We start from the raw sequence: 56,526 nt of genomic DNA, 5'->3' as shown, positions 1-56,526 counted from the left end.
AGGACGATGCCCACGAAGATGGTCGCCAGGTCGTAGTAGATCTGCGCCTCCTGCATCCGTCGCCCGAGGCCGGCCTGGGCGGCCAGCAGCTCGGCGGCCACGAGCGTGGCCCACGCGGAGCCGAGGCCGACGCGCATGCCGACGAGGATGAACGGGGTGGATGCCGGGACCACGACCCGCGCGAAGATCGTGCCGTCCTTCGCACCGAGCACGCGCGCCGCGTTGATGAGGGTCCGGTCGACGCTCACGACGCCCTGGTAGGTCGAGATGACGCACGCGAGGAACGCGGCGAGGAAGATGACGACGATCTTCGGGATCTCGCCGATGCCGAGGAGCACGAGCACGAGCGGCAGCAGGGCGAGCGGCGGGATGGTGCGGAAGAACTGGATCCACGGCTCGAAGAGGCCGCGGGCGACGGTGTACCAGCCCATGAGGAAGCCCACCGGGATCGCGGCCGCCGAGCCGAGCAGGAAGCCCGCGAGGACCCGGCCGAGGCTCGCGAGGATGTCCTCCTGGAGGATGCCGGCGTTCCAGAGTTGGACCGCCTTCTCCACCACCTCGGGCGGGGTCGGGAGCTGGAAGCCGTTCAGGGCGAGCAGCCACCAGATGGCGATGCCGCCGATGATCGAGACCGCGTTGAGGATGAGGAGCTTGGCGCGCGTGCCGAGACGACGACGAGCGGTCCGCGCCGGCTTCTGCGGATGGGGGCCATCCGCCGGAAGGTTCTCGTGGACGGCCGTCGAGGTCATCGTGAACGGCTGGATGTCGGCGCGCGAGGGGGCCTCGGACATGCGGACCTCGGTCATGACCGTCCCCCGGCTCGGGGGCGGTTGGGTTGGGCGTTCACAGTGCGCTCCTTTGCTGCTGTGGTGCGTTCTCGACGGATGACGCGGGGTCGGGGTAGCCGGCGAGGAGTGGGGACTGGTGGAAGATCGCCGCGATCGCGCCGAGGGCGCCGTCGCTGTCGCGGAGTTGGGCGGCCCGCACGATGTGCGGTTGGTCGGAGGGGATCGAGTAGAGCTCGTACCGCAGCGTCGCGGCGGCCTGCTCGACGAGCACGGGCGCGACGCGCACGATCTCGCCGCCGATCACGACCTCGCGTGGGTTGAGCGTCATGGCCGCGGCGCCGAGCACACGACCGACGGCGGAGCCGACCTCGCGGAGGACCGCGTCGACGGCCGGGTCGCCCTTGGCGACGGCGGCGGCGAGGTCGGCGAGCGTCTCGACGTCGGCGCCGGCCTCACCGCACGCGCGGAGGATGGCCGGGACGGAGGCGATGGTCTCGAGGCATCCGCGCTTGCCGCAGCGGCAGGCGGCCCCTGAGGGATTCGCGGTCACGTGGCCGAGTTCGCCGGCGAAGCCGCGCGACCCGGTGACGAGCCGGCCCGACACGACGAGTCCGCCGCCGACGCCGTCGGAGAGGCGGAGGTAGATGAGGTTGTCGACCGCGTCGGGGCGACTGATCGCCTCGGCGAGCGCGGCGAGCCTGGTGTTGTTGTCGACGACCACGGGGGCGCCGAACCGCTCGGCGAAGGCGAGGTCGACCCCATCGGGCGCGAGCTGGTTCTTCCAGCTGACGGCCGGCATGCCGGCGCGGGCACCGGTGTACGGGCCGGGGACGCCGATGCCGATCGACTGCAGTGCGCCGTAGTGCACGCCGGTGTCGCGGCTCAGGCGGTCGATGAGGTCGAAGGCGATGTCGAGTCGCTCGACCCAGGGCGGGTCGTCGTCGTAGCGCTCGACGCCCTGCGCGATGATCTCGTGCGACGCGTCGGCGACGGCGACGTGCACCCGGCGGTGGCCGAAGTCGACGCCGAGGAACTGGCCCGAGCCGGGGTCGAGGGCGAGCCGCTCGGCGGGTCGGCCGCTGCCGGCGCGGGTCGCGGCATCCGTGTCGGCGACGATGATCGCGCCCCGGTGCAGGAGGTTCGCGGTGATCTCGGAGAGGGTCGTGCGGCTGAGGCCGACGCGCTTGGCGAGCTCGCCGCGGCTGAGCGCGCCGTGAGCCCGCAGGGCTGCGAGCACCCGCTCCTCGTGGGTCCGCCTCACGAGGGCGTGGACTCCGGTCGTCGTCGACATGCCAGCAAGATTCCCAGCGCCGAATTTTTCCGTCAACAGCCCGACAGAAAAACTTCTCGGATCTGTCAGAGCGCCGTCAGAAACGGACGATCGGCTCCCGGACGTTCTTTCCGACGGTCCGTTGACGGAAAAATCCCGCCTCCGTAGCGTCCCTCAGCACGGGCCGGCCCTACGACCCGAGGGCCGTCGCCCACGACGCGCCCACGTCTCAACGAGGGAGATTCGATGATGAACAACTCCGGGATCGGAGCCCGCCTAGGACGTCGTGCGTTCTTGGCCGGGGTCACCGGCGCCGTTGCGGCCGCGGCGCTGCCGACCGCCTCCGCACACGCCAACCCTGCCGTGAACGCCTCCGGCAGCGCCTTCCCGCCGAACTGGCCGGACCCCGAGCCCTACGGCATCGCCGACACTCGTGCGGATCTCTGGCCGCGCGGCGACAACTCGTTCATCCTGCCGCTCGAACACCGGCCCCGGGATCCGGAGGACCGCCATGTGTGGATGCGCGACACCTACGTCAACTGCTTCGTGGTCGACGGGCAACCCCTGTACGTCGCCACCGGCACCACGCGCGTCCCCGAACTCGACCGTGCGGCACCGTGGAACGACGGCATCTTCGTCTGGACGGCGCCGTCGCTTCGCGGACCGTGGCGACTGGCCGACACGACCGCCGTTCGGCCGGGCGCCGAGCGCGGCAAGGTGTGGTCGCCCGAGTTCGTCGACGAGAACCGCCCAGGGCGCACGGTCGTCGCCCCGTGGCAGGAGTACTGGTACGACGCACGGTTCGGCAAGCGGGGCCAGGTCTGGGCGCCGGAGCTCCACTACTTCAAGGACACCTGGTACATCGTCGCGTGCATGGGCGATCACTCGCAGAAGGTCGGCTCGTTCATGCTCGTGAGCGAGGGCGGCATCGAAGGCCCGTACCGCGTGGTCGAGGGCAACCTCGAGAAGCCGTTCGGCGACCCCTTCGTCGGCGGGCCGGCGTTCATCGCGCCCGGCGCGTACCACCACATCGACGGCAGCATGTACACCGAGGGCGACGATGCGTGGCTCGTGCTGCACAACGACGAGTATGCGAAGTTCCGCGATGACATGGAGGACATCGTGCCCTCGTCCGGCCTGCCGGAGTTCCAGCAGACGCCCTACTCACCCGAGCCGTACCTCGAGGGCGCCTACGTGTTCAAATACGGCGGGAAGTACTACCTCATGCACGCCGCATGGGACCGCACGTCCGTCGCTGCCGACGGCAGCGTCCGCTACGCGTACGACCCGCCCGCGCCGGGTCGAACCCAGTACCAGTACGACGCCGTCGTCGCCGTGGCGGACTCGTTCGAGGGTCCGTACTCGCCGCGCTGGAACGCTGGCGTCGGTGCCGGGCACAACAACCTCTTCACGGACCACGGCGGCAAGCCCTGGGCCACGTTCTTCCGCAATCCCAATGCCGGCTACTGGTCGGACCCCTCGCGCATCGATGACGCAGCCGTGCCCGGCGTCGTGCGGATGGAGTGGACGGGCCCGGAAGGGAACCGGCTCTACGTGCAGCGGCGCCCCGGTCACTCCTGACGCCACCGACTGCGGTGCCGGGGGCGGGGATGGCCTCGCTCCCCCGCCCCCTGCACCGCACCCACCCTCGTCGACCGGGGACGCCGCTGTGCATCGTCCAGATATCTGACTAGAGTCAGAGATATGGACGACATCGCCAGGGTGCGGCGTTTCAACCGCACCGTCACGGAGCGGATCGGCGCGCTCGACGACGGGTACCTCTCTCGCGGCCGACCGCTCGGCCAGTCCCGGCTCCTGTGGGAGATCGGGGCGTCGAACGGTGCGGGGGCCGAGCTCCGCGCACTGCGCGAACGGCTCGAGCTCGACTCGGGCTACCTCAGCCGGCAGCTGCGCGCGCTCGAGGCCGACGGGCTGGTCGACGTGGCGGCCTCCCCCGACGATTCGCGCGTGCGCGTGGCCCGCCTCACGCACGACGGGGTGACGGAGCGCGCCGAGCTCGACCGGTCGTCGGACGCCCTCGTCGGCGGCATCCTCGGCCCGCTCACCGATCGACAACGCGAGCGCCTGCTCGCCGCGATGGACGAGGTCGAGCGACTCATGACGGCCTCGGCCGTCGAGGTCCGCGTCGTCGACCCGGCCGATGCCGCGGCGCGGGCGAGCGTCGCCGCCTACTTCACCGAGCTCGCGAGCCGGTTCGACCTCGGCTTCGACCCTGCCCGCACTCGGCCGACGCCCGACGATGAGTTCCGCGAGCCGCACGGCACGTTCCTCGTCGCGTTCCTGCACGGCGAACCGGTCGGCTGCGTCGGCCTCAAGCTGCACGGCGACGAGCCCGCCGAGATCAAGCGGCTCTGGGTCGCGGCGAGCACGCGCGGGATGGGCGTCGGCGCGCGGCTGCTCCGCGAGGTCGAGGCGGCCGCGCTGCGGCTCGGCGCGAGGGTCGTCCGGCTCGACACGAACCGCACGCTCACCGAGGCGATCGCGATGTACCGCTCGCACGGCTACGACGAGATCCCCGACTTCAACGGCGAGCCGTACGCCGACTTCTGGTTCGAGAAGCGGCTCGCGTAGCCTCGGCGGCCCGCCTCGCCTTCGTGCATGAGAATCCGGGCGAGACGCGCGGTGGAGCATCCATCTGCCGGATTCTCATGCGGCACGCTCGCGCGGCCTCGCGGTGGCGGCCCGATCACGAGAGGATCGCGGCATGGGCGCGGAGACCGTGCAGCACCTGGCCGAGGCGATCGAGCGGATGCCGCTGGTCGACCACCATGCGCACGGCATGCTGCCCGACCCGACCGAGGCCGACCTGCTGGGCGCACTCACGCAGGCCGAGCGCCCCGCATCATCGGCCGACGTGTTCGACAGCGGGCAGGGGTTCGCATTGCGGCGCCACTGCGCGCCGATCCTCGGGCTGCCGCCGTTCGCGAGCCCCGCCGACTACCTCGCCGCACGTCGCGACCTCGGCGCCGACGAGGTCGCCCGACGCCTCCTCCGGGCAGCCGGCATCACCGCGTACCTCGTCGACGACGGGCACCGCCCCGACCTCCTGATGGCCGACGAGCGGATGGCGGAGCTCGCGGCGGCACCGATCCATCGCGTCGCACGGCTCGAGACGATCGCCGAGGCGGTCCTCGCAGAGAGCGCGTCGGGCGGCGAGTTCGTCGAGCGGCTCGGGCCCGCCCTCGAGCGCGCGGAGGTCGAGGCGGTCGGCTTCAAGACCGTGGCCGCGCACCGCTGCGGGCTCGAACTCGACCCGACACGGCCGACGGACGTCGACGTGCGCTCGGCCGCCGACGCGTGGTTCGCCGAGACGCACGCGCACCCGACCTCCGTCAGCCCCGCGGCATCCGTCGAGGGGACCGCGCACGCCGGCCCCGCAGCATCCGCTCGCCCTCGCCTCACCGACCCGGCGATCATCCGCCACCTCATCTGGTGGGCGCTCGAGCGCGGTGCGGTCCTGCAGGTCCACTCCGGGTTCGGCGACGCCGACCTCGTGCTCGCGCGCGCGAACCCCGCCGGCATGCAGGCGCTCGTCGCGGCGACGGCGCGCACCGGCGGGCGCATCGCGTTCCTGCACTGCTACCCGTACGTGCGCGAGGCGGGCTGGCTCGCCCACGTGTTTCCGCACGTGTTCCTCGACGTGGGGCTCGCGGTCGGCGTCCTCGGGGCGAACGCCCTCGCGCTCGTGCGCGAGGCGCTCGACCTCGCGCCGTTCTCGCGCGTGCTGTTCTCGACCGACGCGTGGGGCGTGCCCGAGCGTGTGCTGCTCGGTGCACGGCTGTGGCGAGATGCCTCGGTGCGCGTGCTCGGCGAGTACGTCGCGGAGCACGACTGGCCGGTCGACGAGGCGATCCGCGTCGCGGAGGGGATCGCGTGGCGCAACGCCGAGGCGCTCTACGGGAGGCGTTTCATCGGCAGCTGACCGGCGCCGCGAACCTCACGACCCGTCGCCGCCGCCTCCGCCGTCGAACCCGCCCCCGTCGAACCCGCCGTCGAATCCGCCGAACCCGTCGGGTCCGGCACCCGCCGCGTCGCCGTAGATCAGGCCGCCCCCGGCCCGGCCGTCGCCGAAGTAGCCGAAGTCGGTCTTCATCCGGTACTGATCGATGAGGGGGACGCCGAACCGCCCGTCGTCCCGGCCGCCGAGCGTGATCGGCTGGGCGAGGGCGGCGCTCAGCGCCGCCAGGCCCGACGACAGCCGGTCGGGCGTCCCGGGGACCGGGGACGCGTACCATCCGACCTCGGTCCCTGGCCGCGCCAGCGAAGCGGCGGCCCGCTCGACGACCTCGTCCTGGCCGAACAGCACGGCCCAGGGCAGCTCCGTCGCGGCCACGGCCGGGTCGCGGAGATCCGCGGCGGCGAGCCGTTCACGACGGAGGTTCGCCCGGTTCCGCAACTCGAGACCGTCGGCGTTGAGCGGGATCCAGCGGGGCAGCACGGCCCGGAGGGCGAGTGCGGCCGCTCCGATCCCGAGCGCGGTCCACGCGAGCGAGTCGTCCGCGCCGTGACCGACGAACTGCCCGACGAATCCGAGCACCACGCCGGTGATCCCGGCCACCGTCGCCACTCGGAACCGGGTGGCCGGTCGCCGCTCCCGATACCGCTCGGCGGCCTCCTCGAAGCGGCGACGCGTCGCCCGCTGGAGATCGCCGTTGCGGACGACGACGCGGTCGACCGGCACGGTCGCGCCGTGCGCGATGACATACGTGGTCCCGGTGGCCCCCGGACCGAAGACCCCGAGCACCAGGTCGCCCGAGTCGCGGTCGACCGGGTGGGCGACCGAGACCGGCAGGTCGCCCGCGTAGACGAGGCGGATGCTCCGGGCCGCGTCCTCCGGATCGCCGCGGTCGTCGGCTCCCCGGCGGTCCTCGATGGTGATCGTGCCGGCGATGGCGAGTTCGACGACCTTGGCCGGAAGCCATCGGTTCGACGCCGAGCCCGAGACGAACCCGACGGGGAGCAGCCCGACCGAGTCCACGTCGACGAGCGACGCGTCGGGTTCGCCACGCGGCTTCTGGAGCCAGGCGACGACGAGCGATCCCACCGCACTCGCCGCGACGACCGAGGCGGCGAGCGCGACGAGCGGCAGGACGGCGGTGCCCAGTCCGCCTGCGGTGGATGCAGCAGCGAGTTCCATGAGATCTCCCGCCTCGGCGCGAGCATTCGTGCCACTCAGCCGCAAGCTACTCCTCCGCCGAAGCGAAGCGTCATCCCCCCGAACGGGTCACGCCGCCGGGTCCGTGCTCGCGCGCGCCGGGATCAGCAGCGCCGCGAGCACGCCGAGCCCCGCCAGCACGACGAGCACCGCGAACGCCCCGCCGTAGTCCACGACCTCGGGGCCGGCGCCGCCGATGGCGAGCGCCGCCGCCACGCCCGCGGCGCCGAGCGCGCCGCCGATCTGGCGCGCGACGACGTTGACCGCCGTCGTCACGCCGACCTCGTCGTCGGGCACCTGGTCGACGAGCACGTTGACCATCCCCGCCGAGGCGACGGCGATGCCCGCACCGAGCAGCACGGTTCCGACGAGCAGCGCCGCGAAGTCGCGCGTCGCGGCGAAGATCACGACCCCGCCGGCAGCCGCGGTCACGGCGCCCAGCAGCACCGGCGCGCGGGTGCCGATCCGGCGGCGAAGCACCCCGGACAGCGGCCCGACCGCGAGCATCGCGAGCGAGGCCGGGAGGAGCAGCAGCGCGGCATCCGTCACCGTGCGCCCGAGCCCGCGCCCCGTCTCGGCGGGCGCCTCCGCGAAAGCCGGCAGGAGCACGAAGCTCCCGAGCAGGGTCGCACCGAGCAGCATCGCGGTCAGGTGCGTCGACCAGACACCCCGACGCCGGAGCGTGCGCGGATCGACGAGCGGATCGGGGCTGCGGTGCTCGCGCACGAGCCAGGCCGCGATGAGGCCGGCGCCGAGCGCGAGGCATCCGGCCACGGCGAGCGCAGGCAGCGGCCACTGCGGCGCCTCGGTGAGGGCGACGAGCAGGGCCGCGAGCCCGAGCGAGAGTCGCAGCGCCGACCGCACGTCGAGGTGCACGTCGGGGTGCGTCGGGATGTGCGGGAGCGACACCGCGATGAGCAGTTCGGCTGCGGCGAGGAACGCGAGCGGCACCCACGAGAGCGCCCGAACGCCGACGTGGTCGACGAGCAGCCCGGCGATGACGACGCCGAAGCCCGTGCCGGTCGCGAAGGTCGCGGTGACGAGGCCGACCGCGGCGGCGCGGCGGCGCTCGGGCACGACGTGGGGCACGCACGCGATCGCGAGCGGGAACGTCCCGCCGGCGAGACCCTGCACGGCGCGGCCGGCGATCAGCCAGCCCAGGTCGGGGGCGAGCGCGGCCATCGAGAGGCCGATCGCGACGACGGGCAGCAGCATCAGCAGCATCCGTCGAGCCCCGAACGCGTCGCCGAGCCGGCCGATCACCGGCGTCGAGGCGACCGCGACGATGAGCGTCGCGGTGAGCGCCCAGCTGGACTCGGCGACGCTCGTGCCGTACGACTCTGCCGTGAGTGCGAGCGTCGGCGCGCTCATCGCCTGCGGCAGCACGGCGCCGAACGTCGCGAACACGAGGCCGGCGACGGCGGCACCGCCGCGCACGCCGACCCGGGTCGGCGCGGGAGGCGTGGGCGGGTTCACGCGTTCCACGGTACTTCGGTGTCGGATGCAGCCTGCCGGATGCAGCCTGCCGGACGCCGTCGATCGGCCCGACGCGGCGAACGGGCCCGGCGGGGCGAACCGCGGATGACGCGAGCCGCCACCCGGAGTGCGGCACCGCCGCACAGGGCCGGAGGTCCCACCGGCGCATCCGACCTGCCCCTAGGCTGTGCGCGACCGTCCATGGATCAGGGGGATGAGCCGATGGCCGAGCAGGTCACTGTCGACAACTTCGTGCGGGCCGAGACGAACCGCATGTTCGCGGCGCTCGCGGCCCAGGCCGGCGGTACCGGGAGGTGGGTCCACAACCGCGTGCCGACGCCGATCGACAACCAGCCCGTGATCCGGCAGAACCGCGACACGCTCTACAGCATGGCAGTCGTCGACGTGTCGGACGGGGTCACGCTGACGCTGCCCGACGCCGGCGACCGCTACCTGTCGGTCATGGTGGTGAACCAGGACCACTACATCCCGCTGATCTTCCGCGACCCCGGCGAGCACCGCATCGCCGCCGACGACGTCGGCACGCAGTGGACCGTGCTCGTGCCCCGCGTGCTCGTCGACCCCGCCGACGACGCCGACATCGCCGCCGTCAACGCTCTGCAGGACGGGTTCGTGCTCGATGCCCCGACCGGCGACGCGTTCCCCATGCCGGAGTACGACGACGCCTCGTTCACCGCGACACGCAACGCGCTGCTCGAACTCGCGCGCGGCGTCAGCGGATTCACCAATGCGTTCGGCCGGAGCGGCGAGGTCGACCCCGTGCATCACCTGCTGGGGACGGCCGCCGGATGGGGCGGGCTGCCGGCGTCCGAGGCGTTCTACCTCAACGTCGAGCCGAAGCTTCCGGTCGGTGCGTACGCGCTCACGGTCCGCGACGTGCCCGTCGACGCGTTCTGGTCGATCACGGTCTACAACCCGGCGGGCTACATGGAGGCCACCGACGGGCTCATCAGCGTGAACAGCGTCATCGCGACCCCCAACGACGACGGCAGCGTCACCGTGAACTTCGGCGGCCCCGACGACGGGCGGCCGAACCGGATCGGCATCATGGACGGCTGGAACTACATCGTGCGCATGTACCGGCCGCACCCGGAGGTCGTCGACGGGAGCTGGGCCTTCCCGTCGGCCGAGCCCGCGTAGGGTACGCCGGTCGTCGCGCGCGTCAACCCCGGCGCAGCCGGGTCGCGATCGGCGTACCCTCATCCCCGATCGCACCCGAACGAACGTCGAAGGGAGGGATCATGACCCTCGCACGAGACCTGATGACCCCCGACCCCGCGTACGTGACGGAGAGCCAGTCGGTCGCGCACGCGGCGCGGATCCTGCGGGACCTGGACATCGGCTCGCTGCCGGTGTGCGGCGACGAGGAGTTGCTGCGCGGGGTCCTCACCGAGCACGAGATCGTCACGACGTGCGTCGCGGACGGCGCCGACCCGAACGTGACCCGAGTCGGGGAGCTCGCCTGCGGCACGCCCGCGACCATCGGCGTGGATCGCGACATCCGTGAGGCGATCGGGATGATGCAGCAGCGCCGCATCCGGACCCTGCACGTCGTCGACGGACGTCGCCTGGTCGGGGTCATCACGCTGGCGGACGTCGCACGTCGCCAGGCGGATGACGGCTCCGCCGAGGACGTCGCGCACGGTCCTGCGTCCTGATCCGGTGTTCGCCCGCAGCGTCCGCTGCGGCTCGGCGCGCACCCGGAGGCGCGTCCAGCGCCGTCGATCCCGGCGCGATGCGCTCAGTCGTCGACGATCACGTACAGCTTGCGGACCGTCTCGTGCACGTCCCAGACCCCTCGCCATCCGCTCGGCATCACGAGGGTGTCGCCCGCCGACAGGGTGACCGGCGCCGCACCGTCGACCTCGATGGTCACGCGGCCGGCGAGGAGCTGGCAGACCTCGGTGTAGCCGTCGCGCACGGCGGTGAAGCGGCCGGGCGTGCATTCCCAGTAGCCGACGTCGAGGCCGGAGGCCGCCCAGATCGACGCGCTCGCCTCGAGCACGACCCGGGTCAGCGCGGTCGGCTTGGGCGCGGGCGCACCGAGGTCGAGATCGAGTGGTCGGGTCGCGGCGATCGTCGGCACAGGCGCGGGCGAGCCGGATGCCGCGGCATCCGCTCGGTCCTTCGATTCAGGAGTCACGGACACGGGTTCCTCTCTCAGGCGTGGCAGTTCGTGCATGAGAATCCGCCCGATGCGGCCGCACAGCGGCCCCATGTCCGAATTCTCATGCGCGAACGATTCGGGGTGGGGACGAACTCTCAGCGCCCGGCGACGAGGTCGGCGACCTTCGCGATCGGCGACGTCGTGGCGCGGCCGCGCAGCTCGGCGCGGTCGGCGGCGTGGTAGGCGGTGTAGATGGCCTGGACGGCCAGCCACCGGAGCGGCTCGACCTCCCAGCGCTTCGCGCGGTGGTTCACCCACGGCAGGCGGGTGAGCTCGGTGTCGCGGCCGAGCACGAGGTCGCGGAGGGTGCGCCCCGCGAGGTTCGTCGCGGTGACGCCCGTGCCGACGTAGCCGCCGGCCCAGCCGAGTCCGGTCGCCTGGTCTTGGCCGACGGTCGCGGCCCAGTCGCGCGGCACGCCGAGCACGCCCGCCCAGGCGTGCTCGATCGCGGCATCCGTCGTCATCGGGAAGTACCGGTGCAGCAGCGCGGTGAGGCTCTCGATGGTGCGCGGCTGGGTGGCGCCGTCGACGTCGACGCGCGAGCCGTAGCGGTAGGGCACGCCGCGACCGCCGAACGCGATGCGGTCGTCGGCGGTGCGCTGGGCGTACATGTAGACGTGCGCGAAGTCGCCGAGGGTCTCGCGGCCGTTCCAGCCGATCTCGTCCCAGGCGGATGCTGCGAGCGGCTCGGTCACGATCATCGACGAGTTCATGGGCAGCCACGTGCGGTGTTCGCCGGCGAGGTTCGGCGTGAATCCCTCGGTGGCGCGCAGGACATGCGCCGCGCGCACGGTGCCGTGCTCGGTGCGCGCCTCGCCGGGCACGATCTCGGTCACGCGCGTGGCCTCGAAGATGGTCACGCCGAGGCGCTCGACGGCCGCGGCGAGCCCGAGCGCGAGCTTCGCGGGGTGCACGCGGGCGCAGTGCGGATGCCACAGCCCGCCGAGCACGCCCGACACGTTGACCCGGGCCGCGGTGTCGCGGGCGTCGAGCTCCTCGACGTCCGTCGACGGCCACTCGCGCTCGGCCGCGGCGGCGGCGCGCAGGCGCGCGAGCTGGGCCGGGGCGGTCGCGACCTCGAGCTCACCGCCCTTGTGGATGCCGGCGTCGATGCCCTCGGCGGCCGCGACGCGGATGACCTCGTCGACGGTCTCGTTGAGCGCGCGCTGCTGCGCGATCGCGGCATCGCGCCCGTGGCTCTCCGCGTACTGCTCGCGGCCGCCCGTGACCGAGTTGGTGAGCCATCCGCCGTTGCGGCCCGACGCGCCGAACCCGGCGAAGCGCTGCTCGAGCACCGCGATGCGGAGGTCGGGCTGGTCGCGCTTGAGGTAGTACGCGGTCCAGAGTCCGGTGTAGCCGCCGCCGACGATCGCGACGTCGACGTCGAGGTCGCCCGCGAGCGGCGGGCGCTCGGCGGGCACGCCGACCTGCTGCATCCAGAACGAGACTCCGCCGTTCGAGACCCCGTTCACGACCTCGCTGCTCGCGGCCACGTGCCCTCCATCTTTTTCAAACACTGTTTGACAACGCCTGCAGCGACGTTAGTGTGGTGCCCGTCGGGATGTCAACGAGCGGATGTCGCGGCATCCGCCCCGCGCTCCTGCCGGCGTCGGACCGAGACCCGGCACGCGCACGTGCGCCGCGCACCCCGCGGCATCCGCCCAGGCCGAAGGGAGCCGCCGTTGCCGGCCGAAGTCGACACCGCTGAACGCCTCGCCGAGATCGCGCGGGCGACCGTCGCCGTCGCGCAGGAACGCGGCACGCACGCCGTCACCCTGCGCGCGGTCGCAGAACGGCTCGGGCGTTCGACCGCGTTCATCACGCACTTCGTGCCGAGCCGCGCCGAGCTCATGGCGAACGCGCTCGAACTCGCCCGTGGCCGCTGGGACGACGAACGTCGCGACGAACTCGGCGGCCTGCTCGGCGTCGAGCGGCTCGCCGCCCTCACGCGCTGGATGTGCACCTCCTCCCCCGAGGAGTCGGTGTTCCGCAGCCTCTGGATCGAGGTCATCGCCGACGTGCGCGCCGGCCACGACCGCGCGTACCACCTGCTGCGGTCGGTGACGGATGCCACGTACGCCTCGTTCCTCGAGAGCGCCCGTGCCGCCGATCGCGCCGAGGCCGCGCGCATCGCCGACATCCTCTACCTCTACTGCCGCGGCTACGAGGTGAAGTCCGTCGAGGACCCGGAGGGCTGGCCCGACGAGCGGGTGCAGCACTCGCTCGAGCTGCTGCTGCGCGTGCTCGTCTTCGATCGGGCGGATGCTGCGGCATCCGCCTGACGCGCGGTTCACGCTGCGCCGGGGCCGCGGCGGCGCGCCGCTCCGCGCGAGTCCCGCGCAACGGCGGCGCTGGTCGCCATTCGACGGGACTCGCGGGCGGCGGGGCTCCGGCGACGGGACTCGCGGGGCCCCGGCCATGGTGGGCGCGAGCGACCCGATCGTCAACCCCCGTGCCGCGGCGGGAATCGCCGCGTAGCCTGCCCGGACGATCGCGACCGACGATCGTGGGACCGACGATCGTGGAAGGGACGAAGACATGACCGTGGCACGCGACATCATGAGCCCGGACCCGACCTGCGTGAACGAGGACCAGAACCTCGTCGAAGCCGCTCGGATCATGCGCGACCTCGACGTGGGGTCGATGCCGATCTGCGGCAACGACTCGAAGCTGATGGGCATGCTCACGGACCGCGACATCGTCGTGAAGTGCCTCGCCGAAGGCGCGGATCCCGGCAGCATGACCGCGGGAACCCTCGCCGAGGGCAAGCCCGTGACGATCGGCGCCGATGACGACATACGCGAAGCGCCGCGGATGATGCAGCACCACCAGATCCGCCGGCTGCCCGTCATCGACGGGCACGACCTGGTCGGCATCATCGCGCAGGCCGACATCGCCCGCACGCTGCCCGACCTCACGACCGGGCGCACGGTCGAGGAGATCTCGGTGCCGTGAACTCGCCCGGACCCGAACCAAGGAGGCGCGACATGAGCGATTCGACCGACCCCGACGGCACGCCGCGCGGGCACGTCGTCCGCGCGGCCCGTGGTCGATGTCGACGGCGCCCGGCGCGGCGGCTCCGGCGCGCAGGGCGCTCCTCCGTGGCGTCCGGCGGCGGGTGGGACCAGCCGTGCTCTGCTTGGCGCAGCCCCGAAGGGAAGGCCGCCTGAAACCCGGTGCTCCCGCTCTTGTCTCACGGCTCGGCCGGACGCGGAGCACACACTACTCGCGCGCGGGCGGGCACCGCACGGGGCGAAGGTCCCGGAGCTCCCTCAGTCCACGCCGAGCGCTCGGCGCGCGTGCCGGTACTTCTCGGCGAGGCGCTGCTGCTTGGCGAACTCGAGCCGGCGCAGCCGCCACGGCGCGGTGTTGTCGTCGATGTCGGCGAGCTTGACGCGAAGCGCGACCGGATGCCGCCGGATGCGCGCGTAGTACTCGTCGGGCGAGACCTCGGGCCGGCGGGTCAGGAGCTCGACGACGCCCACGATCTCGAGCAGCACCCCCGCCTCGAACAGTTCGCGCGAGGTGAGCGGCGTGTCCTCGAGCACGTCGTGCAGCCAGGCGGCCGCCGCCGCGATCGGGTCGGTCACGGGGTCGAATCGCTCGGCGATGCGGCCCGGATGGTCGATGTACGGCGTACCGCTCTTGTCGAGCTGCCCGCGGTGCGCGGCGAACGCGATGCCCTTCGCGAGCGCGACCTGCGCCACCGCGTCGAGCGTGGAGAGCGGTGCGGTCCGTCGGGCCGCGGCCGGCGCGGGTGCCGGTTCGGGTTCCGGAGCCCGGAGCGGCCCGGGATCCGCCTCCGCGGATTCGATGGACTCGACTGGCTCCGCGGATTCGACGGACTCGGACACGTACCGCGGTGCCGGCGCGATCGGAGGGATCGGCGGAGCCTCGATCGGGTCGAACACCCCCACGACGGATGCCTCGGCGGAGTCGCTCGACTCCGGATCCGGTGGAGCGCCCGGAGCAACCGGCTCGAAGGTCGACCGACGCGGCCCCGGCTCCTGCGGTTCGGAGGTCTCGTCCGCGGGAGCGGTCGACTCGTCCGCCCAGGCGAGCGCCGAATCGGCCGCGCCGTCGTCGGTCACGTCATCCGCCCTCGCATCGGGTGCGGCGCTCGACTCGTCGCCCTCGGCCGCCGGCACCGGGTCGTCGACCGGTGCCTCCTCGTCGCTCGGCGCGGGCACGAGGGCCGCGTCGTCGTCGTTCGGCTCGTCGGCCGTCGACGCGTCATCCGCCGTCGCGTCGTCGGTCGCGCCATCCGTCGTCGCCTCATCCGCCGTCGACGCCGCCACCGCCTCGGCCGCGGCCACCGGCACGATCGCCATCGGACGCGTCGCCTCGAGCGATGCCTGCTTCGCCGCGGCGACCTCGGCGATCGGGTCGCGACCGTCGAGCGGCCGGACGAAGATGAGCGCGCCCTCGAGTTCGCGCAACTCGTGCTCGCCGATCTCGAGCATCGAGCGCGAGCCGGACTTGCGGCGCTGCTCGAACGAGAGCTCGTCGACCTCGATGAAGTGCGAGCCGTCGCGCGAGCTGAAATACCGGCGGCTCGAGCCGTCGGTGATCGCGACGATGACGGCCTCGTAGTCGCCGCTCGGCTGCAGCGAGCTCAGGAAGTACCGGCGCCGGTCGGGGTCCTGGTGGTCGGCGGGATCGAACGTGATGGCCGCGGCTCGGCGACGCGGCCGACGCCCCGGATGCGCGCTCGCGCGCATGGCCCAGCGATCGCGCTCGACCGCGGCGCCCTCGTCGGCGGCCCGGTCCGCGCGCGATCGGCGGCCGCCGGCCCGAGCGTCGTCGGCGTCGTCCCGGGGCTCGCCGAAGTCGGGCATGGGCTCGTCATCGGCGGGGGCTCTCAACGGGATGCTCCGAGGGGATCGGGGGCGTCGTCTCGGCGGAACTGCTGGGCGTCGCGGGGTCGGGATTCGGTGGCGGTCGGGTGGCGCGGGCTCGCGCGTACGCCGATCGTACGGCTTCGACCGATTCTCCGCTGCCCCCTTGCGCGCGGTTCGGCGAACTCGTGCGCGCACCGCAGCGGGGCGGACGCCGCAGCATCCGCCCCGCCTGCCCGCCGGCCCGCCCGGCGAAGCTCGCCGGCCGCGCCGCGTCAGCTCCCGCTGGAGGTGACCTCGGGCGTCACGACGTCGTCCGCCGCGGAGCGCACCTCGACCTTGCGCGGCTTGGCGCGCTCGGAGACCGGGATGATGACGCTCAGTACGCCGTTGTCGTAGTGGGCGCTGATGCCGGTGGTGTCGATGCCCTCGCCGAGGGTGAGCTGACGCAGGAACGATCCGCTCGGCCGCTCGTGCACGAGCCACCGGACGTTCTCGTCGTTGCGCAGCGTGCGCTCGGCGCGGATGGTCATCAGCTGGCCGTCGACGTCGATGTCGATCGAGCCGGGGTCGACCCCGGGCAGGTCGGCGGACAGGACGTAGTGGTCGCCGTCGCGGTGCAGGTCGATCGGCATCATGCGCGGCCCTCGGCTCGAGTCGATCATGCTCGCCGCGAGACGGTCGAGGTCGCGGAACGGGTCCCAGCTCATTGCCATGAGCGTCTCCTCTCAAGAGATCCAGAGTTGAGTCACCTTGGCTCAACTTGATCCGAGATTAGCACTCCGGCATGGAGAGTGCTAAGACTTTGGACCCGTCGTTCGCCGAGGGCGATCATCCGGTCGGGTGCGCCGCGTTCGCAGGATGAGCCGGGTCATGGATGCCGCGGCACGAGCATGAGGCGGCTCATCCTGCATTCGCACCGCCTCGGCTCGAGAGAGCGACGGCATCCCCGTCGGTCAGGATGACGAGCCGCTGCGTCGCACGCGTCATCGCGACGTACCGGTCGACCGCGCCCTCGATCCCGTCGCCGAACCGCTCGGGCTCGACGAGCACGACGAGGTCGAACTCGAGCCCCTTCGCGAGCTCGGGCGTCAGCGAGCGCACCCGCGACGGCGCGTCCGCGGACACGGGCCTCGCGGTCGCGGCCACCGCGCCGGCCTCACCGATGACGGCGGCGATCCCGTCGGCGTTCGCGGCGAGCCATCCGTCGACGATCGACCCGAGCTCCGAGACCCGGGCGCGGGTCACCGGCACGCCGGTGCTGCGCACCGAGGTCGGCACGTTCGCGTCGGGGATCGCCGAGCGGATCACGGGCTCCGCCTCCGCCATGACCTCGGTCGGCGTGCGGTAGTTGATCGTCAGCGGCGCGACGTCGACGTCGCGGAAGCCGAGACGCCCGAGCCGCTCCTCCCACGACTCGGTGAACCCGTGCCGCGCCTGCGCGCGATCGCCCACGATCGTGAGGCTGCGCGACGGGCAGCGGCGCAGGAGCATCGTCCACTCGGCATCCGTCAGCTCCTGGGCCTCGTCGACGATGACATGGGCGAACGGGCCGGCGAGCTCGTCACGGTCGAGGGCGGGCAATTCGGCCTCGTCCACGAGCGAGACCGCGGCGTCGTCACCCCGCAGCATCGACATGAGCCCGAGCTCGCTGTCGTCGGCGCCGATCAGGTAGTCGACCACGTCGTCCATGCGCTGACGGCGACGGGCGAGCGCCGCCTCGCGCGCACGCCGGCGGGCGGATGCCTCGGGGTCGCCGATCCGCAGCCGGGCGGCGTCGAGGAACGGCAGGTCGGCCGTCGTCCACGCGCGCGCGTCGGCACGCTGCAGCGCGTCGACCTCGTCGGACGCGAGCCACGGGGCGCACCACCGGAGGTAGGCGGGAACCGACCACAGGTCGGCGACGACGCCCGCCGGGTCGAGCACGGGCCAGGCCCGACGGAACGCGGTCCGCAGCTCGGCGCTGCGGGCGAGCCAGGTGCGGACCTGCGCCGACGGGGCGTCCCGCTCGTCGACCTGCTCGACGAGGCGGTCGAGCAGGTCGCCCCACACCTCGTCGCGCGCCTCGTTGTGCGTGCTGCCCGGAGCGGCGGCATCGAACGCGAGTGCCCAGTCGCCCGCGGCGACGCGGATGTCGCACCACGGCGTCTCGACCAGCAGCTCCTCGCTCGGCGGCTCCTCGTAGTACCGGACCGCGCGCTCGACGGCGTCGACGAGCCGAGTCGAGGACTTCAACCGAAGGGAGACCGGGTCGGTCTCGACGGCGGCGGAGGCGCCATCCGGAACCAGGTCGCGGAGCGTGCAGGTCTGCACACCCTCCTCGCCGAGGCTCGGCAGCACGTCGGCGACATAGGCGAGGTACGGCTCGTGCGGACCCACGACGAGCAGCCCGCCGCGATGACCGCGGAGCCTCGGGTCCTCATAGAGGAGGTAGGCGGCGCGATGCAGCGCGACGACGGTCTTGCCCGTCCCCGGACCGCCGTCGACGACGAGCGCGCCGGCCGAGCCGGCGCGGATGATCGCGTCCTGGTCGGACTGGATGGTGCTCAGCACGTCGCGCATGCGCGGCGACCGGCTGCTGCCGAGGCTCGCGATGAACGCCGACTGGTCGTCGAGGGCGACGGCGGCAGCTCCGGCTCCGGCGTCGGCGTCGGCGTCGGCGTCGGCGTCGAATACGCCGGGCGTGAAGACCTCGTCCCAGTAGTCGGTGACGCGGCCCCGCGTCCAGCGGTAGCGGCGTCGGCTCGCCACCCCCATCGGGTCGGCGTGGGTCGCCGCGAAGTACGGCTCGGCGGCGGGCGCGCGCCAGTCGACCAGGAGGCGCCGACCGTCGCGGTCGGTGAGCCCGAGCCGTCCGATGTACACGGGCTCGGCGGACCGCGCCGCGCGCTCGGCACCGCCGGCACCGGCCGCGCCCGCCGTCGCGGGCACGATCCGGCCGAGGCACAGGTCGAGGCTGAATCGTCGGAGGGTCTTCAGGCGCGCGGCGAGGCGGTGCACCTCGAGGTCGCGCTCCAGCGCGGCGTGGCCGGAGCGGCCCGGGGCGCGGCGCACGCGGTCGAGGCGCGCGCCGAGGTCGGCGATCGCGTCGTCGAGGCTCTCGGCGATGCGGGCGAAGTGCGCATCGTCGTCCGCGATCAGGTCGGGGCCGGCCTTGACGGCGAGGCGGTCGGGCAGGTCGAAGGCAGTGCGGGTTCCGGCAGTGGTCACGGACGTGGGCTCCGATCGGTCGAGGCGGACCATTCTGCGCCCTGACCGGGGCCTTGTGGCAAGACGGGGGGTCGGCGATATCCTGGAAGCGGGAGGTCGGATCGGCCTCCCTTCTTCGTGCCTGCGGCGCTCATCGCGCCACTGCTCCAGTGACCGGATGTCACATCCGAGCGACCTGCCGGGTCGTATGTGTGAAGCCACTCACGACGAGCATCGATGAGCACCGACCGGGTCCGGGCGGGACGTATACGCAGGACGAGCCGAGCCGTGGGTCACCCGGCTCATCCTGCATACCCGCCAGGACGACCGCGACTCGCGGCTGTGCGGCCGCGCCGGCGCCCTCAGAACAGACGCCGCTGCGCGACGACCTCGGCGCCCTCGAGCTCGAGAAGCCGGCGCTTGCGCTCGAGCCCGCCGGCGTAGCCGGTGAGCGATCCGTCGGCGCCGACCACGCGGTGGCACGGCACGAGGATGCTGATCGGATTCCGCCCGACGGCCCCGCCGACGCGCCTGGCGAGGTTCCGGTCGCCGAGGCGGAGCGCGAGCTCGCCGTAGGTGACGGTCGAGCCGTACGGGATCTCGCGCAGCATCCCCCACACCGCCTGCTGGAAGTCGTCCCCCGTCGGCGCCAGCGGCAGGTCGAAGCGGATGCGGCGTCCCGCGAGGTACTCGTCGAGCTCGGCGCCGAGGCGGCTGAAGAGCTCGTCGCCCCGCGCGTCGACCTCGGTGCCGAGCGAGTCGGCGGCGGGCGGATGCCAGTGGCCCGGGAAGTACAGGCCGGCGAGCCCGTCGGCGTCGGCGTCGGCGACCACCAGCAGGTCGCCGAGCGACGTGCGGAGCGTGGCGTGGCGGCGGGGCATGCGTCGATTCTCGCGCGCTGCGCACCCGCCGGCGCGGAGATCGGTGGCGGGAATCGGACGTGACGGCGACGAGGCGCACCCCGTTGACGACCTGCGCGTCGCCGACGAGGCTGACCCCATGGCCGACTCCACCCTCGCCAACTGGCGCCGCGTCGACGACTACCTCGCCGCGACGCTCCTCGACGACGATCCCGCACTGACCGCCGCCCGCCGTGATTCCCTCGCCGCCGGCCTCCCCGCGATCGAGGTCACCCCGCTCGCCGGCAGGCTCCTCGAGCTGCTCGCCCGCATGACGGGGGCCCGACGGGTGCTCGAGATCGGCACGCTCGGCGGCTACTCGACGATCCACCTGGCCCGGGGCATCCGCCCTGACGGTGTCGTGGTGACGCTCGAGCTCGAGCAACGGCACGCCGACGTGGCCCGCGGCAACCTCGAGCGAGCGGATGTCGCGAGCCGCGTCGAGATCATCGTGGGCCGCGCCGCCGACACCCTGCCGCGTCTCGCCGAGCACCTCGCCCAACGCGGCCGCGCCGACGCGGGCGAGCCCTTCGACCTCGTCTTCATCGACGCCGACAAGGAGTCGAACGCGCTCTACCTCGACTGGGCGATCCGGCTGGGACGCCCCGGCACGGTCATCGTCGTCGACAACATCGGCCGCGGGGGCGAGGTCGCCGAGGCGGGCAGCGTCGACCCGATGGTGGTCGGCACGCGGCGCGGCCTCGAGCTGCTCGGCAGCGACCCGAGGGTGGATGCCACGGCGCTGCAGACCGTCGGCGCGAAGGGGTGGGACGGGCTGGCGATCGGGCTCGTGCGATAGCCGGGGTGCCTGGTCGCGCGTCGCGGCGCGGCGCGGCGCGTCTGCGGGATGACGCGCGCCATCCATCCTCGTGGGCGCCCATCACTCGCCTCATCCTGCATACTCGCCTCGCCGCACGGCGGGGTGGACACCTTGCACGGACTCGCCGCCGCCCGCGCCGACCCGGCCTACGCTGGCCGTGGAACCGACCGGGAGGGTGGTGAGTTCCATGACTGCGACGAAGCAGTGGAGCGTCACCGTCGACATCGACGAGCAAGAAGACAGCACCTGGGCGCACGTCAGCCTGCACACTCCAGCAGGGATGGACGTGACCGGCGACGGCCACGCGCAGCGCAATCCGCTCGATCCGAGCGTGCCCGAGATCGGCGACGAGCTCGCCGTGTCGCGCGCGCTGCGCAACCTCGCCGAGCGCATGCTGCACACCGCGGAGAAGGACATCCGCGGCGCGACGGGGCAGCCGGCGCACCTGCATCGGTAGGGCTGCCGCGCGGCGCCCCGCCGGATCCTCGACGTCGACGCGCGAGCGTCGTACGTTCGGGGCATGGCGATGGGACGATTCAAGCGCGGATGGCTCACCTTCATCAAGCACACGCTGAACCACGTCACGGCGGGCATGGCGCGCCGCGGCATCCCACCGTTCTCGATCGTGCGCACCGTCGGCCGGAAGAGCGGCCGCACGTACGAGACGCCGCTCATCCTGGCGCGCGTGCCGGGCGGCTTCGCCGCCGAGCTCACCTACGGCGACGAGGTGAACTGGTACCGCAACCTCATCGCCGCCGGCGGCGGCACGATCGTCTGGAAACGTCGCGAGGTCGTGGTCGGCGCTCCCGAGCCGATGGCGACGGATGCCGGCCTCCGGGCGTTCGGCCCGCCGGCCGAGTGGGTGCTGCGGCTGCTCGGCCGGCACGAATTCCGGATGCTGCGCGAGGCCGCTCCGGCTGAGCGGAGCTGAGCGCACCAGGCGCCTCGACGCCCAGCAGGGCGTCATACGCACGAAACATTCACGCGTTCTTGCATGAATCGCCGAATCAAGGTCGTCGGCACCGCACGATTCGAGTAAATCTCGCGATTCTTTCGCGCCGATTTGGCGCAGCCGCCGTCGAGCCGTGAGGCAATCTCGATTCACCGGCATCACCCGCCGGTCCTGACGCCTCACGACATCGAAAGGGAGTCCACCGTGACCACCAACATCCTCTGGCTCTCCGACCTCGGCCTCGACGACATCGGCAAGGTGGGCGGCAAGAACGCCTCACTCGGTGAACTCATCCACAACCTCGGCGCCGCCGGCGTGAACGTGCCCGAGGGGTTCGCGACCACGGCCGACGCGTTCCGCACCTTCCTCGCCCAGACCGGGCTCGAGGACCGGATCGCCGCGACCCTCCTCGGGCTCGACAGCTCCGACACGCTGGCCCTGGCCCGCGCCGGCCGCACCATCCGCGAGGACATCATCGCGACGCCCCTCCAGGACGAGCTCGAGGCCGAGATCCGCGACGCCTACGCGCGCCTCACCGAGGGCGAGGACCCGGCCGACCCGGTCTCGTGGGCCGTCCGCTCGAGCGCGACCGCCGAGGACCTGCCCGACGCCTCCTTCGCCGGCCAGCAGGAGACGTTCCTCAACATCCGCGGCATCGACCAGATCCTGCAGGCCGTGCACGAGGTCTTCGCGTCGCTCTACAACGACCGCGCGATCTCGTACCGCGTGCACCACGGCTTCGCGCACCTCGATGTCGCGCTGTCTGTGGGCATCCAGCGGATGGTGCGCAGCGACCTCGCCTCGTCGGGCGTGATGTTCACGATCGACACCGAGTCGGGCTTCTCGAACGCGGTGCTCATCACGTCGGCGTACGGGCTCGGCGAGGGCGTCGTGCAGGGCGCGGTGAACCCCGACGAGTTCGTCGTCTACAAGCCGGCGCTGAACGCGGGCCGCCCCGCCATCCTGAAGCGCACGGTCGGCGAGAAGGCCACGAAGATGATCTACACGAAGTCGAAGCACGTGGGCCGCACCGTCGAGTTCGTGCCGGTCACCCCGCCCGAGGCGCGACGCTTCAGCCTCAACGACGCCGAGATCGAGGAGCTCGCCCGCTACGCGGTCAGCATCGAGCAGCACTACGGCCGGCCGATGGACATCGAGTGGGCGAAGGACGGCGTCGACGGCCGCCTGTACATCGTGCAGGCCCGCCCCGAGACCGTGGTCGCCCGTCGCACGGGCCGCACCGAGCGGTTCGTCCTCGGCGAGCGCGGCACGGTCGTCACCGAGGGGCGCGCGATCGGCCACAAGATCGGGGCTGGCCCGGCGCGCGTGCTCTCATCGATCGAGGACATGCACGAGTTCAACCCCGGCGACGTGCTCGTGGCCGACATGACCGACCCCGACTGGGAGCCGGTGATGAAGATGGCGTCGGCGATCATCACCAACCGCGGCGGCCGCACCTGTCACGCGGCGATCATCGCCCGCGAACTCGGCGTGCCCGCCGTCGTCGGCACCGGCGACGGCACCTCGACCCTGGTCGAGGGTCAGCAGGTCACCGTCTCGTGCGGTGAGGGCGAGACGGGGTTCGTCTACGACGGCACGCTCGACTACTCGATCGAGTACACCGACCTCGGCGACCTCCCCGAGATCCCGACCTCGGTGATGATGAACGTCGGAACCCCCGAGCAGGCGTTCAACTTCGCGCAGACCCCGAACGACGGCATCGGACTGGCCCGCCTCGAGTTCGTCATCAACCGGCAGATCGGCATCCACCCGAAGGCGCTGCTCGACGTCGACGACCAGGCGCCCGAGGTGGCGACGGAGATCCGCAAGCGCATCGCGCCGTACGCCGGCGCGCGCGACTTCTTCGTCAAGCGCGTCGCCGAGGGTGTCTCGACGCTGGCGGCCGCGTTCGCGCCCGGCCCGGTGATCGTGCGGATGTCGGACTTCAAGTCGAACGAGTACGCCAACCTGATCGGCGGCGACCGGTACGAGCCCGACGAGGAGAACCCCATGCTCGGGTTCCGCGGGGCGTCGCGCTACGTGTCGCCGGGGTTCCGGGAGTGCTTCGACCTCGAGTGCCAGGCGCTGAAGTTCGTGCGCGACGAGATGGGCCTGACGAACGTGAAGATCATGATCCCGTTCGTCCGAACGATCGCCGAGGCCGAGGCCGTCATCGCGGCGCTCGCCGAGAACGGCCTGGTCCGCGGCCAGAACGGCCTGCAGGTCGTGATGATGTGCGAGGTGCCGAGCAACGCCGTGCTCGCGCACGAGTTCCTCAACCACTTCGACGGCTTCTCGATCGGCTCGAACGACCTCACCCAGCTCACCCTCGGCGTCGACCGCGACTCGGCCGAGATGGCCCGCGTCTTCGACGAGCGCGACCCCGCGGTGCTGAAGATGCTGAGCATGGCGATCGAGGCGTGCGTCTCGCGCGGCAAGTACGTCGGCATCTGCGGCCAGGGCCCGAGCGACCACCCCGACTTCGCCGAGTGGCTGATGTCGCAGGGCATCTCGTCGATCTCGCTCAACCCGGATACGGTCGTCGAGACCTGGCAGCGGCTCGGGCGGCTCGAGGCCGCGAAGCGGGAGGCCGCGCTGGTCTGAGCTCGTTCGGGACGCGCACTGGTGCGGGTCGTGCGGAGCCTCCTCCGCACGACCCGCACCGCTCCGCCCGTTCGAGCCTTGCGGCGCGGAGCCGGAGCGAGTAGCTTCCGGGCCGGAGGGTTCTGGGGGGGAGCCCGTTCGACGTGCCCACGGGCACGTCGGGCGAGCCGTGGACACAAGGGGGAGTCTCATGGCCAGCCGATCCAAGGGTGCTGACGCGCTCGGTCGACCCGAAGGCGAACGCTTCGAGGCGACGGTTCATCCGGGGGTTCAGGACGTCGCGCTCTCGCGCGTGGCCGACCTCGATCTCGACCGCATTCCGGATCCGCAGGGCGGAGTCCGCGTGCTCATCACCGCGGATGAGCTCGGAGAGCTCGTGCGTCGCGGGTACGAGGTGCGCGTGTTCCGAACGGTGCCGATCGCGCCGCTCGACCCCGGCCTGGTCCAGACGGATGACGAGGCTGAACGGTGGCTCGCGGAACGCGTCGCGGGCATTGCGCGAGAGGAGCAGAGCTGATGTACCGGACCGTCGCCCAACTCGACTCGCAGATGCAGTTCCTCGCGAACTGGTTCCCGTCGTACTTCACGCGGATCAAGCTGCCGGAGCCATCCGTGCAGGGCCGCCCGGTGTACGCGCTCCGCCTCCGCGCCGGAACCGGCCCGGAGCGTCGCGGCGTGCTGCTCGTCGGCGGCACCCACGCTCGCGAGCTCATGAACCCCGACGCGATCGTCGAACTCGCCGTCGACCTCTTCGTCAGCTACGCCACGAAGAAGGACCTCGTGTACGGCGGGAAGACGTGGCCGGCGTCCGACATCAAGCTGATCCTCGAGGCCCTCGACATCTGGATGGTGCCGTGCGCGAATCCCGACGGGCGCACGCATGTCCTGACGGTCGACGACATGTGGCGCAAGAACCGTGCGACGAACGCCGGCACGTCGTGCATGGGCGTGGACCTCAACCGGAACGCCGACTTCATGTGGGGCGTCACGGCGGGCCAGACGTCGTGCTCGCCGTGCGCCGATACGTATGTCGGGCCGAGCGCGTTCAGTGAGCCCGAGACACGGAACGTGAAGCATCTCCTCGACACGCATCGGATCGCGACGTTCGCCGACGTGCACTCGTACTCCGAACTCATCCTGTGGCCCTGGGGTCACGCCCCGACCCAGACGACCGACCCGAAGAAGCGCTTCACGACGCTCCCGAAGCCGAAGTGCAAGGGGATCCAGGTCGCGGGCTACCAGGAGTACATGTCGCCGCGCGACCTCCAGCGGTTCCAGACGGTCGGCGTCCGGATCCGCGACGCGATCGCGGCCGTTCGGGGGCGCACGTACACGAGTGAGCCGAGCGTCGGCCTCTATCCGACCACGGGCACCTGGAGCGACTACGTCTACAGCCGCCACATCGCCAGTTCGGCGCTGGACAAGACGTACGGGTTCACGTTCGAGACCGGGCCGTGGGTCGGGACCCCGGAGGAGTCCTTCCACCCGGCGGACCCGCGGCCGATCATCCGCGACGCCAAGTCCGGGATGGTGGCGTTGCTCCAGCAGAGCATCTGCGCCATCGAGCTCATCGGCATCCAGTTCTTCCGCGCTCAGACGGAGGTGAAGGCGCTCCAGAAGGTGCGGGACAAGCTCCTGTCGACGACGGACGCGGGCCGCGAGTGGATCTCGCTGTTCGAGCGCGTCCAGGCGCCCGCCCTCGTGGCCATGCTCGGCGACCGTGAACTGCTGTCGGAGACGGCGGAACTCGTCAAGCGCGCATCGGCCCTCACGAAGGACGACGCCGCGAAGTTGACGGACGACGAGGTGGACGCCGGGCTCAGGGTCGTGCGCAGACTCCGTTCGCGCACCGAAGACCCGGAGCTGCGCACGGACCTGCGTTCGATCGAGAAGCAGCTCGACGGCCTGCGAGGCACGGCCATGTCGAAGGCGGTCGAGCGGCTGATGGCGACGCCGCCGGGCGCGAAGGCCTCGGGCGGCCCGGGCAAGGGGAAGGGGAAGGGGAAGGCGGCGGCGCGAAGCTAGCGCGGAGTGCGTGACCGCGACGGTGCCAGACTGGCCCGATGCCGACCCGCAGCCGACGGCCTGATCGATCACGCCGCCCCCGCCGACCCGACGCGCTCAGCGTCATCCGCTCGATCGCCCGCACCTGTTCTGGGCGCGGAAGGGGTTCCGCATCGCGGTGCCCGACTGGGTGGCGAGCGAGCCGGCCGACAAGGATGCCGTCGTGATCGCGTCGGGCGCGGCCGAGATCCTGCTCGGCACGGCCGCGGTCGCCCTCCCCCGCGAGCGCCGGCGCGTCGGCCTCGCGATCGCGGCGTTCTTCGTGGCGGTGTTCCCGGGCAACGTCCACCACTGGCGCACCGGACGCTCAGTGCCGCTCATGCGGACCGACCGGGCGAGGTTCCTGCGGTTGTTCCTGCAGCCGGTGCTCGTGGCGTGGGCGCTGTGGAGCACGGCGCCGGACCACGCGACGCGTCGGTCGTAAATCTGTACAGCTTTCTGTACAGACTCGATATGATCAGGGCATGCAGCCCGTCCCGCTCGACGACCTCACCGGCACCCCCGTCGTGCCGGTCGCCGAGGCGCGCGCCGGATTGTCGCGCCTCCTCCGCGGGTTCCGTGCGCAGGGAGCCGAGGCCAAGCCGGTCGTCATCGGGTCGCATCGGAAGCCGGAGGCCGTGCTCCTGCCGTACGCCGCGCTGAGCGAACGCTCCTCCTCCGCCGCGCACCGACCCGAGCCCGTGCTCGACCTCCTCCACCGCCGCAAGCAACTCATCGAGCGCCTCGCCCGCGCGAATCGCATCGGCTCGGTGCAGGTGTTCGGCTCGGTCGCGCGCGGCGACGAAGCTCCCGTCAGCGACATCGACCTCCTCGTCGACCCCGACCCCGACGCCTCGCTGTTCGACCTCGCCCAGTTCGAACTCGACCTCGAGTTGCTGCTCGAGCGCCCCGTCGACGTCGTGTCGCGTCGCTCGCTCGACCCGGAGCGCGATCACGCCGTGCTGGCCGAGGCCATCGACCTGTGAGGCCGGCTGACCGCATCGACCGCTGGCTCGACGACCTCGCCGCGACGCTCGAGACCGCCTCGTCGCTCGTCGCCCGTGGGCGCGACGACTTCGACCGCGACCCCGCGATCCCCCTGGCCTTCGAGGCGCTGTCGAATCGTGTGGGCGATCTCGCGAAGCGCCTCGTCGCCGCCGATCCGTCACGCTTCAGCGACCCGCTCTGGTCGCAGGCGGCGCGCAACCGCGACTTCGTGGTCCACCACTACGACCGCGTCGACGCCGACGCGCTCTGGGTCACCGTCTCGCGCAGCTTCCCCGAGCTCGCGAGTCTCGTCGAGCTGGTACGCGACTGACCGACACACGCTGCGCCGCCGACGCGCTCGATGGATGCCGATGACGGCGCCCCCGCGCCATCCGCTTCACCTGCCGAGGTTCTTGAACACCTTCTCGGCGATCCGGTCCAGCTGCTTCGGCGTCAACCGCCCGTCGAACGCGCGCGCCTCCTTCGCGATCGCCGCGACCAGCTCCCGCCGCCCGCGCACCGCCTGCGAGCGCCAGTCGGGATCGACCGGCACCGGCCCCTTGCCCGGCACCCAGATCACGCCCGGCGCGTCGTTGATGATGCCGAACAAGATGTACACCCAGTACACGAACCGGTCGTCGATGCCCGTGAAGCGGTCGTTCCACTCGATCCGCTCGAAGATCGCCTTTAGATCGGGCATGACCCCGATGCGGTCGGTGGCCGGGTCGCCGCTGGGCGTGTTGAGCGACGACGACAGCCACGACCGCACGCTCCCCGGCGAGAACGGCTGCCCCTTCCGCGCCTTCCGCCAACTCTGCAGCAGCACCGCGGCGCCCGTGACGATCGGGCTCGCACCGGACGTGCCGCCGAACCCGCCGGTGTACGCCGTGGTCGAGGTGCCGGTCCATCCGTCGCCGGTGGTGTCGACGTTCTGGCCCCACGCGTAGCAGTCGACGCGGCCGCCGTGGTTCGAGAACGACAGCCGCGAGTGCGGCGCGGCGGATGACGCGGCGCCGACCATGATCGCCCCGGAGTCGCGGAAGTCGTCGTCGCCGACCTTCAGCAGGTGGCGGCCGGAGGCATCCGTCCAGTCGTCGAGGTCGTTGCCGCCGTTGCCGGCCGCCTCGACGACCACGATGCCGGCGTCGACCGCATCGCGGATGGCGTCGAACACCGCCTGCTCGACCTCGACCGGAAGGTACGACGTCGACGACCCGGCCGCGGTGGTCTGCGCCTCGAGCAGCAGCACGTCGCCGGGCGACATCGCGTCGGCCGCCGAGATGATGGCCGCCGCGGTGCTGTAGCTCGTCGACGTGCGGTACTGCGACACGACCCGAGCGGATGCCCCTGGCGCGACGCCCACGCCGCCCTTCGTGTTGTCGACCGAGACGACCTCGCCGAGCACCGCCGTGCCGTGCCCGTGGTACGCCTGGCTCACGCCCGAGATGATCGTGATGCCGGCCGCCGCGAGGTCCTCGTGGTTCAGCGTCCACCCCTGCTCGAGGTCGACGAACCCGATGCCCGAGCCATCCGTCGCACCCCAGGCCCACCGCGCGTCGATACCGTCGGGCGCGGCATCCAAGTACCCCTGGTTCCCGCTGCGCGGGTCGTCGCCCGCGTTCACCGGCGGCGGCGTCGGCCCGCCCTCGACGTAGGCGGTCTCGACGTCGTCGCGCGCATCGAGTTCCTTGGCGAGCTCGGCAGCGGATGCCTCGTCCCGCACCGTGATCGCCGCGTACCCGTCGAACCGGGCCCGCCGCCCCCGCCCGAGCCGCTCCCGCTCGTCGCGCCCGACCATCGGCTCGAGGTACGCCTCCCCGGCCACCCGCCGCTGGTACTCCGCGAGCACATCCCCGAGGTAGGCGACTGCATCGACCAGCTCGCGCCCGACGTCGTCCTCCTGCTCCCCCGCCCGCCGCTCACCCGGACGCTCCCTCAGCGCCCGCTCGCGCCGCGCCGCATCGGTGACCTTCACGACCACCCGCCGTTGCACCTCCGGCGCCTCGGCCGGGTCGAGCTCCTTGCCGTCGATCATGCCCATGATCCGCTCCCCTCCGTTGCGGATGGCGGTCGTGCGCGCACGTGCGCTGGGCGCCGCGCGCGGGCGGCCGGCCGATTTCGATGGTTACGAGGGGATCATGCGCCCGAGGTGGGGGCGGATGCATCGGGGTGGGCCCGGACCAGCGCCTGGTCCCCGATGAGAAACATTAGCCACTGGCTAACTTTTGGGGTAGAATCGCTCATGGCAGTCAGTTGCACTAACCATTGGCAAGGTGAGGTCCGGAATGAAAGTGCATGAGCGACTCGATCGTGAGCTCAACAACCAAGGCAAGACGCAAGCAGCTCTGGCGGAGGCCGTGGGGGTCTCATCCGCGACTGCCTCGCAATGGCGTGCGGGAACCAAGACTCCGAGCGCTTCGAACATCATCAAGATCGCCCAATTCTTGGGGGTAACCCCTGCCTGGTTGTCCTACGGCGAGCTGGGCACGGTTAGTCGCACGGTTGACCCGAAAGAACGTGAGGCATACCGGCGGGACTGCACGTGGTACTACCGGCCCGCGCCGCAGGACGCAGGCCGCGAGCTCGGCAACGCCGCTGGCTTCGCCTTCCAGGGCGGTCTGGCAACGCTCGCTCGCGAGACCTCTCAGAACATTCTCGATGAGGCCCAGGCTGGGCAGCCCACCGTGGGCGCCCGATACACGCTGATCGAATTGTCTGGCGCCAAGCTCGAGGCGTTCCTCGAGGCCATCAAGTTCGAGGACCTCGTGCCCCACCTCGAGTCGGCGGCCGCCACCCGTCAGAAAGTCGCTGGGGTGATCAGGAGTGGTCTCGCGGCTCTACGTGACGAGAAGAAGCTGGTGCTCCTTCGTGTAGAGGACTACGGAGCGAAGGGCTTGGTTGGGCCGGAGTACGAAGAGGGCAACTATATGGCCGTCGTCCGCAACATCCTGGACTCGTTCAAGGGTGACAACGCTGGAGGCTCGTACGGGCTCGGCAAGTCCGTCATGTGGGCCTGTTCGCAGTTCGCCCTGGTGATCATCAACAGCACGCTCTCGGTGGCGCAGGAGGGCTACCGCGAGGGCCGCTTCATCGCGAGGCTGGAGCTGCCCTGGCACAGGCTTCCAGCCGACGGCGGAGCCGACTCGGTCGCCTACGCTGGTCCCGCCTGGTACGGCGAAAAGGACATCGAACGGGGCGGGGTGACCCGGTCCTTCTGGGGGAACGATGCTCTTGCGGCGGACACCCACCTCTTGCGCGACGGCGACGAGTCAGGCACGTCCTTCCTCATCGTCGGTGCATACGACCCGGACGACAAGATCGAGACCATCGAGGAGATGCACGAGCAGCTCGTGTCCTCGCTGGCCAAGAACTTCTGGCCTGCCATGGTCGAGCGTGCCGGGGGCGACCCGGGAATGATGACCGCGCTCGTTCGTTCAGAGAGAAACGGCAGCACCATCAAGTCCGACCTCGTGGATCCCTATTCTTACTCTCCCGCCAAGGCTCGGATGGTTAAGGCGCATCGTGACGACCTCACCGTCGACTCGTTGCAGAATCCCGGTGACGTCGTCCGGCGGCGCATCACACTCGAGGTGCCCAAGCGCCTTGCCGACGGAGCACACGCCTCTCAGCAGCACCAGGCTGTCTTGCTGGTCACCGAGGCGGACGAAGACGAGCCGGACGCGAACAAGGTGGCCTACCTCCGCGGCAGCCACATGATCATCCGCGAAGAGCCGGTCGCGGGCCTCCCCATGGGGAGCAAGAGCTTCCACGCGGTGGTGCTGGCAGGGCTTGCCGCAGGGGACGACCCATCGGATAAGGCGGCCGACCGGTTCCTCCGGGCCGCGGAGCCGCCTGAGCACGACAACTGGGAGGTGACGCCGGATGTGTCGAACTCGTACGCCCGCGGGTACGGCAAGGCGCTCACGGACTTCAAGAATGAGGTTCGCAAGGCCATCCGCGATATCGTGGGCCGGCCCACCCGTGACCTCTCGGATGGGCCGGACTCGCTCAAGGAGCTCCTCCGCATCTCGCCGCCAACCGTCGACACAACCAGGCGGCCCAAGGTCAAGAGCGTCGTAGGCCAGCCGGACAGCGAAGGCCGATGGTTCGTGGACGTTCGGGTCAGCCTCCCGGACCGCGAGACCCCGTGGCGTTTCAGCCCCGTCTTGCGCTTCGGGACCGAGTCAGGCGCTCCGATACCCGTGGTCTGGGAGTTACTGGAGGCCCAAGCCAAGTGCTCGGTAACCGGCGATGTCATTACGGCCGATCCGCGTTCGCGCGAGGTGCGGTTCACCGGTATCACCAAGGCCGACACCCACCCGGTCGGTGCGTCCCGGGCCACCGCGCTCGTCGACGTCCGCGTGTACAAGGAGAACAGGTCGTGATCGCCCTCTACCCGTACCAGACGCTGGTCGGCGACGTTCGACTCACCGTCGACAAGGTCGTCATCGACGGCAAGCCGCTCTCGAATAACTACATTGACCCAGACCTCCCTGAGATCGCGTTCAGGGACCTGGATGCCGACCATTGGGAGGAGGCCGCGATCGAGGTCACCGTTACGGCCCCGGCAGGAGAGCTGTCGGGTCATCCCGGTTGGACGGACGTGCAGGCGGCGGTCCAAATGAACTGCAGCTTCACCAACACCCGTCGTGTTCTCGTGCTGGCGGAGGATGCGCACTCTCCAGGGCGGTGGCGTGGCACCGTACTTCTGGCGCGGGACGAATGGTATGGACGGGCGACGATGCACGCGATGGTGGCGGCCACCGTCGACGGCGTCGCCCACCGAACGCTGGGTACGAGCGACACTTGGGCGCTCTCCTTTGACGACCTTCCGCCCTCACCTGTACACGGCAGCATCGCCGTGCAATGGGTGGACTTCGCCAACGACACCGAGCACGGGCTCAGGCCGTTCAAAGACGACGCGCACCACCTGCGGTTGGATCCCGAGGCGCCCGTGCTCTACCTCAACAGTGGCTTCGACGGTCTCGAGGCATTGCTGGGCGACCGTCGCCGTCGCCCGCCCGCCGAGCAGGCGATGCACGACAGCACCAGATCCAACATCGCCAGTGACGCGTGGCAGGCGATGTTCGTAACGGCCCTCGACGTGGTGGAGGCGGATCCTGAGACCGGCATGCCGGAATGGCCCGCTGAGGAATGGCGGGTAGTGGTGCTCAGGATGCTCCTCCCACGCATTTATCCGCACCTTGGACCTGATGATGCCTTGATCGAGGCGGTACAGGCGCGACGATCGGGCGAGGGGTCGGGGGAGCTGCTCGAACGACTGCTTCCGGCCGCCGCGATGCAGGTGGGAACTAGTGCTTTGCTACGGCGGGGCATCTCTCTGTTGGAGAAGGGCGCTGAGACGAAGGAGACAGCGAAGTGACTGGGTCTGCAACACCGCTCGAGGATGCGAAGACGGTCGGCGGCGTAAGCTCCGCGATCCGGCTCACTCCGGCCTTCCGTCTGGGCACCGCCGACCTCGACGTCAGCGATCACCTGGTGACCGTGCCCGGACTGCGCGAGCACCGGCTCGAGCCTGCCCGAGTGCTTCTGGACGAAGCGATGAGTCGCTACCGTCAGGCCGGCGCGGCCGCGTCCGACTCTTGGCTCGGGCCGCGACTGCACGCAGCCTTGCGCCTGTCGCGACGGGAGGCTGGCAACCGAGATCTGTGGCGCTTTCTGGGCCTCTGGGCGGCTGATTTCGTGCGTTGGCGCTTCGGCTCCTCCGCAAACGAGGAAAACCCCGACAACGCTGCCAAGTCAGAACGGTTCGTGGGCCCGGACAGCAAGCACGCACTCGCGCGACTCTGGTGGATGGCGGAGGTGTTCCGGGACGGCAAGAACTACCATCCTGCCGCGCTGGCGCTGACGAACCAGGACATCGTGAACAACCTGTTCCGCATGAACATCTCCAACCACCGACCGACGGCTCTCGCCGCTCTCAGTGTGCTCCCGACGAGCGCCGATGGGGCCTCACTTCCGGGCGGGCGTCTAGCAAACGCACTGGCGAAGGCGGCGAACGCTGCGGCCTCCACTTTGGCTCTTGACCTCATCGGGCCGGACGTTCCTCTCGACGCCGCGGCGCGTTCGCAGTGGGAGAGCGTGAGGGACGATTACGACTCGAGGGCCCACCTCGACGAGCTGCCGGATGGTCCAGATGACGGAGAAGCGCCAGCCGAATCAGTCGACCGCATGCGCACGCTCCTCCAAGAGCTCCTGGCAGAAGCTCCCGTTCGGGGGAGCCAGCCCGCACCATGATGGCGCACCACCAGGGTGGGTCGTCCCTTCCCAGCGACCGGACGGACATGGCTGGTCCGTGAAAGGACCGCACCGCTCCTCCTAATCGCGTACCGAGTCGTCTTTGGACGACTCGGTACGCGATGTCATGAGGCTCTCAAAGACCGAACTGATTTGCGCGACGACTCTCGCGGGGTCGGCGCGGACATCGTGCTCCCATACGCGCAACACCGTCCAGCCCTGCCCGATCAGCAGCGCGTCCGTTTCGCGATCGCGTCGACGGTTCGCCTGAACCTTCGCGTCCCAGAAGGTCTGGTTCCGGCCAGGTCGTTGATAGTGCGCTTCGCATCCGTGCCAGAAGCACCCGTCGATGAAGACCGCGAGCTTCGCGCGGGTGAACAGGATGTCAGCAGTCCGGCGAACTCCCGGTATCGGCGCCATGTTCACCCGATATCGCATCCCCGCCGCGTGCAGAGCGCGGCGCACGACCAGCTCTGGTCGTGTGTCGCGCCCGCGGTTGGCGATCATCGACCGACGTGTGCCTTCGGACGTCGCCCAGGAGACGGCCCGAGGTTTCATCGCACCCGCCCAAACGCGAACTCCTCGATGAAAGACATATGTAGAACCTACGCGTTGGCCACGATGGTGGTGGTGACGCGCGTTCAGGTAATGCGCGTCACACCGGTAGGTTGGTTTGGCTAGAGAATGTTCTCCATGGAAGGCCGGCTCGAGTTGGATGCATCATTCGCGCGTGAACTTCTCGGCTGGCGAACCCTCAGGAACGGGAACCTGGTCCCGAACTCCGCCGACTCGAGCAGCCTGAACTCGGTGCGCATCGCGGCGGCCATCCTCGATGACCTCGGAGTGCAACGCGACGTTGTCTCAGGAGTCCAGGACGCCACCACTGGTCGGCCGCTCGAACTCGCGGTCGCGAGCGATCTGCAGTCGGAACTACGCAGGCTCGATCCAGGCCGGTTGTTCAGCGTCTCGAAGGAACCGCGGTTGATCACTGACTTTCTGCAGTACGAGCATCTTCGGCGTCTCGACCAGCTCGCCGCGCAGAACGAGGAGCTCAGGATCACCCTAGGCACCGACTACCTCATTCGCCCCGACATCGTCGTGGCGCTTCCCGGGCGTACCTCGGATGAGCACCCTTTCCTCCACGCGGTGGTGTCGTGCAAGTGGACGATCCGGAGCGATCGCGTTCAGAACATCCGACACGAGTACAACCAGCTCATCAAGCATCGACGTGAGCGGCTACCACATCTCGTCACGGTCACAGCCGAGCCGCTGCCGACGCGCCTCACCTCAATCGCTCGCGGGACCGGGGAGGTAGATGCCACTTACCACATCGCGTTCTACGCGATGGAGCGCGCAATGTCCCGGTTGCGGGTGACGGGCGGAATCTCGAGTGAACAGCTCGCCGCCTGGCGCGAAGTCGTCGACCTTGGCAGGGTTCGACCCTACTCAGAACTCGCGGAAACCATCGCCCGGTGGTGATTCAATGACCTGGATCGCCTCGTTCATGCGAGCGGGATGATCTAGGCGCTTCATAGACGACGCGCGGCTGCAACCCAGTGTCGGCGGATGGTGCCACGCTAGACATAGAAGAGGGAAGGTAACCGTGGTGATTCGTACGCTTGATCTGTTCGCCGGCGCTGGCGGACTGTCGCTCGGCTTTGAGGCCAGCACGCTGGGGTTCAAGCCGGTCATGGCCGTGGAGATTGACCAGGCTGCTGCCCGAACCTTCAGCGCGAACTTCGGATGCGAGGTCTACACCGGGTCGATCGCCGAGATCGAAGAGTTCCCGTCGGTGGACGTCATCATCGGTGGGCCGCCGTGCCAGGGATTCTCGCCTCTGGGGAAGAACCGTGACTCAGAATCACGCGCCGAGCTCAACGACCTCTGGCAGCAGTACCTCCGTGCCGTCCGCCAGGTGCAGCCTGCAGCATTCGTCATCGAGAACGTCCCCGAGTTCCAGAAGTCTGCCCAGTTCCTGGAACTTCTGCATGAGATGGAGCACGATCCCGTACTCCGGCAATACGCCTTCGCTTATGGTGCCCTGAACTCCGCCGAGTACGGTGCACCCCAGCGCCGCATCCGTGGGATCTTCGTCGCGGTCACGGGGGCAGGTTCGGTGGCCTGGCCTCCGCCTCGCACCCACGGACCGAACTCCGAAAGTGGGAAGCCATTCGTTACAGTCCGCGATGCGATTGAGGATCTCCCGCTGTATCCGACTTCCACGGAGCCTACGATCTCCAGAGGCATCGGTACGACGGTGCAAGACCTTCACATCCGTCGTAACCCGCGGCCGACGAGCCTCGAACGCTATCGAGCGGTCCCAGAAGGCGGTAACCGATTCGACCTGGCGCGCAACAGGCCGGATCTTCTCCCGCGATGCTGGGCGGAGAAGCCCACCGGCACCACGGACGTAATGGGCCGGATGTGGTGGGACCGTCCTTCGCCGACGATCCGGACAGAGTTCTTCAAGCCCGAGAAGGGGCGCTATCTCCACCCTGTCGCAGATCGACCGATCACGCATCGGGAGGCTGCGCGACTTCAGGGCTTCCCCGACGACTTCACCTTCTCGGGCAACAAGATCGAGATCGCGCGACAGATCGGGAACGCCGTTCCCACCGCACTCGGATCAGCGATCGCCCAGTACGTGCATGACCTGCTGGGTTGGAACCGTACGACCGAGGCCCTTGCTTCATAAGGGTGAACCGGCGGCGCGCAACCCTAACGCTCGCGTTGCCACCGCATGAGCTGGACGTCAGGTGAAAAGGTCCAGACGGGAACTAGCACGCACCACGCGCGAAGATTCGCGATTGAGAGTCAAGACCACCAGTCTCCACCCTCCTCGACGCTGACGCTCTAGCGAAACGTCGGGACGTTCGCCGGGTTGGGTCTATCAGGACGATCTTCCCGCGAACCTTCCGCGCAGGCCTAGGCAGAGACATAGACTCCCGATCCGTCCCGCGCCGATGCACCGCTCCACGGAACCAGCTCGCCTCTCCGAAATAGCGTAAGAGCCAGGCGGCTCAGCCTCGGCATTCACTCGCTCGGGGTCAACCCTAATCACGTCGCTGTCGCTGTCGCTGATCCGGCCGCTCGGCCAGGCACGCCGGCCGCCGTCGCAAGCCTGGATCGCGCCCGCCCGCGACGCCCACATCCGGTCGTCGAGTGCGCCAACGTTCTCGTTGAAGTATCGGTGGCAGTTGATCCGTGCCAGCTCCTTCACCCGCACGCCGGCTCCCTCAGAGACCTGCCGGGTGACGGGGTACATCCGCAGGCACGCTGAGGCGCGGCGGGCGACGTCAACGCGTGCCCCGTAGCGCTCGCGAAACCATGCAGCCCACTTGACCACCAGGCGCGCGACGCATTCGAGCCAAGATTCGACTTGCCCCCACCAGGTCTGGGGACGACATCGGCGAGATCGATGTGCGAAACTAGCACACATGGATGCGTCGCAACTGGGTGGTCGGATCCGGCAGGAGCGCGAGCGCACAGGTCTCAGCCAAGGTGACCTCGCTTCGCTGGCTGACATAGACCGGACAGCAATCAGCAAGATCGAGACTGGTGTACGAAAGGTTACTGCCATCGAGTTACTACGAATTGCCGAGGCTGTCGGCGTTCGAATGGCGCGTCTCCTTGAGGATCCGATCCCGGCGCTCGTCTCGCATCGGTCTAGCCAGGGGCTCGACACGATCGACTCTCGAGTCGACGTCCTCCTCGATGAGCTTGCGCACGAAGTCGAGTTTGTGCAGCGACTGGCGCCCGAGCGACTGGCACCCGAAGTGGAGATGGACTTGCCGCTTCAGCGCCCGCGCTCGTACGAGAATGCGGAGGAACTTGCGACGCAGGCGCGTCGCGGCCTCGGTCTCGGCGAGTCCGACGCCGTTACTCGATTGCCAGAGGTTGTATCTCGTCTAGGGCTATGGGCGTTCTCGATGGACTTCGGCCCTGACACGGCTGACGCCGGAACCATTCTGCTACGCAACGGCGGCGTTGCCTTGATCAACAGTCACAACAAGGTGGGTCGCCGACGACTGGCCCTGGCGCATGAACTTGGACACTTCCTTCTTCAGGATGACTACACAGTCGATTGGCGCGTGAGCGATCCGAGTGACGGTGTGGAGTCTCGGCTAGATCGTTTTGCGCGGGCCTTCTTGCTTCCCGCATCAGGCTTCTCCGATTTTTGGAATGAGAGCCTTGAACGGTTGGGGTTGCGAGATGCTTCAGTCGTCACGGCTTCGCGATTTCAGGTGGACATGTCGACCTTGGCGAGGCGCCTGAAGGAATTGCAGCTCGATGGCGATCGGAATATGATCCGCGCGACTCAAACAGTTCAAGCGGACATCATCGAGCATGGACTCAACGTGTCCGTCGATCTAGAGGGCTCTTCGCTTCCGCAGCGATATCAGCAAGCGGTACTCGCTCTCTACAGAGAGCGGAAGATAAGTGTTGAGCGAACGCTTGAATTGTTGCGCGGCACACTGGCTGATTCCGACCTGCCTCCGCGTCGAAAGCGTGTGGAGGGCGAACTCTGGAACTTTGTGTCTTGACCGAGCCGCTGGTCTTTGACACTGGCCCGCTTCGCCACTTCACCCTACGAGGTTGGCTCGGCGCGCTCAAGTTCCTTACCCGTGACCGAGGGATACTGATACCGGAGACGGTGCTTTATGAACTCGAACGACAGTCTGGGTCGGAACCCGCTCTTCGCCAGGTCATCGACGCGGACTGGATCTCGGTAGATCGAAGCGACGACATCGACTTCCTGATGGCGTTTGCCGCATACGAAGAGCGGCTCGTTCGCAAAGGTGACGACGCAAACCGTGGCGAGTGCGGCGTTCTTGCACTCGGCAGAGTCCGAGGCTTCGAAATGGTGATCGACGATGGAACCGCACGGGCTATCGCTGAGGAGGAGAAGCTTGCCGTGACGGCAACTCTTCCTCTGCTGTGCGAGGCAATCCGCGGTGAGTTGCTAACGGTGCCGATGGTCGAGCACCTCGCGGACGAACTCATCGCTGGCGATTACTTCCTCCCTTTTGGGCCCGGGGAGTTTAGGCGATGGGCGCTGGAGCAAGGACTAATCGACTATTAGCACGTGCCGATCGGCACGCCATTCCGAGGGCTGCGGGCAATGCATCGAAGGTTACCTTCACGGTAACCCGAAATGGGACCGGGCACCCAGACTCCCGGTTGCTCCGGCGCCGTGCCCATCAAGCCCGGGGTCCGCTGATGGCGCGATTCGCGTTCAGTCGACCTGCACTACCAGTCTCCGGAAGTACGCGCGGAGGCCGGGGTCGCAAACGTAAATGTACGTACCAAGCATTCCTCTGGTGAGCAGCACGGCGTAGATGTTGACTATGAACTGGAGCAGGTCTTCGTCGTCGTAGGTGATGCCGAGGGTCGGGTTGTTCTCCTTGCCCTTGGTGTCGTAGTACGAAGCGCGGTCGGCGTGCACTGTGCCGGTCGACGGGTCGAGCTTCAGGTCGCCGCCGATGATTACGCCAGCGTAGTTCAGGTCGTAGCCCTGGACAGTGTGGATCGATCCGACCTCTTCGATGGATCCCTCGGAGTTGATCCAGTCCACGGCCGTCCCGTTCCAGCGCAGCGCGACCCCGTCGAGCTCGATGTCGAACTTGGAAGGGTCTTTGCGTGATTTCCACGGCCACGAATAGCCGGCGACGAGACGCGAGAGTCCGTGCTCCTCGTCCCGGGCGCGGATCGCTTCGTGCATCTCACCGAGGTTCTCGAACAGCCTCAGGTCGTAGCCTGCGAACGCTCCACCTTCTGAGGCCTCAGCGCGAAGCAAACGCCGAATGAAGTCGATGTAGTCCGCACCGCCGGCGACGCGCATCTGCGACGCCAATGGATAGAAACGATTGGCTTCCTTCGCCTCACGTACGAGCGTTCCGAGCACGGGCCGTGGGAGATCCGCCGGTCGGACGGCTTGCCCTTCATCCAGAAGGAAGACTTGATGGCGACTCTTCGAACGGATCCAGTCGAGTTGGGTCTTGGTCAGGTCATCGTCGCCGTACAAGGCGCCGTTGATCTCTCGGAACTTCTTGTTGAGCACACCAGTCGGCTGGTTGGCACGCTGATTCAGCCGATGGGTTTCGTCGACCACGAGCAGGTCGAAATCGTCGTCCGACGCTCCGACCTCGAACGGCGTAACCACCATCTTCCGGTCGAGACCTGGAGTCTTCGCGAAGACCTTCTGGATCGACCTGCGAAGGGACTGCTGTGGCACCACGATGCCGATCCGGAAGTCGTGCAGCAACTCCGAATGGCCCTCGACGAAGAAGTCGGAGAAGAGCGAATCGGTCTCAGGTCGATCGTTCGGATTCGCGGCCTGGATGTCGCGCAGGAGCTTCATGAGGAACACGCCGACGATCGTCTTGCCGGTACCGGGGTCGCCTTGAACCACCACGGTGCTTCGAGCACCTCGCTCCAAGTCCTCGAAGAGCCCTTCAAGGATGCCTTCCATGGCGACGGCCTGCTCCTGGTTGAGGGCCTTGAATGGCGACAGCTTGAAGAGGTCGCTGTTTTCGATCTCCGGGATATCCCGCGTGAACATGCCCGCCGTGCGCAGCTGATCGAAGATCTCGTCGAAGGTGTTGCGGTACCTCACGCGATCGTAGTAGTCAGCGTCGGTGATGCCCTCGTTGCGGTTGATCACCTCGAATCTTCCGTCGCCTGCGAAGAGCCGGATCAGGTAGGACTCGAGGTCGAGGCAAGCGGACTTGTTGAACGTCTCGTCGATCACGATGCGAACAGCCTTGAGATGCTGCTTGCCTTCGTTGTCGAGGTGCTGCCGGAGCCGCCCCGCCGCATTCAGCGTCTCACCGACGTAGACCTCGCCGTGGTCGCTGATCGTGTACACGACAGGCCAGTTCGCGTGTCGCCCATCGGGTTCAGCCCAGGTCCGCACCGCCTGCTTAGAGAACGGAAAGTGTTCGACCCTAAAGCTGGTCATACTTCGCGCTCCTGCCACGGGATCGATCGACGGGGTACTTGCTTCGCGTCTGCGCGAGCTTGTCAAGAATGATGCGGCCCGGGTCGACGCCGAGCCGGTCGGCGAGCAGGTAGCAGTAGGTCAACACATCCGCGAGTTCCTCGACGACACGCTCCCGTTCCGCCGCTTCATCCCACTGGAAGCACTCGAGGAGTTCGCCCGCCTCGATGCTGATGCTCTTTGCGAGATTGACGGGCGTGTGGAACTGCCCCCAGTCGCGCTCGGCCACGAAGTGACGGAGTGCATTCGACACATTGCCCGATACCGCTCCACCCACGCCGTCCCCATCGGGAGCACTGATCTCCTGAGATGCGTTCGCACCCACGCGGCTCAGGATCGACGACACAATTCCGAGGTCTCGTTCGCGATCACGATCGATCCGCTTGCCCTTGAGCGGGAACTCCGTTGCCGCGATGACAACGAAGTTCATACCGTGCTCGGGAATCAATCGTCGGCGCCGGTCGTCGTAGATCGCTCGTTGTGTGCCGCGATGCACACCGGAGACCGTGAGCACGTCAGGCTTATCGAAGAATGGGGTGGATTCGCTGTGCTGAGACTCGGCGAATTCGACCACCAAGTGCTGCTTCTCCCAATAGCCATCCACGGGAAGCGCGACCTGACGTCCAGTCGTCGGTGAGGCATCACCCAACAGCCATGGGAATCGGTGCTGACGTGAGCACTTCATACCGAGGATCTGGTCGCAGAGATCCAGGACGTAGTGCTCATCACTCTCGGATCTGGAGGCCATGAACGGAAGCCTACGAGCCGCGGCGGATGGACGGAGGTCGCACTCGCACGCTTCGGCACCCTCGGTCAGCAGGGCGACGCGGAACGCCGCGGCCCGCACCCGCCCGTCTCCGAGCGGGCGCGAGCCGCGGCATCCGTCACCTAATGAGTCGCTGTGCGCGACCAATCAGTCCCCCTTCACGTTCACCACCTGCCGCAGCGTGTGCCGCACCCGCACGAGCGACGCGGCATCCGCCATCACCCGGTCGATCGGCTTGTACGCCGCCGGGATCTCGTCGATGAACGCGTCGGTGTCGCGGAACTCGATGCCGGCCATCGCCTCCCGCAGCTGATCCTGCGTGAAGGTCCGCCGGGCGGCGGAGCGCGAGTACGTCCGGCCCGCGCCGTGCGGCGAGGAGTTCAGCGACATCCGATCACCCAGGCCCTCGACCACGTACGACGCGGTACCCATCGAACCCGGGATCAGGCCCGGCCGGCCGGCATCGGCCTGGATCGCACCCTTCCGCGACACCCACACCCGCTTGCCGAAGTGCTCCTCGCTCTCGGTGAAGTTGTGGTGGCAGTTGATCCGCTCCCGCTCCTCCACCGGCACGCCGACCCACTCCGAGACCTGCCGGATGACCCGGTCCATCATCTCCTCACGGTTCAGCAGCGCGAAGTGCTGCGCCCACCGCAGCTCCGCGATGTACCGCGAGAACTCCGGCGTGCCCTCCACGAGGTACGCGAGATCCGTGTCGGGCAGGTCGATCCACCACTTCCGGCAGAGCTCCTGCGCGACCCGGATGTGGTGCTGCGCGATCGTGTTGCCCACGCCCCGGCTTCCGGAGTGCAGGAACAGCCACACGGCATCCGCCTCGTCGAGCGAGACCTCGATGAAGTGGTTGCCGCTGCCGAGCGACCCCAGCTGGAGCCGCCAGTCGCCCCGGTAGCGGGCCGGGTCGAACCCCTTCGCCTCGGCGAGGGCCTCGAGCTCGGCGATCCGCGGCTCGGCGGTCGCGACGACCTTGCGGTTCGCGTGACCGGCCGACAGCGGGATGGCGCGCTCGATCTGCTCCCGGACCTCCCTCCGGTCGGAGGGCAGGTCGGATGCCGCGAACTGCGTCTTCACGGCGATCATGCCGCAGCCGATGTCGACCCCGACCGCGGCCGGCATGATCGCGCCGAGCGTCGGGATGACCGACCCCACCGTGGCGCCGAGGCCCAGGTGCGCGTCGGGCATCAGCGCGAGGTGCGGGTAGATGAACGGCATCGTCGACGAGGTGCGGGCCTGCTCGACGGTCTTCTCGTCGATCAGGCTGGCCCACGACACGAGCCGTGCGGAGAGCTTCTCCATGGTCCTTTCCTGTCTGGTTGCGTTGCGGATGTCGCACCGCTCCACTCCGCTCCCGCGTTCGCGGGCGGACGGGTCGGTGCGGATCACGGAGCCCGAGGGCTCCCGTCGCGCGCAGACGGAAAAAGACCCCGGGCCTCGGATGGCACGGGGTGACGCGATTCTCGCGACCATCGGGCCGCGGCTGCGTCAGCGTGCCGGTTCGAGCACCTGCTCGAGCGTGCGAAGCCGCCGCTCTTGGCGTCGCTTCGCGGACTCGACGAAGGACTGGCGATTCGTGTGCTGCAGATACACGGCAGCTCGTCCTTCCTCGTGCAGGTCTCCGGGATGCCGCGCGGGTGCGCAGCCTTCGAACGTTAGCGGTGGGGTGGGGGTGAGGTCAATGGCGGATTCGGTCCGCCGGAGGACCGCAATCGCCGCTATCGGACACTTCGAGTACGGTCCAGCGCGACGACGTGAAGAATGTCGAGGTACTAGGTGAGCGGCTTCGATTGCCAGAGCTCACGTCTTCGCTCGAGATACTCGGCCTTGGGCGCACCCTTCGCAGGCATCTGAATGCTGCGGCCATCGAAAGGCATCAAGGTTGCCGCGAGAGCGCCATCGTCGGCGAATCGCTCATGCTTGACCTCCACCCGGCCGTCCGGCGTGATCGAGATGAACCCCAGCTCGAAGGCACGATCCACGAGCGTTGAGAGGCAGATCCCGTTGGACGGGTCGAGGCGGATCTCTTCGTCCTGCGACCATGGCACGATGTGAGATGCCACCAAGAACTCAGGGCTGGAAATGCCGGTCAGAGCACATCGATAGCCGTAGTTACGTTTCACCGCGGCAGCGAATGCTCGCTGAGCACTCCCCCGGGTCTTCGCCTGCACGTACCGGTCGGGCACCGAGAAGCGCCCGTCTCGAATCGCGCGGTAGAACTCTGTTACTTCGTCAATGTCGACGGGCGAGTTCTCTGCGGCGGCATCGTTCAAGGTCTCCGCGGCAGTGCGGACCGCACGAATGAGTGCCGTGAGGCCTTCCGGAATTCGCATTCGACTCTGTGGTGCTGAGCGCAGTCCATGCTGGATCAGCGCAGGGAGCGAGAGCAGCATGCGTTCCTCGGTGGAGAAGGTGTGGCGCAGGTGAAGACGCATCCAGGTTCGATCTCGACGCTCTTCGAAGGCCGAGCTGTTGCCCCAGAACGCACGATCATCAATCGTGTCCTCAAACCGAATCCCACGGTCAATGACCGCGCACTCATGTGTCAGAGCACTCGTGGGTGCAGTCGTGTAGAGGTAGACAAGATCGCCGATCTCGATCTTCGCAGACCTGGTCTCGCTCCAGTCGATTTCCCCGAGCGCCGCGAAGGCGGCATCGGCATCGAACATCTCGCGGTTGGATGCGACGAGCCAGCCGACGCCGGACAATTCACCCTCAGCCATGACTCGAAGATAACGAGTCGGGGGCCGGAGCAGGGAAGCGGTGGGCCGCCTTGACATCGGCAAACCGGCAGCAGCATCGCTGACATGAGCGAGAGGCGGTCGAGCCAGTGATCGAAGTCATCATGATCGACGCCGGGCCATGCCCTTCAGGGCTCGAACGATCTACCAGATCGATTCAATCGACGTCACCACTTCGGTACAGATCGTTCGCATTGCGCTGGGCACGGGATTGCTGCTGTCGGGATACGGGTTGCCCGCGCTGTTGATTCGGACCCGGCCGATACCGCCCTCGCGCGTCATCGTGCGATACGCCTCTGGGAGCACCGGATCGATATGGGCACCGCCGTCGAAATTGGCGAGATGCAGGACGAACCACGCCCGGTCGATGTGTTCGCCCTCGTGTACGAGCATTCGGCCCCGCCACCAACTCGCGAAGTCGCACTCGTACTGCGGCCAGCCCGCGATCGGCGCGTATCCGGAGACCTCTTCCCATGGCGGCCTCTCGAAGCCGGATCCATTGGATGGCACGGCCGAGCGCCAGACCATTCGATCGCGCATGCCCAGCTGCGTCAGCAGGCTTCGCGAAACGGTCGTGTCATGAACCAATGACCTGACCACGACCGCGATGCGCTTGGCCTCCGAGATGTGCCGGTCGTCGAACCGCTCGGCCGAGGCTCGAAGCCAATCGACGTGTTCGGCCAGTCGGATGTTCAATTCGCGTTTCGAGCGCGCGGTCGAATTGCGAGAGGTCGTTGTACTCGGGGTCATCAGTTGAAACAGTGCTGGGTTGGGCACTTCCGAGGCAACCCCGCGTTCGGGGACTCTCCTCCGCATCCGAGCTGCTGCGAGGATTCGAGCGACCCTACGTCTGCCGAGGAATCGACGACCCGATGAGCTCACCCCCGTCTGGACCGAGAGACTGGTCCCCGCCCGAGCCCGAAACGCCGACACGATCGTTTCCGTCCGGCAATCGCCCCGTTCGCGGCGCGGGCCACGTCGACGCCCTCGGGTGGGGTGTGCTGCTCGGGCGGACGAGCCTGGTCGTCGGTGTCGCTTCGTTCGTGGTCGGTCTGCTCGTCCCCTTGGCACCCGACGCTGCCCGAATGACGGCGACCTTCGCGTCGTCGACCGGCGTGACCGAGACATCCGTGCCATGACGACCGAGCCTGTCGGCACCGATTCCCTCGCCCACCGCCGCCCCGCGGCATCCGTCATCGCCGAATGCCTGCGCGTGCAGTCGGCGGTGCCGCCGAACACCGCCGTGCAGCGGTTCTTCGGCGTCTCGCCGCTCGGACGCGACGCCGAGCCCTGGTACGTCGGCGCGCTCGGCGAGCTCCAGGTCGCGCGCCGCCTGGAGGCGCTCGGCCCGGAGTGGGTCGTGCTGCACTCGGTACCGGTCGGTACCGGGTCGAGCGACCTCGACCACGTCGTCATCGGGCGGGCGGGCGTGTTCACGATCAACACGAAGCACCACCGTGGGCAGACCGTCTGGGTCGGCGCGAAGCGCATCCTCGTGAACGGCCAGCGCACCGATCACCTGCGCAACGCCGCGTTCGAGGCGAAGCGAACGGCGAAGCTGCTGTCGGCTGCCGCGGGAATGCCCGTCGAGGTCACACCGATCGTCGCGATCGTCGGCGCGAACCGGATGACGGTGTGCGAGCGCCCGCACGACGTCGTCGTGCTGCGCGAGGTGGAGCTGGCGCGGTGGTTGCGGCGGCGGCGGGCGGTGCTCCCGCCCGAGCAGGTCGCAGAGCTCGCCGCGGTCGCGGCGCAACCCTCGGCCTGGCAGCGGATGCCGCAGCACGAGGACGTCGACCACGACGCGTTCGACCGGCTGCGGGTGGCCGTTGGTCGAGCGGGCCGCCGGCGCGCCGCCTGGGCGCTTGCGGCGCTTGCGGGGCTGCTGCTCGCAGCATGGGCGGTGATCCCCATACTGTCGACGATGTTCAGCTCGATGTTCGGTTGACGCACGGTCGCTGGATGTCGGCCGTCGGTGCAAGACTCCCGAACATGACCTCGATCCTGGCTCCGTCTCTACCCAGCCCACCCGGGCGGGAGTGGTACGGGAACGGATCGAGCACATGGCACATTCGCCTCATCGGCGCCGCAAGGGCTGCACGCTGTGCAAGCCGCACCAGTGGCGCGGGCAGGGTCAGGCGCGCAAGGCGCCCTTCGCGGTGAACCGCCGGATCGGCGCGAAGCGCCGCTGGCGGCGGCACGACGCCGACGAACGCTGATCTCGAGCGTCGTCGCCCTGCGCAACGGCGCGGGGCGACCACCTCGCGGCGTCGCGCGATCGAGCGAGAAGCGCCCTCCTGCACTGCGGACCCGGTCGGCGTCGCGAGGTGGGCGCGTCGAAGCGGCGCGGTCGTTCGAGCGAAAGCTGCGGCGGGTCTCGCCACGCGGAAAGCTACGCCCCGAGCCCCTGCGCCCGCATCGCGCCGATGTCGCGGCGGGCCAGGCTCAGGGACTCGCTCGCGAGGGTCGCGGCGCGGCGGGCCATCGCGATCGCCTGAGCCCGGCGATCGACGTCCGTCACGATCACCGTCACCTCGGAGGAGGCGCTGCCGAGGTAGTGACCGAGGTCGACACGAATGCGCTCGGACTCGGCCAGCCGGGTCAGCGCCTCGGCGCCGATCCAGCCCGGGTGCCCCGCGACGGCGTCGCGGGCGACGTCGAGGCGACGGTCGGCATCGCGGACGGCGTGGTGCACGTGGCCGACGGGCGGGGCGGGGGGCCCGGCGGACTCGTGGTCGCGCGTCGCGCGCTCGCGAGCGGCTGGCGGCGCGATCGCCATCGCGGCATCCAGCGCCGCGCGAGCCTCGCGTAGCCGCCGCAGGTGGCCGACCGGATCGGTGTTCACGCCGGTGGCCGGCAGTGCGGCCAGCGCCGCCTGCAGCTCGGTGATCGCGGCGGCGGCGGCCGGTGAGTGCGGCGCGCCGAGGGCGAGCGCGAGGGCGCGGCGGCAGTCGTCGGCGAGGGCGGGCAGCGCGGCCTCGGCGCGAAGCGCCTCGACCTCGAAGGTCTCGACGGCGTCGAGCAGCGTGGCCGCGCGACGCACCGAACGAGCGGATGCCTCGAGGGCGACGTCGGCGTGCGAGCTCTCGCCCTCGGACCGCCGTCGCTCGGCCACGCGGAGGCTGTGCTCGGCGAAGCCGAGCAGCTGGTCGGCCTCCGCGAGGGTGGCGTCGAAGTCGGCGAGCGCCTCGCGCGCGTAGCGCGCCCCGAGCCGGTCGAGGGTGGCGCGGACGTACGGGAAGCGCGCCCGCGCGTGCACGAGGTCGGCGCGCACGCCGGCGACGACGTCGGGGGCTCGGCGCGCCCGTGACATCCGCTCGCCGAGCTCGGCGGCCTGTTCGTCGAGCACGCGCTCGACGGCCTCGCACAGGTCGACGACGCGCAGGTACCGCGCCCGGATCTCGTCGGCAGGGCCGGGCATCGCGTCGTGGTTGCGCCGGTTCAGGCGGAACGCCTCGCCGAGCTGCCGGCGCGCGACGGCGAGTACCTCGGCCGGCTCGGCGATCGCGTCGCGCCCGAGTTCCGCCTCGGCGAAGCCGAGCTCCTCTGCGGCGGCGCGCAGGCGGTCATCGGCGGCGAACAGGGCCGACCCGGCCCGCGTCGCGAGCTCCGCGTCGTGGGCCTCGAGTTCGGGCGCACCCCGCCTGCGCCTGGCCCAGAACCCGGCCATGCATGAATTCTACGAGCGGCGGCCGACACGCACCATGTTCGGTCGCGCGGTGATCCGGGGTGCGCCGAGTCGAACCGACCGACACCTCCGCACTGCCCGAACCGGCCGACACCGCCGACCACGGCCCGCCGCGTCTAGTCGAAGATCCCGTCGAGGATGCTGCCGATCACGAGACCGCCGAGGATGCCGCCCATGACGTCCGATCCGCCGCCGCGGCGACCTCCGCCGCCCCAGCCCTGGCCGCCGCCCGGTCCGCCCCACTGCCCGGGATCCTGCGGGCGCGACGAGTCGATGTCGCGCCGCGCGAGCTGCAGCGCCTCGCCCGCGAGGGCCGCGGCGCGGCGCGCGATCGCCATCGCATGCTCGCGGTGGTCGTCGCCGATGACGATGGCGGTCGCCGCGGGCTCGCCGAGGTAACGGTCGAGGTCCTGCCGGGTGCGCTCGCCCTCGGCGAGCCGGGTGCGGGCGTCGGCGCCGATCCAGCCGCGATGCCCGGCGATCACGTCGCGCGCGACCGCGAGCTGCCGGTCGGCGTCGTCGATGGCGTGGCGCACATGCTCGAGCGGCGGGATCGGACGCGCCGCGCGCTCGCGAGCGACGGCGATCGCGGCATCCAGGCCGGAGTTCGCATCGCGCAGCCGGTCCAGGTGCGTGAACGGGTCGGTGTTGACGCCCGCGGGCGGCAGGCTCGCGAGCGCCGCCTGCAGGTCGGCGATCGCCTGTGCGACGCCCGGCGAGTGCGGCTCCTTGAGCGCGACGACGAGGTCGCCGCGGGAGTCCTCGACGATCGCCGCGAGGGTCGACTCGGCCCGCAGCGCCTCGACCTCGAACGTCTCGACCGCGTCGAGCAGGGTCGTCGCACGACGCACCGATTCGGCGGATGCCTCGAGCGCGAGGTTCGCCTGCTCGCGCTGGCCCGCCTCGCGTCGGCGTTCGGCCACGCCGACGCCGTGCTCGGCGAAGCCGAGCAGCTGGTCGGCCTCGGCGGGGTTCGCGTCGACTTGGGCGAGGGCCTCGCTGGCGTAGCGGACGGCGAGCCGGTCGACCGTCTCGCGGGCGTGCGGGATACGCGCACGCAGGCGCTCGATGTCGACTCGGATGGCGGCGATGATCTCGGGCGCACGTCGGGCGCGGGCGATCCGCTCGGCGAGCGCCGCGGTGCGGTCGTCGAGCAGCTCCTCCGCCCACTCGCAGAGCTGCACGATGCGTCCGTTGCGCGTGCGCAGCTCGTCGGGGGTGTCGGGGATGTGGTCGTGGTTCAGCTGGTGCAGCCGGAACGCCTCGGCCAGGTGCGTGCGCACTGCGGCGAGCGCCTCGCGGAGGGGTTCGGTCGCCTCGGATCCCAGCTCGGCCTCAGCGAAGTCGAGCTCGTCGGTCGTGACCCGGATGCGCTCGTCCGCGTCGACCAGCGCCGATCGCGCCCGGATGGCGAGCCCGGCATCCTGTGCCTCGAGCTCGTGCTGCTCCTCGCGCTTGCGCTTGCCCCAGAACCCGGCCATGTCCTCGATCCTAGGGTCGCGATCATGGGCATTCCTTGGAGCGCCGAGCCGGCCGCGCGTCGGGACCGGTGGATGTGCGGTGCAGAACGACCGCCCGCCGGAGCCCGCGGCCGAGATCGAACCGTGACCGGGAGATCCTCTCCGGTTCGGCGCCGCTCCGCCATGATTGCGGATGAGACCGTCACGAGGGGATGTGGTCACGATGCAGGGACTCCGAGGTGCCGCCATCGCCGTCGCGCTGCTCACGGCGAGCATGCTCACGGCCTGCACGGCGGGCGAGTCGCCCGACCCGACCGTCGACGCGACCGCCGATCCCGCACCGACCGCCACGCCAGCCGGGGAGCCCGACGACCCGCTCGCGCTCGTCACACGGATCGTCATCCGGCCACTCGGGCTCGAACTGGTCGACGACGCGGGAACGGTGCTCGAGACGCTCTCCTACGACCTGCCCGCCGACGAGATCGTCGAGCCGCTCTCCGCGGTGTTCGACTCGGGCCCCGATGTCGGCGAGTTCGGCCAGTGCTGCGAGGCGCCGCTGACGACGAACTACGCGTGGCCGGGGTTCGAGGTCTGGGATGACCAGGTCGGCCAGTGGGATGAGGCCGACCCGACGGTCTGGGTGCCGGACACCGGGCCGGACGAGCGCGAGATGAACGTGGTCGTCGTCGCGACCGCTCCGGAGCTCGACGGCGTCGCGCTCACCACCGACCTGGGTTTCGAGGTCGACGCCGACCCGTCGGAGGTCGCCGCGGCGATCGGGAGCGAGCTCGGTGGCACCGGAGTGAACCAGCTCCCGCTCGAGTACGGTCCGGAACTCGGGGAGTCGGTCATCGAGGGCGAGCTGAACGCCTACGCGGTCGCGCTGCAGGTCGGTGGAGACGTGCGGCGGATCATCGCTCCGCTCCACCTCGGTGTCGGCGGCGTCTGACGTTCCGGAGAGGTCCGGTTCCGACGCATCCGGGGTTCCGGCGCGCGACGCGTCAGACCGTGCCGGCCGGCGGCCACACCCCGATGATGATCCCCATCACGACGAGCGTCACGAGCTCGTGCCCGATGTTGAGGATCGTCAGCGACGACGGGCGCCCCTCGAACGCGTCGTGCGTGATGAACCGCGCGGCGGTGAGACCGGCCCACAGGATGATCGCCGTGAAGAGCGCCGCCATCAGGTAGCTGCCTCCGTAGAAGTGCCACGCGATCGTCGACGCGCCCGCGAGCACCCACGCGGTGATGAAGCTGACGATCACGGTCACGACGATCGGGCCCACGGCGCTCGAAGCCGGGCGGTCCATGTCGACGCCGGCGAGCTTCGACCAGCGCGTGCCGAACACGCCCCTGGCGTACCAGATCGTGCCGACGAGCATGCTCGACAGGGTCGCCAGCAGCACCGCCCAGTAGTTGATCTCGGGAACCGTCATGTCCGCCTCCTCGTCGCGGCAGGGCCGCGCTCGTCGCCCGCGCCGCGCCGGTGCGGTGCGTCGGGTGTCGCTGGCCGCGAGCGTACTCCCGTGCGAATGGCCGCCGCCCGCAGCGCGCGGGAGATTCGTGGACGCTCGGCGCGCGCCGAGTGTCCGATTGCGGTTGGATGTCGCCGCTCGATCCCGCATGCATCGGACACTCGATGCCTGCGAAACCGACAGGGTGCGTGCGGCGCCGCGGCGGGGCATCCGCCCTAGGCTTCGGTGCAGGGGTGCGCGAATGGGCAAGAGGATGCCGAAGCCGCTGTACACGCAGGAACTCAAGGACCTGCAGGCGCGGCTCGTCGAGATGCAGAAATGGGTGCAGCAGTCGGGCGCGCGCGTCGTGGTGATCTTCGAGGGGCGGGATGCCGCGGGCAAGGGCTCCGCGATCAAGCGCGTGTCGGAGTACATGAACCCGCGCGTCACGCGCATCGTCGCGCTGCCGGCGCCGAGCGAGCGCGACAAGACGCGCTGGTACTTCCAGCGGTACGTGCCGCACCTGCCGGCCGCGGGCGAGATCGTGCTCATGGACCGCTCCTGGTACAACCGCGCCGGCGTGGAGCGCGTCATGGGGTACTGCACGAACGAGGAGTACCAGCGGTTCCTGCACCAGGCGCCGATCTTCGAGCGGATGCTCGTGGAGGACGGCATCATCCTGCTGAAGTACTGGTTCAGCGTGTCCGACGTCGTGCAGGAGGAGCGCTTCCGCTCGCGCCTGAACGACCCGATGCGACGCTGGAAGCTCAGCCCCACCGACCTCAGCTCGATCACGAAGTGGGAGGACTACTCCCGCGCCAAGGACACGATGTTCCTCCACACCGACATCGCCGAGGCCCCCTGGTACGAGATCGAGAGCGACGACAAGCGCCGCTCGCGCATCAACGTGATGGCCCACATCCTCTCGAAGGTGCCGTGGGAGCCCGTGCCGCAGGTGCCGATCGAGATCCCCGAGCGTCCGCCGTCGGCCGGCTACGAACGTCCGCCCCGCCAGTGGACGAACTCGGTGCCCGACTACGCGCGCGAGGTCGAGAAGCGGGCGGGCGCCGCCGACTGATGCCGCCCGCGATCGTCCGGGGCGGGCGTCGTCCCCTCCGGCGAGGTCGGTACCGAAGTATCGAGTACCGAGTACCGAAGTACCGAGGGAACACGGCGGAGATGGTGGTCAGCGGGGGCAGCCCCATGCGCCCGGCAGGGCACGGCCAGCGGGATGACCTCCTGCGGCACGGTCCGGTCGGTCACTCCTTGTCGGCGCGATCCTGGGTCGCCGCCGACGGCGATGCGCCGTGCCAGTGCTCCGCACGTTCGTCTGACCACCGCTTGGCACGGTCCGCGGCCTCGGTCTCCGCCTCAGCCTCAGCCTCAGCCTCAGCCTCCGCCTCAGCCTCCGCCTCCGCCTCGTCGTCGGATTCACGCTTCCGGATCATCACGAGCCTCCTCCGCGTCTCTCGCCCACGCTAGGCGCTCGGGCCCCGCGGGCGCGGGTCGAACGACCCGCAGCGTCGCCATTCGTGCCATGCGACCCGTCTCCCCTCGACAGGCCGCCGCCCAGCGACCAGACTGGCCGGGCCTGGAGTCGCTGATGCGAGACGACCAGCGGGTCTGCGCCGACGACAGGAGAGCTGGGTCCGATGACCGACACCGAGACATCCGCGACGGCCAGTGAGGATCGCGAACGCCGGCGCCCCCCGACCACCCTCGTCGGACTCGCCGCGGCCTTCGCTCGCGCACGCCGCGCAGACGTGCCCGCGTACGCACCCCGCGCGTTCGACGCGGCCATGGCGGCATGGCGTTCCGCGACCGCGGCGACCGAGGCCGACCGGGCCACGCGGATCGATGAAGCGGTCGCCGCGTTGGGAACGGCCGCGGAACGCGCGTGCAGCTCGGCCGACCTGCTGGATGACGTGCGCGGCCGCCGAGTCGGGGCGATGTACCACGATCGCGAGCGGTCGCGCGGCACCGCGGTGGTCGACGAGGCGGAGGCCTGAGCGCGCGTCAGCGCGCGGGCCGCTCCTCCTCGAGCCGCGTCGACTCTCGGCCCCACCACGTCGTGAGGTCGACGCCGTGGTTCTCGGCATCGGCGAGCGTCCACCACTCGGGCGCGAACGAGTCGTCGGCGATGCGACCGCCCGCGGCGAGCGCGGCCGCGATGCGCGCGTGCACCTGGTCGTGCGGCACGCACACGTCGACGTGCATGCGCCCGCGGCGCGGGCCGACCCGTTCCTCGGGCTGCAGGAACACCGACGACCCCCGACGGAGCGGGTCGACGAGGTGCGTGTCGTTCGGCCGCACGTACCCGAGGACCGCGGTCCAGAACGGCGTGACCTCCGCCGACGGCGGTGACGCGACCGCCGTCTGCACGATCTGGAGCACCGAGACGTCCGCCGCCAGGCCGTGCTCGCGCGCGACCGCGGAGATGCGCCGCGCGACCTCGACGTCGCGCGTGCTGAGGTCGCGGACGTCGCGGCTGATGAGCTTCACCGCGACGCCCTCGTGCCGCAGGTCGACGTCGGGTTCGTGGCGCACGACCTCGTCGATCGCCGTGATCGCGGCGACGAATCGCGCGGCCTCGGCGTACGACGACGCCCGGAAGAACGCGTGCGCACCCCAGTAGAGCACCCGCCAGTCGTCGACGCCCTCCGCGTCGTGGAACTGCTGCGGCGAGATCGCCTCGGGCAGGTCGGGCTGCGCGCCCTCCGGCGCGGCTGCGGCATCCATGCGACCCATGCTCGCGGCCCCCGCCGACACCGGCAAGGGCCGTGCGACGGCGAGCGGATGCCCCGATCCGGGCGATCCCCGACGCGGTCGCCGGCCGAGAGGAGGATGATGGAGGGGCAGCGTCGGCGAGATCCGAGCGTCGATGACGACACCGCAGGAGGATGACATGAGCGCTGCCACGAGCATCTCCCAGACGCCCCAGCACGGCGGGGCCGACCGATGGGCCGACCCCGGATGGAGCGGGGCGCTCGCCTTCACCGGCCCCGTGCACCTGCACGACGGCTTCGAGGACGCCCCACCGAGGCCCGCCGCCGGTGGCCTGTGGGCGTCGATCGCCCGGCTCTTCGGGTCTCGCGACTCCGGCCCGCGGCGCTGAGCCGCGATCGCCGCGCCGCGCGAGCCGCGCTCACGCGAGGAGCATCGCCGCCATCGCGAGCGACATGACCGCCATGCCGGCGGCATCCGCACTGCGCAGTCGCGCGGCGACCGCACCGCGCGGGCCTCGTGCGGCCGGTTCGTGGGCCCCGCGCCACGTCGACACGGCCGACCAGGCGGAGAACCCCGCGAACGCCACGGCTGCGGCGAGCACCGCCGGCAGGAGTGCCGAGCCCGCGTGGGCGGAGTGCGCCGACGCCGCAGCCGGCGCGACCTGCGCGTGAGCCGGATGCGCGGCCGCGACGAGCCCGGCGGTCACCACCAGCCCGAGCGCGCGATGCAGGTCGACGTGGCCGACCCGCCCGGCGACGCGTCCGGACGCGACGACGAGCAACGCCGTCAGCACCATGGCGGCCGCCCAGCCGACCGATCGGCCGGTCCACCCGGGCACGAGGGCGCTGCCGAACGCCATGTCGAGCATCGCGCCGAGCATGAGCAGTGCGGCCATCACGGGCAGCAGGCGCCCGACCGCCGCGGCGGCTCGCGCGCGGCGGCGCCCGGCCGACCCCGCTGAGGGGGCCGACCAGGCACCGACGCCGACCGAGCAGCAGACGCCGAGCGAGGCGGGGATCACCATTCCCGCATGGAGCAGCTCGGTCATCGTGGCATCCGCTCGGGACGTCTCAGTGGCCGCAGCTGCACGCCGCGCCCGAGTCGCCCGCGCAGTGCGCGCAGCCCGCGTGCCCGTGCGCGTGCGCCGAGCCCGTCGCGTGCGACCCCGTGCCGTGCGCCGACGTCGCGGGCACGTTGAGCACCGGGTTGCGGTCGAAGAACCCGTACGGCTTCAGCGTGAACTTCGCGTGGTCGACGGGCATGACCGGCCAGTCCTCGGGGCGCGGGAAGTGGGTCGGCCCGAACGTGTGCCACACCACGATGTCCTCGCCGTCGACCGAGCGGTCGCCCGCGCGGTACTTCGCAAGCCCGTCACCGCCCGGGTTCTGGTGCACGAAGTCGCCGGCGGCGTAGCGCTCCGCCGGGTCGTACTGCGTGACGAACAGGTGCTTCGTGGCGAACTCGGCCCGCGCGGCGATCGACGACGACGGGTCGGCGAGCAGCGTCGGCGACTGCGAGGGGTGCAGCACGTAGCCGGTGGGCTGGCCGAGGCGGTTGGTGCGCTCGGTGTTGACGATGTGCCAGGCGCGGCCCACCGAGGCATCCGCCTCCCTGGCCGCGTCGGCCTCGGTCGAGAGCCTCGTCCGCGAGAACGTGAAGCCGTTGCCGTGCTCGTTGCCGGGACCGATCGGCACGCGCACCGCGTCGACCTCGTCGACCGCGTTCGCCAGCCCGTCGACCATCATGTCGAGGCGGAAGTTGAACAGGTGCTGGTGGTTCGGCGCACCGAGGCCGGGCGCGACCTCGGTCGCGTACGGGTAGCCCGGCTCCGGGTAGGCCGACGAGAACAGGATGCCGGTGAGCTTCGCCTCGCACTCGATCGTGCCGTCGAGGTAGAGGTACCAGTAGAAGCCGTAGTCGTAGTTGCCGACGGTGGTGAAGAAGCTGATGACCAGGCGGCGGGCGCGGCGCACCTCGTCGGACCCGGTGAACATGTCGCTGTGCTTCCACAGCGTGCCGTAGTCCTCCTCGTGCATGCAGATGCCGTTCTCGATGGTCGTCGGCTGCCCGAGCTCGTCGGCGAAGGTCGCGTCGAAGTAGCGGATCTCGCCGAGGCAGTCGCAGCCGAGCTTCAGCGAGTTCGTGAAGCGGCCGAAGAGGTACTCGCCCGTGTCGAAGTAGTTCTGCCAGAAGCGCGACGCCGACGGGTCGCCGTACGGCACGAGCATCTCCGAGACGCTCGCGCGGTAGATCACCGAGCGCTCCTCCTCGCCGTCGACGATGCGCAGGCGCCGCAGGATGAGCCCCTCGCGCGGGTCGAAGCCGATCTGGAAGCGCCATTTCGCCCACGTCACCTCGTCGCCGTCGACCTCGAAGCTCGGGCCGGCGGGCTGGGTGATCACGAGCGGCTTCAGCGACGCCAGCGGCGGGCCCTGCAGCTCGGGGTCGTCGAAGTTCCCGTGCTCCTCTGGCACCGGCAGGAGCCGGTCGTCGACGAGCCGCGTGATCTTGCGCGCGATCACGTCGATGTACGCGGCGAGGCCGTCGACCGGGTGCGCCCACGGATGGTCCTGCGGACCGTCCTGGCGGAAGGCGAACACGCGCAGCATCCGCGTGCCCTCCTCCTCCTCGTAGCCGTAGTGGCCGGCCGACAGCGGCACGCAGACGACCTGGTCGTGCGTGACGCCGCGCGCGGCGAGCGCCGCGTGCCAGCGCGGGTCCTCGGCGACGATGTCGCCGACCATCTCGAACTCCTCCACGAGGATCGGCAGCTGCCCCTCCGAGCCGTCGAGCACCGACGTGCTGCGCACGGCGCCGTCGGTCAGCGAGACGAGCACGTCGAGCGAGCGCCCGTCGGCGAGGTCGAGCAGCATGACCCGCGCGCGGCGCTCGGGCCGCGGGCCGCCGGCCTGCCAGTCGAGGACCTCGAGCTTGTGCGGCTCGTCGAGCCCGACGTAGGCGAAGCGGACGGATGCCGCGAGCGCGAGCTCGGCGACGAGCAGGTCGCGCACGGCCGTGATCTCGGCGGCAGCGAGGTCGCTCAGGGGGTGCGGCAGGCCTGCCGCGGCCGGCGAGGTCTCGCCGAGGGTGAGGTCGGTGATGGTCATGGGTGGTGCTCCTTCTGGTGCCGGGGGCGGATGCCGCGGGACCCGGGTGTGAGCACGGGCCCCGCGGCGTCTTCGAACGGGTC

At 70.1% G+C, this 56,526-nt stretch carries 55 protein-coding genes (2 of these 55 running past the window's edge); 29 read left to right on the top strand and 26 right to left on the bottom strand.

Annotated elements, in window-relative coordinates; all coding sequences use genetic code 11:
- Both ABME02_RS08675 and ABME02_RS08670 read right to left on the bottom strand, forming a co-directional pair.
- A protein-coding gene (locus ABME02_RS08675; protein WP_353814882.1) for an ABC transporter permease crosses the window boundary here: on the bottom strand, positions 1-791 show its 5' portion. 82 nt of this gene lie to the left of the window's left edge; only the first 791 of its 873 coding nucleotides appear in the window; its start codon is at positions 789-791; its stop codon lies beyond the left edge, outside the window.
- Positions 792-843: 52 nt separating this feature from the next.
- The gene (locus ABME02_RS08670) at positions 844-2,079 is read right to left on the bottom strand and encodes an ROK family transcriptional regulator (RefSeq protein WP_353814881.1); all 1,236 of its coding nucleotides are present in this window, start codon (positions 2,077-2,079) and stop codon (positions 844-846) included.
- A 273-nt stretch (positions 2,080-2,352) separates the two neighbouring features.
- Between ABME02_RS08670 and ABME02_RS08665 the strand changes: the two genes are divergently transcribed.
- The 3 genes from ABME02_RS08665 to ABME02_RS08655 all read left to right on the top strand — a co-directional run bounded on the left by ABME02_RS08665 (position 2,353) and on the right by ABME02_RS08655 (position 6,001).
- A complete protein-coding gene (locus ABME02_RS08665) occupies positions 2,353-3,639 on the top strand; it encodes a family 43 glycosylhydrolase (protein WP_353814880.1) in 1,287 nt (428 codons plus the stop codon).
- A 123-nt stretch (positions 3,640-3,762) separates the two neighbouring features.
- Positions 3,763-4,650 (top strand): bifunctional helix-turn-helix transcriptional regulator/GNAT family N-acetyltransferase, encoded by an 888-nt coding sequence (locus tag ABME02_RS08660; protein WP_353814879.1) that lies wholly within the window; start codon positions 3,763-3,765, stop codon positions 4,648-4,650.
- Positions 4,651-4,783: 133 nt separating this feature from the next.
- Positions 4,784-6,001 carry an amidohydrolase family protein gene (locus tag ABME02_RS08655; protein ID WP_353814878.1) on the top strand — a complete coding sequence of 406 codons (1,218 nt, stop codon included), beginning with the start codon at positions 4,784-4,786 and terminating at the stop codon, positions 5,999-6,001.
- A gap of 15 nt (positions 6,002-6,016) precedes the next feature.
- Here the strand turns inward: ABME02_RS08655 and ABME02_RS08650 are convergent, their stop codons facing one another.
- Positions 6,017-7,216, bottom strand: coding sequence for a hypothetical protein (locus tag ABME02_RS08650; protein ID WP_353814877.1), 1,200 nt, complete (start codon positions 7,214-7,216; stop codon positions 6,017-6,019).
- A gap of 87 nt (positions 7,217-7,303) precedes the next feature.
- Positions 7,304-8,710: an MFS transporter gene (locus ABME02_RS08645; RefSeq protein WP_353814876.1), complete on the bottom strand. Its 1,407-nt coding sequence runs from the start codon at positions 8,708-8,710 to the stop codon at positions 7,304-7,306.
- Between the two features lie 222 nt (positions 8,711-8,932).
- On the opposite strand from ABME02_RS08645, the gene ABME02_RS08640 reads away from it, so the two are divergent.
- Together ABME02_RS08640 and ABME02_RS08635 are read left to right on the top strand one after the other, a co-directional pair.
- Positions 8,933-9,871 carry a DUF1254 domain-containing protein gene (locus ABME02_RS08640; RefSeq protein ID WP_353814874.1) on the top strand — a complete coding sequence of 313 codons (939 nt, stop codon included), beginning with the start codon at positions 8,933-8,935 and terminating at the stop codon, positions 9,869-9,871.
- Between the two features lie 101 nt (positions 9,872-9,972).
- A complete protein-coding gene (locus ABME02_RS08635) occupies positions 9,973-10,389 on the top strand; it encodes a CBS domain-containing protein (RefSeq protein ID WP_353814873.1) in 417 nt (138 codons plus the stop codon).
- A gap of 83 nt (positions 10,390-10,472) precedes the next feature.
- Here the strand turns inward: ABME02_RS08635 and ABME02_RS08630 are convergent, their stop codons facing one another.
- Together ABME02_RS08630 and ABME02_RS08625 are read right to left on the bottom strand one after the other, a co-directional pair.
- On the bottom strand, positions 10,473-10,874 hold the full coding sequence (locus ABME02_RS08630; protein ID WP_353814871.1) for a cupin domain-containing protein: 402 nt from the start codon (positions 10,872-10,874) through the stop codon (positions 10,473-10,475).
- Between the two features lie 119 nt (positions 10,875-10,993).
- Positions 10,994-12,334 (bottom strand): NAD(P)/FAD-dependent oxidoreductase, encoded by a 1,341-nt coding sequence (locus ABME02_RS08625; protein ID WP_353814977.1) that lies wholly within the window; start codon positions 12,332-12,334, stop codon positions 10,994-10,996.
- 246 nt (positions 12,335-12,580) lie between these two features.
- Between ABME02_RS08625 and ABME02_RS08620 the strand changes: the two genes are divergently transcribed.
- Both ABME02_RS08620 and ABME02_RS08615 read left to right on the top strand, forming a co-directional pair.
- On the top strand, positions 12,581-13,180 hold the full coding sequence (locus ABME02_RS08620) for a TetR family transcriptional regulator (RefSeq protein ID WP_353814870.1): 600 nt from the start codon (positions 12,581-12,583) through the stop codon (positions 13,178-13,180).
- Positions 13,181-13,436: 256 nt separating this feature from the next.
- Positions 13,437-13,853: a CBS domain-containing protein gene (locus ABME02_RS08615; protein WP_353814869.1), complete on the top strand. Its 417-nt coding sequence runs from the start codon at positions 13,437-13,439 to the stop codon at positions 13,851-13,853.
- Between the two features lie 317 nt (positions 13,854-14,170).
- Here ABME02_RS08615 and ABME02_RS08610 read toward each other — a convergent pair whose 3' ends face one another.
- From ABME02_RS08610 to ABME02_RS08595, 4 genes are all read right to left on the bottom strand, one after another.
- Entirely contained in the window at positions 14,171-15,763 is a 1,593-nt protein-coding gene (locus tag ABME02_RS08610) for a prolipoprotein diacylglyceryl transferase (protein WP_353814868.1), read from the bottom strand.
- 248 nt (positions 15,764-16,011) lie between these two features.
- Positions 16,012-16,452 (bottom strand): Hsp20/alpha crystallin family protein, encoded by a 441-nt coding sequence (locus ABME02_RS08605; protein ID WP_155053148.1) that lies wholly within the window; start codon positions 16,450-16,452, stop codon positions 16,012-16,014.
- Between the two features lie 187 nt (positions 16,453-16,639).
- Complete coding sequence (gene helR, locus ABME02_RS08600; protein WP_353814867.1) at positions 16,640-18,946, bottom strand: RNA polymerase recycling motor ATPase HelR; 2,307 nt, start codon at positions 18,944-18,946, stop codon at positions 16,640-16,642.
- A 341-nt stretch (positions 18,947-19,287) separates the two neighbouring features.
- Positions 19,288-19,806 (bottom strand): methylated-DNA--[protein]-cysteine S-methyltransferase, encoded by a 519-nt coding sequence (locus ABME02_RS08595; RefSeq protein ID WP_353814866.1) that lies wholly within the window; start codon positions 19,804-19,806, stop codon positions 19,288-19,290.
- A 118-nt stretch (positions 19,807-19,924) separates the two neighbouring features.
- On the opposite strand from ABME02_RS08595, the gene ABME02_RS08590 reads away from it, so the two are divergent.
- From ABME02_RS08590 to ABME02_RS08550, 9 genes are all read left to right on the top strand, one after another.
- A complete protein-coding gene (locus ABME02_RS08590) occupies positions 19,925-20,623 on the top strand; it encodes an O-methyltransferase (protein WP_353814865.1) in 699 nt (232 codons plus the stop codon).
- 208 nt (positions 20,624-20,831) lie between these two features.
- Positions 20,832-21,101: a DUF1876 domain-containing protein gene (locus ABME02_RS08585; RefSeq protein ID WP_353814864.1), complete on the top strand. Its 270-nt coding sequence runs from the start codon at positions 20,832-20,834 to the stop codon at positions 21,099-21,101.
- A gap of 63 nt (positions 21,102-21,164) precedes the next feature.
- Positions 21,165-21,575, top strand: a complete 411-nt coding sequence (locus ABME02_RS08580; protein WP_353814863.1) for a PNPOx family protein — start codon at positions 21,165-21,167, stop codon at positions 21,573-21,575.
- Between the two features lie 225 nt (positions 21,576-21,800).
- Entirely contained in the window at positions 21,801-24,200 is a 2,400-nt protein-coding gene (gene ppsA, locus ABME02_RS08575; protein ID WP_353814862.1) for a phosphoenolpyruvate synthase, read from the top strand.
- A gap of 190 nt (positions 24,201-24,390) precedes the next feature.
- On the top strand, positions 24,391-24,717 hold the full coding sequence (locus ABME02_RS08570; protein WP_353814861.1) for a hypothetical protein: 327 nt from the start codon (positions 24,391-24,393) through the stop codon (positions 24,715-24,717).
- Complete coding sequence (locus ABME02_RS08565) at positions 24,717-26,225, top strand: M14 family zinc carboxypeptidase (protein ID WP_353814860.1); 1,509 nt, start codon at positions 24,717-24,719, stop codon at positions 26,223-26,225. The genes ABME02_RS08570 and ABME02_RS08565 overlap by 1 nt, the downstream gene beginning before the upstream one ends.
- Positions 26,226-26,292: 67 nt before the next feature.
- Entirely contained in the window at positions 26,293-26,688 is a 396-nt protein-coding gene (locus tag ABME02_RS08560; protein ID WP_436408252.1) for a DoxX family protein, read from the top strand.
- A 40-nt stretch (positions 26,689-26,728) separates the two neighbouring features.
- Positions 26,729-27,229 (top strand): nucleotidyltransferase domain-containing protein, encoded by a 501-nt coding sequence (locus ABME02_RS08555; RefSeq protein ID WP_353814859.1) that lies wholly within the window; start codon positions 26,729-26,731, stop codon positions 27,227-27,229.
- Positions 27,226-27,561, top strand: a complete 336-nt coding sequence (locus ABME02_RS08550) for a HepT-like ribonuclease domain-containing protein (RefSeq protein ID WP_353814858.1) — start codon at positions 27,226-27,228, stop codon at positions 27,559-27,561. Before ABME02_RS08555 ends, ABME02_RS08550 begins: the two co-directional genes overlap by 4 nt.
- A 66-nt stretch (positions 27,562-27,627) precedes the next feature.
- On the opposite strand, the gene ABME02_RS08545 is transcribed toward ABME02_RS08550, so the two are convergent.
- Positions 27,628-29,271, bottom strand: a complete 1,644-nt coding sequence (locus tag ABME02_RS08545; RefSeq protein WP_353814857.1) for a S8 family peptidase — start codon at positions 29,269-29,271, stop codon at positions 27,628-27,630.
- Positions 29,272-29,515: 244 nt separating this feature from the next.
- Here ABME02_RS08545 and ABME02_RS08540 point away from each other — a divergent pair, with 244 nt between their 5' ends.
- The 3 genes from ABME02_RS08540 to ABME02_RS08530 are packed head-to-tail and all read left to right on the top strand — an operon-like array spanning position 29,516 to position 33,488.
- Positions 29,516-31,615: a helix-turn-helix domain-containing protein gene (locus tag ABME02_RS08540; RefSeq protein WP_353814856.1), complete on the top strand. Its 2,100-nt coding sequence runs from the start codon at positions 29,516-29,518 to the stop codon at positions 31,613-31,615.
- Positions 31,612-32,613 carry a hypothetical protein gene (locus tag ABME02_RS08535; RefSeq protein ID WP_353814855.1) on the top strand — a complete coding sequence of 334 codons (1,002 nt, stop codon included), beginning with the start codon at positions 31,612-31,614 and terminating at the stop codon, positions 32,611-32,613. The genes ABME02_RS08540 and ABME02_RS08535 overlap by 4 nt, the downstream gene beginning before the upstream one ends.
- Entirely contained in the window at positions 32,610-33,488 is an 879-nt protein-coding gene (locus ABME02_RS08530; protein ID WP_353814854.1) for a DUF6339 family protein, read from the top strand. The genes ABME02_RS08535 and ABME02_RS08530 overlap by 4 nt, the downstream gene beginning before the upstream one ends.
- Positions 33,489-33,569: 81 nt before the next feature.
- On the opposite strand, the gene ABME02_RS08525 is transcribed toward ABME02_RS08530, so the two are convergent.
- On the bottom strand, positions 33,570-34,046 hold the full coding sequence (locus ABME02_RS08525; protein ID WP_353814853.1) for a very short patch repair endonuclease: 477 nt from the start codon (positions 34,044-34,046) through the stop codon (positions 33,570-33,572).
- 135 nt (positions 34,047-34,181) lie between these two features.
- Here ABME02_RS08525 and ABME02_RS08520 point away from each other — a divergent pair, with 135 nt between their 5' ends.
- On the top strand, positions 34,182-34,967 hold the full coding sequence (locus ABME02_RS08520) for an NgoMIV family type II restriction endonuclease (RefSeq protein WP_353814852.1): 786 nt from the start codon (positions 34,182-34,184) through the stop codon (positions 34,965-34,967).
- 124 nt (positions 34,968-35,091) lie between these two features.
- Positions 35,092-36,183 (top strand): DNA cytosine methyltransferase, encoded by a 1,092-nt coding sequence (locus ABME02_RS08515; RefSeq protein WP_353814851.1) that lies wholly within the window; start codon positions 35,092-35,094, stop codon positions 36,181-36,183.
- A 195-nt stretch (positions 36,184-36,378) separates the two neighbouring features.
- Here ABME02_RS08515 and ABME02_RS08510 read toward each other — a convergent pair whose 3' ends face one another.
- On the bottom strand, positions 36,379-36,753 hold the full coding sequence (locus ABME02_RS08510; protein WP_353814850.1) for a hypothetical protein: 375 nt from the start codon (positions 36,751-36,753) through the stop codon (positions 36,379-36,381).
- Positions 36,754-36,925: 172 nt separating this feature from the next.
- Between ABME02_RS08510 and ABME02_RS08505 the strand changes: the two genes are divergently transcribed.
- Positions 36,926-38,032, top strand: coding sequence for a helix-turn-helix domain-containing protein (locus ABME02_RS08505; RefSeq protein ID WP_353814849.1), 1,107 nt, complete (start codon positions 36,926-36,928; stop codon positions 38,030-38,032).
- Positions 38,029-38,571, top strand: a complete 543-nt coding sequence (locus ABME02_RS08500) for a PIN domain-containing protein (protein WP_353814848.1) — start codon at positions 38,029-38,031, stop codon at positions 38,569-38,571. The genes ABME02_RS08505 and ABME02_RS08500 overlap by 4 nt, the downstream gene beginning before the upstream one ends.
- Before the next feature lie 153 nt (positions 38,572-38,724).
- On the opposite strand, the gene ABME02_RS08495 is transcribed toward ABME02_RS08500, so the two are convergent.
- From ABME02_RS08495 to ABME02_RS08475, 5 genes are all read right to left on the bottom strand, one after another.
- A complete protein-coding gene (locus tag ABME02_RS08495; protein WP_353814847.1) occupies positions 38,725-40,449 on the bottom strand; it encodes a DNA/RNA helicase domain-containing protein in 1,725 nt (574 codons plus the stop codon).
- Positions 40,436-40,765, bottom strand: a complete 330-nt coding sequence (locus ABME02_RS08490) for a nucleotide pyrophosphohydrolase (RefSeq protein ID WP_353814976.1) — start codon at positions 40,763-40,765, stop codon at positions 40,436-40,438. Before ABME02_RS08490 ends, ABME02_RS08495 begins: the two co-directional genes overlap by 14 nt.
- Positions 40,766-41,401: 636 nt before the next feature.
- The gene (locus ABME02_RS08485) at positions 41,402-42,568 is read right to left on the bottom strand and encodes an RtcB family protein (protein ID WP_353814846.1); all 1,167 of its coding nucleotides are present in this window, start codon (positions 42,566-42,568) and stop codon (positions 41,402-41,404) included.
- A 470-nt stretch (positions 42,569-43,038) separates the two neighbouring features.
- Positions 43,039-43,989 (bottom strand): HNH endonuclease, encoded by a 951-nt coding sequence (locus ABME02_RS08480; protein WP_353814845.1) that lies wholly within the window; start codon positions 43,987-43,989, stop codon positions 43,039-43,041.
- Between the two features lie 162 nt (positions 43,990-44,151).
- Entirely contained in the window at positions 44,152-44,703 is a 552-nt protein-coding gene (locus tag ABME02_RS08475; protein ID WP_353814844.1) for a hypothetical protein, read from the bottom strand.
- Positions 44,704-45,142: 439 nt separating this feature from the next.
- On the opposite strand from ABME02_RS08475, the gene ABME02_RS08470 reads away from it, so the two are divergent.
- Both ABME02_RS08470 and ABME02_RS08465 read left to right on the top strand, forming a co-directional pair.
- Positions 45,143-45,955, top strand: coding sequence for a nuclease-related domain-containing protein (locus ABME02_RS08470; RefSeq protein WP_353814843.1), 813 nt, complete (start codon positions 45,143-45,145; stop codon positions 45,953-45,955).
- Between the two features lie 115 nt (positions 45,956-46,070).
- A complete protein-coding gene (locus ABME02_RS08465; protein ID WP_353814841.1) occupies positions 46,071-46,226 on the top strand; it encodes a hypothetical protein in 156 nt (51 codons plus the stop codon).
- A gap of 173 nt (positions 46,227-46,399) precedes the next feature.
- Here ABME02_RS08465 and ABME02_RS08460 read toward each other — a convergent pair whose 3' ends face one another.
- Together ABME02_RS08460 and ABME02_RS08455 are read right to left on the bottom strand one after the other, a co-directional pair.
- Positions 46,400-47,677 carry a hypothetical protein gene (locus tag ABME02_RS08460; protein WP_353814840.1) on the bottom strand — a complete coding sequence of 426 codons (1,278 nt, stop codon included), beginning with the start codon at positions 47,675-47,677 and terminating at the stop codon, positions 46,400-46,402.
- 134 nt (positions 47,678-47,811) lie between these two features.
- Positions 47,812-49,176: a coiled-coil domain-containing protein gene (locus tag ABME02_RS08455; RefSeq protein ID WP_353814839.1), complete on the bottom strand. Its 1,365-nt coding sequence runs from the start codon at positions 49,174-49,176 to the stop codon at positions 47,812-47,814.
- Between the two features lie 202 nt (positions 49,177-49,378).
- Here ABME02_RS08455 and ABME02_RS08450 point away from each other — a divergent pair, with 202 nt between their 5' ends.
- Positions 49,379-50,104 (top strand): hypothetical protein, encoded by a 726-nt coding sequence (locus ABME02_RS08450; RefSeq protein ID WP_353814838.1) that lies wholly within the window; start codon positions 49,379-49,381, stop codon positions 50,102-50,104.
- Between the two features lie 52 nt (positions 50,105-50,156).
- On the opposite strand, the gene ABME02_RS08445 is transcribed toward ABME02_RS08450, so the two are convergent.
- Positions 50,157-50,591, bottom strand: coding sequence for a DUF1761 domain-containing protein (locus ABME02_RS08445; protein WP_353814837.1), 435 nt, complete (start codon positions 50,589-50,591; stop codon positions 50,157-50,159).
- A gap of 292 nt (positions 50,592-50,883) precedes the next feature.
- Between ABME02_RS08445 and ppk2 the strand changes: the two genes are divergently transcribed.
- Positions 50,884-51,687: a polyphosphate kinase 2 gene (gene ppk2 / locus ABME02_RS08440; RefSeq protein ID WP_353814836.1), complete on the top strand. Its 804-nt coding sequence runs from the start codon at positions 50,884-50,886 to the stop codon at positions 51,685-51,687.
- 181 nt (positions 51,688-51,868) lie between these two features.
- On the opposite strand, the gene ABME02_RS08435 is transcribed toward ppk2, so the two are convergent.
- Positions 51,869-52,060: a hypothetical protein gene (locus tag ABME02_RS08435; protein WP_353814835.1), complete on the bottom strand. Its 192-nt coding sequence runs from the start codon at positions 52,058-52,060 to the stop codon at positions 51,869-51,871.
- 201 nt (positions 52,061-52,261) lie between these two features.
- On the opposite strand from ABME02_RS08435, the gene ABME02_RS08430 reads away from it, so the two are divergent.
- Positions 52,262-52,618, top strand: coding sequence for a hypothetical protein (locus ABME02_RS08430; RefSeq protein ID WP_353814834.1), 357 nt, complete (start codon positions 52,262-52,264; stop codon positions 52,616-52,618).
- 7 nt (positions 52,619-52,625) lie between these two features.
- Here ABME02_RS08430 and ABME02_RS08425 read toward each other — a convergent pair whose 3' ends face one another.
- Positions 52,626-53,348 carry a 4a-hydroxytetrahydrobiopterin dehydratase gene (locus ABME02_RS08425; RefSeq protein WP_353814833.1) on the bottom strand — a complete coding sequence of 241 codons (723 nt, stop codon included), beginning with the start codon at positions 53,346-53,348 and terminating at the stop codon, positions 52,626-52,628.
- A 166-nt stretch (positions 53,349-53,514) separates the two neighbouring features.
- On the opposite strand from ABME02_RS08425, the gene ABME02_RS08420 reads away from it, so the two are divergent.
- The gene (locus ABME02_RS08420; RefSeq protein ID WP_353814832.1) at positions 53,515-53,724 is read left to right on the top strand and encodes a hypothetical protein; all 210 of its coding nucleotides are present in this window, start codon (positions 53,515-53,517) and stop codon (positions 53,722-53,724) included.
- A 30-nt stretch (positions 53,725-53,754) separates the two neighbouring features.
- Here the strand turns inward: ABME02_RS08420 and ABME02_RS08415 are convergent, their stop codons facing one another.
- From ABME02_RS08415 to ABME02_RS08405, 3 genes are all read right to left on the bottom strand, one after another.
- The gene (locus tag ABME02_RS08415; RefSeq protein WP_353814831.1) at positions 53,755-54,384 is read right to left on the bottom strand and encodes a hypothetical protein; all 630 of its coding nucleotides are present in this window, start codon (positions 54,382-54,384) and stop codon (positions 53,755-53,757) included.
- A gap of 22 nt (positions 54,385-54,406) precedes the next feature.
- Positions 54,407-56,443, bottom strand: a complete 2,037-nt coding sequence (locus tag ABME02_RS08410) for a primary-amine oxidase (protein ID WP_353814830.1) — start codon at positions 56,441-56,443, stop codon at positions 54,407-54,409.
- 81 nt (positions 56,444-56,524) lie between these two features.
- Positions 56,525-56,526, bottom strand: a 2-nt sliver of a protein-coding gene (locus tag ABME02_RS08405; protein WP_353814829.1) for an APC family permease. It continues 1,480 nt past the right edge of the window; a 2-nt sliver of its 1,482-nt coding sequence is all that appears in the window; its start codon lies off the right edge, out of view — the gene reads right to left on this strand; the stop codon is cut by the window's right edge — 2 of its three bases fall inside, at positions 56,525-56,526.

It is taken from the genome of Agromyces zhanjiangensis (assembly GCF_040496055.1).
GTDB lineage: Bacteria > Actinomycetota > Actinomycetes > Actinomycetales > Microbacteriaceae > Agromyces > Agromyces zhanjiangensis.
The sequence above is the reverse complement of the archived record's forward strand: the minus strand, read 5'-3'. Positions and strand labels throughout refer to the sequence as shown.

Coding starts and splice junctions, on each gene's coding strand:
- ABME02_RS08670 (WP_353814881.1), bottom strand. CDS start 2,079: ATGTCGACGACGACCGGAGTCCACGCCCTCGTGAGGCGGACCCACGAG.
- ABME02_RS08660 (WP_353814879.1), top strand. CDS start 3,763: ATGGACGACATCGCCAGGGTGCGGCGTTTCAACCGCACCGTCACGGAG.
- ABME02_RS08655 (WP_353814878.1), top strand. CDS start 4,784: ATGGGCGCGGAGACCGTGCAGCACCTGGCCGAGGCGATCGAGCGGATG.
- ABME02_RS08650 (WP_353814877.1), bottom strand. CDS start 7,216: ATGGAACTCGCTGCTGCATCCACCGCAGGCGGACTGGGCACCGCCGTC.
- ABME02_RS08640 (WP_353814874.1), top strand. CDS start 8,933: ATGGCCGAGCAGGTCACTGTCGACAACTTCGTGCGGGCCGAGACGAAC.
- ABME02_RS08635 (WP_353814873.1), top strand. CDS start 9,973: ATGACCCTCGCACGAGACCTGATGACCCCCGACCCCGCGTACGTGACG.
- ABME02_RS08625 (WP_353814977.1), bottom strand. CDS start 12,334: ATGCAGCAGGTCGGCGTGCCCGCCGAGCGCCCGCCGCTCGCGGGCGAC.
- ABME02_RS08615 (WP_353814869.1), top strand. CDS start 13,437: ATGACCGTGGCACGCGACATCATGAGCCCGGACCCGACCTGCGTGAAC.
- ABME02_RS08605 (WP_155053148.1), bottom strand. CDS start 16,452: ATGGCAATGAGCTGGGACCCGTTCCGCGACCTCGACCGTCTCGCGGCG.
- ABME02_RS08595 (WP_353814866.1), bottom strand. CDS start 19,806: ATGCCCCGCCGCCACGCCACGCTCCGCACGTCGCTCGGCGACCTGCTG.
- ABME02_RS08590 (WP_353814865.1), top strand. CDS start 19,925: ATGGCCGACTCCACCCTCGCCAACTGGCGCCGCGTCGACGACTACCTC.
- ABME02_RS08585 (WP_353814864.1), top strand. CDS start 20,832: ATGACTGCGACGAAGCAGTGGAGCGTCACCGTCGACATCGACGAGCAA.
- ABME02_RS08580 (WP_353814863.1), top strand. CDS start 21,165: ATGGCGATGGGACGATTCAAGCGCGGATGGCTCACCTTCATCAAGCAC.
- ABME02_RS08570 (WP_353814861.1), top strand. CDS start 24,391: ATGGCCAGCCGATCCAAGGGTGCTGACGCGCTCGGTCGACCCGAAGGC.
- ABME02_RS08565 (WP_353814860.1), top strand. CDS start 24,717: ATGTACCGGACCGTCGCCCAACTCGACTCGCAGATGCAGTTCCTCGCG.
- ABME02_RS08555 (WP_353814859.1), top strand. CDS start 26,729: ATGCAGCCCGTCCCGCTCGACGACCTCACCGGCACCCCCGTCGTGCCG.
- ABME02_RS08545 (WP_353814857.1), bottom strand. CDS start 29,271: ATGGGCATGATCGACGGCAAGGAGCTCGACCCGGCCGAGGCGCCGGAG.
- ABME02_RS08540 (WP_353814856.1), top strand. CDS start 29,516: ATGAAAGTGCATGAGCGACTCGATCGTGAGCTCAACAACCAAGGCAAG.
- ABME02_RS08525 (WP_353814853.1), bottom strand. CDS start 34,046: ATGAAACCTCGGGCCGTCTCCTGGGCGACGTCCGAAGGCACACGTCGG.
- ABME02_RS08520 (WP_353814852.1), top strand. CDS start 34,182: ATGGAAGGCCGGCTCGAGTTGGATGCATCATTCGCGCGTGAACTTCTC.
- ABME02_RS08510 (WP_353814850.1), bottom strand. CDS start 36,753: ATGTACCCCGTCACCCGGCAGGTCTCTGAGGGAGCCGGCGTGCGGGTG.
- ABME02_RS08505 (WP_353814849.1), top strand. CDS start 36,926: ATGGATGCGTCGCAACTGGGTGGTCGGATCCGGCAGGAGCGCGAGCGC.
- ABME02_RS08495 (WP_353814847.1), bottom strand. CDS start 40,449: ATGACCAGCTTTAGGGTCGAACACTTTCCGTTCTCTAAGCAGGCGGTG.
- ABME02_RS08485 (WP_353814846.1), bottom strand. CDS start 42,568: ATGGAGAAGCTCTCCGCACGGCTCGTGTCGTGGGCCAGCCTGATCGAC.
- ABME02_RS08480 (WP_353814845.1), bottom strand. CDS start 43,989: ATGGCTGAGGGTGAATTGTCCGGCGTCGGCTGGCTCGTCGCATCCAAC.
- ABME02_RS08470 (WP_353814843.1), top strand. CDS start 45,143: ATGACGACCGAGCCTGTCGGCACCGATTCCCTCGCCCACCGCCGCCCC.
- ABME02_RS08465 (WP_353814841.1), top strand. CDS start 46,071: ATGGCACATTCGCCTCATCGGCGCCGCAAGGGCTGCACGCTGTGCAAG.
- ABME02_RS08460 (WP_353814840.1), bottom strand. CDS start 47,677: ATGGCCGGGTTCTGGGCCAGGCGCAGGCGGGGTGCGCCCGAACTCGAG.
- ABME02_RS08455 (WP_353814839.1), bottom strand. CDS start 49,176: ATGGCCGGGTTCTGGGGCAAGCGCAAGCGCGAGGAGCAGCACGAGCTC.
- ABME02_RS08450 (WP_353814838.1), top strand. CDS start 49,379: ATGCAGGGACTCCGAGGTGCCGCCATCGCCGTCGCGCTGCTCACGGCG.
- ABME02_RS08445 (WP_353814837.1), bottom strand. CDS start 50,591: ATGACGGTTCCCGAGATCAACTACTGGGCGGTGCTGCTGGCGACCCTG.
- ppk2 (WP_353814836.1), top strand. CDS start 50,884: ATGCCGAAGCCGCTGTACACGCAGGAACTCAAGGACCTGCAGGCGCGG.
- ABME02_RS08430 (WP_353814834.1), top strand. CDS start 52,262: ATGACCGACACCGAGACATCCGCGACGGCCAGTGAGGATCGCGAACGC.
- ABME02_RS08425 (WP_353814833.1), bottom strand. CDS start 53,348: ATGGATGCCGCAGCCGCGCCGGAGGGCGCGCAGCCCGACCTGCCCGAG.
- ABME02_RS08420 (WP_353814832.1), top strand. CDS start 53,515: ATGAGCGCTGCCACGAGCATCTCCCAGACGCCCCAGCACGGCGGGGCC.
- ABME02_RS08415 (WP_353814831.1), bottom strand. CDS start 54,384: ATGACCGAGCTGCTCCATGCGGGAATGGTGATCCCCGCCTCGCTCGGC.
- ABME02_RS08410 (WP_353814830.1), bottom strand. CDS start 56,443: ATGACCATCACCGACCTCACCCTCGGCGAGACCTCGCCGGCCGCGGCA.